A 55,563-nucleotide genomic window follows, 5' to 3' on the forward strand; every position below is an offset into this window, starting at 1 on the left:
CCGTCAGCGCAGCCTCAGCAGCGCCGGTGAAGGGGGTTCTAAGTACTACTGACAAAGACCGCAAGCAGAAAAAGACATCCTGATCATCTTTTTTACATTACTAACTTTATGCTATCAAAAACAATAGGTTGAGCGGCACAAAACAACAATCCTTCGCGCGATTTTCCTCCAAAAAGTCCAAGAAGACAGACGACTGATCCATGCGGGCTAATGGCCAGACACAATATATAGACAATTGGCGGAGACCCTGTACTAGTGAATACGACTCAAATCGGCAAATCGATTCACGTTGAACTGGTATTTCAGACCAACTTCGCTAATTCGCGCCAATACAATCGGATCATAATTCAAACACCGAACGCTCGCCCCAGCTTCCCGGCTTTATGAAATCATCAAGCATGTATTCCCGGCCTTGCGCATCTGAACTGGATACGGTCTGGTTCCCGCACGAAACCTACCGACCTGCAGTGGAACGCTCATGACCGTCGCTGATACTTTTCCTTTGGTTCGCACCGTTGGCTTTGATGGAGCTTTGGTGACCTTCGCCAACACAATGACCGAAGACGCAAACCGCGCGGCCCTAGCGTTTCGGGCAGAAATTGAACAGCTGCGATGGGACGGTGTGACCGAAACATCGGCCACACTGGGATCCGCCTATATCCGGTTCGATCCACAGCACCTGACACATGCGGGCATCAGACTACGCCTCCAGAGGCTGTTGGAACAGCAGAACTGGTACAGCACGCCTCTGCCCGAAGGGCGGCGGCTGTGGCGCGTGCCAACGGTCTATGGAACCGATCTGGCGCCCCAACTGAAGGAAGCCGCAGCGGCAGCCGGGTTGGATCCGGAGGACGCAATTCAGCGGTTGAGCACAACTCGGGTCCGGGTTCTGACTATCGGGTTCGCTCCGGGGCAGCCTTATCTGGGTCCGTTGGGTCCTGAGTTTGACATCCCCCGCTTGCAGGACCTTACGCCGATGGTGCCCGAAGGGGCGTTGGTCTTGGCAATCTCGCAGTTTGTTCTGTTTTCCGGCCCTACGCCAACCGGCTGGCGGCATGTTGGGCAAACCGCGTTTCGGTGCTTTCGCCCGGAAATGGAACAGAGCTTTGTCCTGAGACCCGGCGATGAAATGATATTCGAACCAGTCTCGCCCGATCAACTGGATCAGATCCGGGCGAACAATACCGATGGGACAGGTGGAGCGACATGTGAGGAGATCACCGCATGAGCCTGACGATCCACCGCATCGGCCCGGCATGCACCATTCAGGACCAAGGCCGGCCTGGATTTCTGGATCAGGGTTTGTCCAGATCAGGGGCAGCCGACATTCTGGCCTTGTATGAAGGGGCTGCACTGCTGGGACAGAGCCCGGACTGTGCGGCATTGGAAATGGCCGGGCTTGGCGGAGAATTCGAGGCAACCCTGCCCACTCGCATTGCGCTGACAGGGGCACCCATGCAGGTCACGCTAGACGGCAGCCAGGTGCCCTGGAATGCCTCGCATCAACTTGAAGCAGGCCAGCGCCTGGTGATCGGCGCGGCATTGCAAGGCAACTACGGATATCTTCACGTGGGCGGCGGCATCCAATCCGAGGTGCTTTTGGGATCACGCTCGACCCACCTGACGGCCAAAGTAGGTCGAGCAGTGCAGGTCGGTGACGTGTTGGTGGTAGGAGCAGATTCGGGCCATACGGGACTAAAACTAGCCCCGGCCGAGCGGTTTTCGGGCGGTCTGCTTCATGTGGTTGCCAGTTTTCAAACGACACTGTTCGACGACACAACGCTGCATCGTTTCGCGCAAACCAAGTTTTGGCGAGGCACACGCGCAAACCGTATGGGCATGCAACTTGAAAGCGACGGCGACGGTTTTGCTGCCAAGGGTCAGTTGAACATATTGTCCGAGGTGATCACCCCCGGTGATATACAGATGACCGGCACCGGAAATCCGTTCATCCTGCTGCCTGAATGCCAGACGACGGGGGGGTATCCCCGGATCGCAACGGTTCTGCCCTGTGACATGCCGCGCGCGGCACAAACACCGGCAGGTGCCGCGATCCGCTTTGAGTTTGTGACGATGGATCAGGCGATGGCGCTTCAGTCCGCCTTCGACGCTGAGCTCGCACGCCTACCCGGCAAGGTCGAACCGCTGTTGCGCGACCCGCATAATATCCCGGACCTGTTGTCCTACCAATTGATCGGTGGAGTAATCTCTGCCAACGACTAAGGAGAGTTGCCGATGCCTCACGTCGATCTGAATGCCGATATGGGTGAAAGCTTTGGTCCCTGGACCATGGGTGATGACGAAAGCCTGCTTAAGATCATAACCTCTGCCAATATCGCCTGCGGATTTCATGCCGGCGATTGGGATGTGATGGCCAAAACGATGGCGTTGGCCGCTGAAAACGATGTGGGTATTGGCGCGCATCCCGGTTTTCCAGACCTGCAAGGGTTTGGCCGCCGCAACATGAAAGTGCCACATGCGAGCCTGCGCAACCTGGTGCGATATCAGCTGGGTGCGGCGCAAGGCATGGCTACTGCTGTCGGGACAAAAGTGCGCCACCTGAAATTGCACGGCGCCTTGGCCAATATGTGCTCGGTCGATATCGACATGGCGCGCGCATGTTATCAGGGCGCGCTGGATGTGAGCCCCGACATCATCATCATGGTGTTGGCCGCCACTAAACAGGAAGACGCTGTACTAGAGCTAGGGTGCAAATGGGTCGGCGAGATCTTCGCGGATCGCGCCTATAACGACGACGGCACTTTGGTCGATCGCAACCTGCCCGGCGCAGTCATACATGATCCTGAGATCGCCGGCCCTCGTATCCTGAACATGGTTCGCGAGGGGGCAGTCATAACCGAAAGCGGCAAGCGACTGGAAACATCGATCGATACGATCTGCCTGCACGGCGACGGGCCAACTGCAGTTCAAATCGCCCGCTCGGTCCGCGAAAACCTGATCGAAGGCGGCGTCGATGTGACGAAATTCACCCGATAGTCATCTATCCGCAATCAAACCTGATCATTTTCTTTCTGTTGCCCGGACAGTGTTCTGACCCTAGCATGCCTGCAAGTGCATGTTCTCAATACTGTAATTTTAGCAACTCAACGCGTGGACAGATGCCCGGCCATCTCAATCCCAGCCAGTTTTGCACAAGGAGGCAAATATGTCTTTCGACCTGATGTCCTACGAACCGCGAGGCGACAAGAAGAACTCGGACTTCTTCGGTGAATACCTCCCGAAAATCTACGAAAGACGCAACAGTTCGGGTATTGCGGAACTGGTCGGCCCAATGCGGGCAATTGTGATGCAGGTTGAAGCCAGCGCGCTTTTCAACACCATGGCCGAGCTTTATGTAATGACGCCCTATCGCCATTCAGCCAGCTATCTGGGACGAACGCACAAGTTTTCGGTGATGCACTCGCACGCCGACTACCCAGCGTTGATCCTGATGGCACCTCTCAGTGATACGTTCGAGGATTTTATCCCGCGCATCAACCGCATGTACCCGCTGGCGCGCAAGACGCCTCAGACCCGATATGTGGGCGAGATCTTTGCTGCGACGGATTTGAATAATCTGAGTAAAACGCTCGAGGATCAGAACATCCGGTTCGAATACAGCGGCGATACCGAAAACCCTTTCTACACGCTGGATGGGTTCCGCTTTACGACCCCATCCGATTTTACCTGCAATCGGGTCGGCTATTCGACGCTAGATTTCAATGACACCGACAGCCTTGGACTGGGCGAGCGGGTATTGCTGAGTGATACAGAACAAGCGCGATTGGATCAGGCGGCAGCCTTCAGCACCGACAGCAAGATCGCCCCGCTTATGCTGGGCATCGACCACCTCGCCACCCGCGTTCTGGCTGGAGAGCGTGAGGATGCGATCCTCGAATTTCTGACAATGGTGCCTTACTACTTTTGGGGGGCGTACAACATATTCGACATGAACTCGTCGACCAATGTGAACCGCAACCCAAATGTGGATGATGACAAGAAGTCCCCCGCCAAGGTGTTCACAGCCAACAATACACCATCCTTCGTGAATTCATTCGCAAAACTGCCGATGCCAACAGAGGATTTCGTGCGCAATTTCGGACGCCGTCTGCATCATATGGCGGTCGAGATTTTGGATGGCGATCACGGTGCCGGTGAAAAGAACGTCGATTTCGTGGTCAATACGCTCAAAGACGAAGGCGTCCCGTTTCTGGCTCATGTGGTTGGTGAATGCAAAGATGATCCTAACCTGAAACAGATCTTCTCAAAGCACTCAAAGAACACGCTGCTGATCACTGAGTATATCGAGCGCTGTCACAAGTATGACGGGTTCTTCACCAAGGATAATGTCGCTGCTCTGACTGCGGCTGCAGGTCAAGATGAGCAGTATCAGCATGGCCACGTGTTTGACTGAGGCAGCAAAAGAAACTGTCTGATCAACCGTAGAAAGCTATGCTGGGGTGCCTTTTTATTGTGCAGGCTCTTTCCGGGTTCTCACGAAAAAAACGGCTGCGAAATCTCTTCCGCAGCCCAGATCCAGTCAGGAGAGTCGTCGGGCCTTATGATGGTCCGATCATGAAACACGTTACATTTCGAGCGCTGAGGCGGCGGCAAGCCAGATCAGCCTGTTCGCGTGTCATGCCCTGAAAAGTTGCATCAAACCCGCGTGAGCTTTGGTTCACTTTGCGCAGTGTGCCTTCCAGCGTGGTCATTTCCGACAGCGCTGTTTTCAACAAAACCTTCTCGGCCTCATAGCGCGTTGTGTAGCGTCCAACGTTGACGCCCCACAGGTGCCCACCTGAGGTCGATAACCGGGTGACGATTTCCTGCTCGGGCGCAGGCTGCTTGACCGTTTCAGCCGCAGCCAAAACCAGGTTTTCAGGCCGCAAAGCCGGACGCGTGTCCGAGCTATCGACCGGAGGTGCGGTTGGTGCAATATCGGCTTCTGCCATAGCGGCCGCGATACCGCTTTGGATGCGGTCACGATCTTGGTTCGCCGTATCGACAACCGCGCTTGCAACCTGGGTCGCAGCGCTGGGACGCACAATCGGACGCAGGCTTTTCTTGGGCGCGCCAGTCAGACGCGCAACTTGCGTTGTTCCGCCAAGGCCAGTGTTCCCGGCATAAACCGGGCGCCCGGGTTTGCGGATGGGTGCGCGGGACGGTGCTCGACGAAAACCCAGATCCAACAGCTCTGCCACTTTGGCGTTGCGCGACGCACCTGACTTACCGCCAAACACTGTCGCAATGATACGTTCGTTCTTACGCTTGGCTGACGCTACAAGATTGAATCCCGCAGCCCGTGTATAGCCGGTTTTGATCCCGTCCGCGCCCCTGTAGGCCGCCAGCAGACGGCGATTGGTATTGGGAACAGTTTTGATCCCCGCATGGGTCGATTGGCGCGAAAACAGGTTGTAGTATTGCGGGTAGTCATAAAGCAAATGACGCCCCAGAGTTGTCATATCGCGCGCTGTCGACAAATGTCCCGACTCGGTCAGACCGTGCGCGTTCTTAAAGGTCGTCCGGCTCATCCCCATTGCTTTGGCAGTGCGGGTCATGCGACGTGCAAAAGCTGCCTCGGACCCGCTGATTGCGATACCGATGGCGGTCGCAGCATCGTTGGCGGACTTCACCGCGGCCGCGCGAATCAAGTAACGAAACGCGATAGTCTGGCCAGACCGCAGACCCAGTTTCGACGGCGGCTCTGCCGCTGCTTTTTTGGTAATGCGAACCGGCGTATCCAACGTGATTTCACCGTTTCGTACCGCCTCGAATGCGATGTACAGCGTCATCATCTTGGTCAGGGATGCAGGATGGAGCCGCGTATCGGCATTGCGAGAATGAAGCACCTCGCCTGTCCTCGCGTCGATCACGACCGCTGCGTAAGGTGCAGCAAAGCCTTTGAGTGGCACAAAAAATAGCAGCCACAACAATGCTATAAGGAATAAGCCCATTCGGGCCGGAACTGTCCGCCGAACCTGCACGATTTTTGCCTCTGTCTGCCTCAAGCCGCCGGGTTTTCCCGGTCAGCAAAATTTATTTTGTTAACGATAAGGCTAACACACAGGTCCCATGAAATAAACCGAAAGCTGGGGTTTTTGCAGTTTCGTTTGGCCGCTTTTCACACGCTATATCTGGCCGTTTTTTTTCCCACAAACACCAAATGGGCTATTTTCGGCGCAGTGAGGCTATTTTCGAAAATGGAATTTTTGGAACTGCGGCGGAATAGCCACATCACTCTAGCGTACAAATAAGACCTTCCAATTCGCTCAGATCATCCAGCGCTCGGAATCGCGGATTGTCCTCTGGTGTTTCGGCATGTTCGACCTCCCAAACCAGGCCATGTGGCACGTAAACACCCCAGCATCCCGCCTGAATCGGCGCGACGACATCCGAGCGCATTGAATTGCCAACCATCATCGAGGCCGCAGGCCCATCCCCATGCTGGTCAAAGATTGTCCGATAGACGTCCGGTGTTTTCTCGGACACGATCTCAATCCCATCGAACAGATCGCCCAATCCCGATTGCACGAGTTTGCGTTCCTGATCGATCAGGTCGCCCTTGGTGATCAGCACCACGCGATGAGAGTTTGAAACGCTCTCGATCGCTTCGCGCGCAAATGGCAACAATTCGATCGGATGGGCCAACATATCTTGCCCCGCATCGATCAACTGACGAATGACCGAGGCTGGCACACGATCTTCCGTAACCTCGATCGCGGTTTCGATCATCGACAAAGTAAACCCTTTGATCCCGTACCCGTAGTGCCGGATGTTGCGTTTTTCTGCCGCCAGAAGACGCTCCATCAAGTGGTCCTGTTCGGCGTGATCGGCAAGCAACTCGGCAAAATAAGCCTGGGTCAGCTGAAAGAACCTTTCATTGTGCCAAAGGGTATCATCGGCGTCGAACGCGATTGTTGTAAGCTTAGTGTTCATTCCGATTTCGTTCGCTTGCTCTTTTCACTGGCCACGCCCACGTTATATAAGCGCACAGATAATCCAAATGCCTGAATCGGACAGTTGCACAAGATGCTGGAAAACCAATGGATGATGTCTGACAAACCGGACGGCGACGATGACGCGTCCGTTCTGGTTCAGACGCGCCCCAAGACCAAGCGTCCGCCGCTGTATAAGGTGTTGTTGCTGAACGACGACTACACACCAATGGAATTTGTGGTGCACGTGCTGGAACGGTTCTTCGGAATGACCCACGCCGAAGCGTTCGAGATCATGTTGACCGTTCACAAAAAGGGCGTGGCGGTGGTGGGCGTCTTCAGTCACGAGATTGCAGAAACCAAGGTTGGTCAGGTGATGGACTTCGCCCGCCGGCACCAGCACCCTTTGCAATGCACAATGGAACGCGAAGAATAACGCGTTTCGGGGCAATTTACCCCATGCTCACCCTTAGCTGGAATTGTCCATGCCCCCTCGCCTAGATCTTGTCTTGCAAAGCGGCCTGACGCTGTCACAGCCGCTGACGGTAATTGGCCCAACGCCGGAGCACGATCTCTCATCTCTGCCGCGTGAAACGCAGGTAGTACAACCGTTCAAACCGTTTCACGATCACTTTGCAGCGCAGGGGTTTGATGTTGCCCCTGTTGCGCAAGACCGCTGCCAGAGCGCAATCCTGTTTCTTCCTCGGGCGAAAGCACTGGCCCGTGCGATGATCCAACAGGCTTGCAGCCGTACGGAGGGTTTGGTTGTCGTTGATGGTGCCAAAACCGACGGTGTGGACAGCATTATGAAGGACATCCGTAAACGGGTGTCTATTGAGGGACCGATTGCCAAAGCGCATGGCAAGATTTTCTGGTTCCAGTCTAATCCAGAAGCCTTCCAGGATTGGGCTGCGCCAGACACTCAAACCGCAGACGGATTTCAAACCGCTCCCGGCGTGTTTTCAGCGGATGGAATCGATCCGGCGTCATCCCTTCTTTTACGAACACTACCGACAAAACTCGGAGCCCGGGTGGCCGATTTGGGCGCGGGCTGGGGATACTTAGGTGCCCAGCTGCTGGACCACGACAGCATCACGGCATTGCATCTTGTCGAAGCAGATCACGCCGCACTCGAATGTGCTCGGGTCAACGTGCCGGACCCCCGGGCGCAGTTTCATTGGGCGGATGCGGTCATCTGGAACAGCCCCGAGCCCATCGATACCGTGGTGATGAACCCGCCGTTTCATACAACGCGCAGCGCTGATCCCGCCCTGGGCCAGGGTTTTATCGCGGCAGCAGCCCGTAACCTGACCCGTAATGGTGATCTGTGGATGGTTGCCAACCGTCACCTGCCCTATGAGGCCACGTTGAACGGTGTATTCGCGCAAGTCCAAGAGGTTACAGGAGACAATCGCTTCAAGGTGTTTCACGCCTCTCGCCCTCGGCGATAAGGCCCGCTAACCTGCCCTTCAACTCAGGAGGATTCGGATGTCCTTTTCCATCACTGGCAAAACAGCAATCGTGACCGGCGGCGCCAATGGCATAGGTTTGGCCATCGGGCGTCATTTCGCGGATGCCGGGGCGAATGTCATGTTTGCGGACATGGATGAGAAACGACTGGCGGAAGAGTTGGGTGAGCAGGCCGATGATAGCAACATCCGATATTTCGCCGGGGATCTTCGGGAAAAACTGACCATAGCCAATTTGCTTTCGGCCACATTGGATGCATTCGACCAGGTGGACATCCTTATCAACGGCTCGCGGCAGGTGATCCCGTCCGACCCGCTGGACACCGATGACGACTCGGTTCGCACGTTGTTGAACCAGAACCTGATGCCCGCTTTACGGCTTAGCCAACTTGTCGCAAAACGCATGATCAAGCAGTCAGATGAAGATGACGAAGGCCCGGCGGGATCAATCATCAACCTGTCTTCAATCGCCGCCCGACGCACGCATCCTGACCTGATGGCATATTCGGTTTCCACGGCCGCGCTGGATCAGATGACCCGGTCGCTGGCCGTCGCATTTGCACCAAGCCGTATCCGCGTGAACTCGATCGCGTTGGGATCAGTCATGAGTGCATCTTTACAGTCCACACTGAAAGAGAACCGCGATTTTCGCGACGATATCGAAAAACACACGCCACTGGCCCGCATCGCAGCCCCGAACGAATTGACCGAAACCGCTCAATTCCTAGCCTCGGACGCTGCCGGGTTCATCACCGGTCAAATTCTGACAATTGATGGCGGCCGCACCCTGCTAGACCCCGTCGCAGCCCCAGCACATTGATCCCTATGTTCGACACTGAGAAATCCACCGCGTCCGCCTGGTTCCGGGAACTGCGCAATAATATCGTTGCGGCGTTTGAAGCCCTGGAAGACAGTCACGACACCGGCCCGTTCGCGGATGCCGAAGCCGGCCGTTTCGAGGTCAAGGAAACCAAACGCCAATCCGAGGATGGATCAGATGCGGGCGGTGGCCTGATGTCCGTCATGCGCGGCGGGCGCGTGTTTGAGAAGGTCGGGATCAACGTCTCGACTGTCTACGGCACGTTGGGTGAGCGGGCCCAACGCGCCATGGCCGCGCGCAAGGGCATTCCCGGCATGACCCAAGATCCTCGGTTCTGGGCCTCGGGTATCAGCCTTGTTGCCCATATGCAGAACCCCCATGCGCCAGCCGTTCATATGAACACACGCATGTTCTGGACCCCGCATGCCTGGTGGTTCGGTGGCGGATCAGACCTGAATCCCTGCATCGAGTACGATGATGACACGGTGCATTTCCACGCCACTCAAAAAGCTCATCTGGACCCACATGGGCCGGGACACTATCCGCGCCTGAAAGACTGGGCAGACGAATACTTCTACATCCCGCATCGTAAACGCGCACGCGGCGTCGGCGGCATATTCATGGATGACTATTGTACCGGGGATTGGCAGAATGATTTTTCTCTGACGCAGGATATCGGCAGGGCATTCCTTCCAGCCTACCTGCCATTGGTGGAAAGGCGCCGCGGACACAGCTTTTCGGACGCTGACAAGACGACGCAACTGGTACATCGCGGCCTTTATGCCGAATACAACCTTGTCTACGACCGGGGTACGAAGTTTGGGCTGGAAACCGGCCATGATCCGGACGCTGTCCTGATGAGCCTACCGCCGATGGCCAAGTGGATCTGAACCTCAGAAATCAAAATCCATGAAGTTATCATAGCAGTAGTTTTGCGCCGAGATTGCCGACATGTTTTCGCCCACGCGTTTGACGGTGATGGAATAGCCGGGATTGGTATCGGCCCCTTCGGGCGGGGTCAGTGAAAACTGAACTGTCCTGACCCCGGGCTCGTAGGCTCTCGAGATATAGATGCGCTGAGAATTCGGAACGCGCAGCGTTCGGATTGCATAGTCCCCGATGCCGCACCAATAGTTGACCGCCGCAGACGATCCCTTGGCTTTGACTTCGTAAATTCCGTTTTGCAGCGGCGTGATTTCGGTTTTGAACTGCGGCCTGACACTCAGGCCAAAGCCCACAGCCTGTGCGAAACCGGGCGTTGTCAACAAAACCGACAGGGCAGCTAACTTGAAAAATTGCATCGTAAAAAAATCCCAGAATATATTCTCTAACCCCTTACAACATAGGCTTTGCCACTTCTGAGTAAAGCCGCTTACCCAGCCGATTTGCTGGATCAGAAGATCAATATGCGTTCACTCGTTGGAGATTATCCGGCCACCTACATCCTGCGGCGCAAGCGCAACGGTCTTGATGACCGCGTGGCACGGCGCCCCTGCCTCAAGCCCCAGCGCGTTGACCGACCGGCGCGTCACACGTGCCAGGACGATTCCGGCAGGCGTTTTCACCGAAACGATGGCCCCAGGCCCGTCGCCGGACCGGATGGAGTCGACAGTGCCGCTTAGAACATTCAGGGCAGATAGACCTTGTGGTGGCGTCTTCGAAAGGATCACTTCCTGAGCTGGAATTCGAATGCGCAAGTCTTCCCCTATATCGTGCGAGATCCGAGGAAGAAAAAGCCGCGCGCCGTTCGCGTCCAACTCGGTCAACCCGTCGTCATGATGCGCCAGCACCCTAACTTTCAACACTGCCCCAATTGCGCGCACACCGGCAGGTGCAACCGAAGGATCCGCTAGTACGTCAGCGGCCGGGCCCTGTCGCACAACTTTGCCGTCCTGCAATGCCACAACCGATGTCGCCAGCCGCGCCACCTCGGCCGCCGCGTGGGTAACATACAGAATTGGCACTGAAACCTCGTCCCGCAGTCGTTCAAAATACGGGAGAATTTCGGCCTTTCGGGCGTCGTCCAATGCGGCCAGCGGTTCATCGGCAAGGATCAGACGCGGGCTGGCCAAAAGGGCGCGACCAATGGCAACGCGTTGTTTTTCACCACCCGATAGCCGCGCCGGACGACGATCCAGCAAATGCCCGACCCCTAGCATCTCGATCACCTTGTCCGGGTTTTCACGGCGTGCGTTCTTTGGGGCGAACCAGCGCCCATAGGCGAGGTTCTGGCGAACATTAAGATGCGGGAACAACCGTCCTTCTTGAAAAATGTAACCCAACCGACGTTTGTGTGGCGGCAACCATTGGTGCCGCTCAATATCAAACAGAACCCAATCATTCACTGCGACACGCCCGGCCTCGGGCCGTAGCAATCCCGCTACGGCATTGACGATGGTGGTTTTACCCGAACCCGACCTGCCAAACAGAACCGTCACACCCGGTGGCGCATCGAAACTGAGGTCCAGATCGATCCCCGGCAGGCGGTGTTGCAATTGCACAGAAAGGCTCATGTTCCGGCCACCCGTGCTGCGGCGCGACGTCCGACATATTCCGACAGAAGCAGCGCACCCATGGCAATGATGATCGAGATGATGACCAGCCGCGTCGCTGCGGCCTCACCCCCAGGCACCTGCAAAAACGCATAGACGGCCGATGGCAGCGTTTGCGTCTGGCCGGGAATGTTTGACACAAAGGTAATCGTGGCTCCGAACTCTCCCATCGCTTTGGCAAAGGCCAGAATAGCACCGGCAGTCACGCCCGGCAGGATCATCGGCAAGGTCACAGTTGCAAAGACCATGGCGCGCGACGCGCCCAGGGTCGCTCCGGCTTGTTCCAGTTTTGGATCGACCGCCTCAATCGACAGCCGGATCGCCCGGACCATAAGCGGAAATGCCATAATCCCCGCGGCCAGCGCGGCGCCCGTCCAGCGAAAGGCCACAACGATCCCGATTTCGCCCAACAGACGACCCACCGGCCCCTGGATGCCAAACGTCAGCAACAGCAGATAACCGGTAACCACCGGCGGCAGGATCAGAGGCAAATGTACCAGACCATTCAGCACTTGCCGGCCCGGAAACCGCCAGCGGGCCAGCGCATAGGCAACGAAGATACCAAATGGCAGCGTCGCCAGCGTGGCCCAGAACGACACCCTCAGGGACAGTTTAAGCGCCTCTATCTCGGCTGGACCCAACCAATCCATCCCTGTCACCCGCCCGGCAGGGTAAAACCCTGCGCAAGAAAGACCGACGTAGCAGCATCGGATTGCAGATGGTCCAGAAAGGCCTTTGCATTGTCACCCGCCGACAACGTAACCGCAGCAGGGTAGATAATCGGCGGATGCATATCAGCGGGGATCGTGCCGACAACGCTGACCCGCGTTTCGGCGTTTGCATCTGATCGGTACACAATGCCAAGCGGTGCTGCACCGGTTGCCACAAGGGCCAACGCGGCGCGTACGTTATCGGTCTGCGCGACCTGATCCTGCACAGCGCTCCATACTCCCAATCGCTGCAAAGCCGCCTTGCCATACACTCCGGCGGGAACCGCATCGACCAAACCCATGGCCAGATACCCCCCGTCCAGCACCGAGAGCAGATCATACCCCGGCGTGATCTGACCAACCGAAGCGCGACCCGCAGCACCGATCAGGACCAGCCCGTTTCCCAACAAATCCACGCGCGATGTTGCATCGATCTGTTCTGCATCCTGAAGCAGATCCATCCAATCAGGGTTTGCCGAAATGAACAGATCCGCTGGCGCGCCCAGCTGTATTTGCCGCGCTAAAACCGATGAGGCTGCGTAAGACACAGTTATGGTCTCATCCATCTGCAGTTCATATTCCGCTGCAATCTGATCCAAAGCTGTCTTCAGGCTGGCAGCTGCAAATACCAAAACCCCCTCGGCCCCGGCCCGGATCGGGGCCAGCATCGTCGCGCCAAGAACCAGTGCCGCGATCAGAGATCTGCTGGCGGAGGATAGGGTCATGTGCACTCCCGGCTGGAACATTGCAGTCCCTCCGGGAATATCGGAGGCCAAAGGCGACACGCAAGCGCCTTTCAATGTTCATACCAGTGAAGAATTCGAAAATCACAGAAAATACAATGAAGTCAGCTATTGAGCGTCTTCTCCGCCATAGCGATTGCCACGGGTGTCGCATTGGGTATTGATCTCGCAGAATGCCCCGGACAAAGCTTAGGCAAAGCGTCACGCGTCAGCCACAGGAAACAGGACACCGAATATGCTGCAGGAAACACCCGGTTTGATTGACGCCATACGGGCCCGTTTTGCCCATGTCGAAAGCTGCCCGTTTCAAGGCAAACGCATCTTTTTCGAGAATGCTGGCGGGGCATTGACGCTGAACTCTGTCGTTGAAACCTCCGCTAAATTTGCCGCAATCCCGGACAATCAGGGGCGTGACAATACCGCCAGCCACGCGTTGGTCGACATCATAGACAAGGCCAAATCAGATCTGTCGGTTTTCATGAATGCCTCGTCGGGGCAGTTCTTTGTGGGGGAAAGCGGAACCGAGCTGCTGTTTCGCGTGATCCGAACCGCCTGTGTAAACGCGCCCAAGGGCAGCAAAGTCATTGGCAGCTCCATTGAACACCCTGCCAGCCGCAGCGCCGCACGCCGCTGGGCGGAAGTTGCCGGTCTGAACTATGTCAGCGTTCCACATTGTGACGCGACCGGTCTGGTGACCGCCGAAGACTATGGCGCGCTGATGACGCCGGATGTCTCGGTGGCAACAATCTTACATGGATCGCCTGTGACCGGGATGGGTATGGATGTCGCTGCAATTTCCCGCGCCATCCGCGATGTTGCGCCCGACTGTTTCATCATTGTGGACGGCATTCAACATGCAGCCCACGGCCAATTGGACATAGACAGCTACAATGTCGATGGCTACGCGATTTCACCCTACAAAGTGTTTTCGCGACATGGGTATGGCATCGCGTGGATTTCGGACCGGTTGACCGCCCAGCCCCACGACCAGTTGATCGACGCCCCAACCGACGGCTGGGAATTCGGCACCCGAGACACGGGCGCATATGCGACGATGTCCGATGTGGTCACCTATTTTGACTGGCTGGGCAGCCAATTGTCCGATACCACCGACCGCCGCGCCCGGATTGAGGTAGCAGGCCACGCGATTCACGCCTATGAAACCCATCTGACGAGCGCAATGATCAACGGAACTGGAAACCTGCCCGGTCTGCGCGATATGGACCACATCAGCATACTGGCAGGGCCGGACAACCCAGCCCGAGAGGGTCTGATCTCGATCACAGTGCGCGATCTCCCATCGGCCGAAGTGGTGACCCGGCTAAACGAACAGGGCATAAGGACCCACACACGCAAAGCCGATCACTACAGTGGCAATGTGCTGACCCCATTGGGTCTAAGCGATTGCATCCGGATTTCGCTGTGTCACTACAACACGGAGCATGAGGTCGCCCAACTGCTGGCCGCTTTGAACGATATGGCGAACTGACCCGACAATCGCCAATTGAGCGCAAGAAATTGTTCCAGACCCTCTTGCGTCCGCGCGCAGGCTTGGCTACATGCACCGTCACGGGTGATTAGCTCAGTTGGTAGAGCGCTTCGTTTACACCGAAGATGTCGGGAGTTCGAGTCTCTCATCACCCACCATCCCCTTATGGATACAAGTATCTGCGCCGGGCCAGAGCTCAGCAGCTCAAGTTGCAACCGGTTGCAACCACAGGGCTATGGTGCATAATGTTCCTGCCATGAAAATACCAACAGCCAAACTGCCACTCAAACCAACCGTGCAAAGCCCATGAGTGTCACCCTAAAAGACGTTGCAGCCCTTGCTGGGGTATCGCGATCAGCGGTTTCGCGCACCTTCACTGAAGGCGCGTCGGTGTCGGCCAAAACCCGCAGCAAGGTAGAAAAGGCAGCGCACGAGCTTGGATACAGCCCGAATGCGTTGGCCTCATCGCTGACGACGGGACGGACGAAGCTGATCGGGTTGATTTCCAACAACTTTCACAACCCTATTTTCCTTGAGGTTTTCGATCAGTTCACACGCGCCTTGCAAGAACGAGGCTTGCGCCCTCTGATCGTAAATCTGACCGACGAAACCGAACCGGCAAATTCGGTTCGGATGTTACGGCAGTATTCGGTCGACGCCGCAATCGTTGCATCTTCGACGCTACCGCCAAGCTTTGCAAAGGCCTTCCACGATGCGGGCGTACCTGTGGTCCATACGTTTGGGCGGTCAGCCACGTCGCCCGAGGTGCATGTGGTCGGGATCGACAATGTCGAATGCGGCCGCATGGCGGCGCGAGAGTTGCTGGCCCGAGGCTATAAGCGCGTGGGATATCTGGGCGGCCCGAAGAATGCGACCTCGGCACTCGACCGGTATCGTGGTTTCATGGAAGAATTGGCGAACCATCCGGAAATCGACGTCACCCACTGTTTTGCCGATGCCTATTCGTTTGAAGCCGGTCGCGCGGAGATGCTGCGGTTTCTGGAAGACACAACAGCCCAAGCCTATTTCTGCGGTGATGATATCCTGTCGGTTGGCGCGCTGTCAGCGCTTAAGGATCACGGGCTACAACCGGGCCAAGAGATCGGAATCATCGGTCTGAATGACATGGAGATGTCCCGTTGGGAAAGCGTCGATCTGACGACGATTCATCAGCCAATCAAGCAGATCATCACCTCATCTGTGGATCTGATCGAGGAAATGCTGAAAGAGCCTCAGCGCTATCCTGAGGCACGTATTTTTCCCTGTCGTGTGATCGAACGGGGCACATTACGGCCCCGCCCCTGATCATTGGAACATCGGCGGGCGCGCATCTTTCCATGCGCCATCCTCATTGCCCGACGCCACTGCCGCATGAACTGCAGCGATAGATCGAACACCATCCGACGCGCCGGGCAATCCGTCGCGGGTTTCGCCCCGGATCGCATCAGCTAAATCGCAGTAGATGTTGGCGACCGCGAGCGGAAACCCTTCGGGATGCGCAATGGCAACGCGGGACAAGCGCTGAGCTTCATCATGCAGGCCACCTTCGCCCTTTTCGATGATCTGAGTCCGACCTCCGACGGGTGTGTAGATCAATTGGTTGGGTTGCTCGGATGCCCAGCGCAGCCCGCCGGTTTCACCAAAGACCTGAATGTCGAAGCCATGTTGGCGCCCGATGGCTACGGATGAGGTCCACAGCCGCCCGACCGTGCCGCCCTCCATACGGAAATTGATCATCGCATCATCTTCCAGTTCGCGGCTGGAAATGGTCGAGGCCATATCAGCTGACAGCGACTTGACCTCGTCATCGCAGATGAAGCTGGCCATGTGCAAGGCGTGAATCCCGCAATCCGCAAACTGGCCCGATACACCGGCCATTGCCGGATCATACCGCCAACGAACGCGTGGATTGTCGGCATCCGTGGCGTCACCGTGGTGACCATGGCTGAAATTCGTCACCACCAGACGCACCTTGCCGATCTCACCGGCACGCACCATTGCCCGCGCTTGACGGATCATGGGATAGGCCGAATAGCAGTAGTTAACGGCACAGATTTTACCCGAAGCTTCGGCAACGCGGACAACCTCTTCGCCTTCTTCCACGGTCATCGTCATCGGCTTTTCGCACAATACGTTGAAGCCAGCTTCAAGAAAGGCCTTCGCAATCTCGAAATGGGTTGAATTCGGCGTGGCGATGGTAACCAGATCAATCCGGTCCGAGCGGTTCTGTTCGCCTGCCAGCATCTCTTGCCAATTGCCATATGCGCGATCTTCGGCGACACCCAGTCGCCGGGCGTATTCGCGGCCAACGTCGGGGCGATGATCCAGCGCACCTGCGGCGAACTCGAACATCCCGTCAGCAAGAGCACCTAACCTATGCGCGGGTCCGATTTGACTACCTTCACCACCACCGATCATGCCCCATTTCAGCTTTGTCATGGTCTTCGTCTCTCTTCAGAATTTCATTGGTACTGCGATTAGAAATCGCTGATCTCTTTCCACTGCCGCTGTTCTGACGAAGCCAGCGCGGCCGCCAAAACTCGGTTCACCTCATGCCCATCGCGGAATGTCGGCCAGATCGCTTCGCCGGAGTGGATGGCTTGCAGGAAATCCTTGGCCTCTATGATGATCTGGTCCTGATACCCGGTGCCATGCCCAGGTCCCTGGCAAAACGGCTCATAGTCAGGATGCGCAGGACCGGTCAGGATTTTGGTAAACCCACGTGACGCCTCTGGCCCCTCACGCCGATACAACCAAAGGGCGTTCTGATCTTCCTGATCAAAGCGAATGCCGCCTTTGGTTCCTGAGATTTCATAGGCGTAGCCCATCTTACGTCCGGTCGCGACGCGGCTGAAATACAGATTGCCCATCACGCCAGTTTCAAAGCGGCACATCATCTGGGCATGATCATCATTTGTCACATCTCCACCGGGCCGGGTCTGGTGCACGGTTTCAACATCCGCCATGACCTGCGCAATCGGACCGATCAGCGCCAGCGCGCCATTGACCATATGTGGGGCAAGGTCCCCGATGGTTCCGTTCGCCATTCCAGTTGTGCGCCACGTCGCAGGCGTTTCTGGGTCCGCATAGAAGTCTTCGGTATGTTCGCCCCGAAACCAGGTGACATCGCCAATCTCGCCTATGGCAATCAGCTGACGCGCGTATTGGCTGGCTGGCGTGCGTATATAGTTGAACCCAACCATGTTGATCACGCCTGCCGCCTCGGCCGCAGCTGTCATCGCAAGGCTGTCATCCAACGAAGCACCCAGTGGTTTTTCGCATAACACGGGCTTACCGCAAGCAAATGCCGCCTCGGCGATCTGTCGGTGCGTTGACTGGGGCGAGGCAATGATGATGGCTTCGACCCCCGGATCATCTACCAGTGTACGCCAGTCGTCAGTCGCGCGCGCAAATCCATAAGCTGTCCGATACCTCTCGGCGCTTTCAGGGGTCGAGGCACAGATCATCTCCAGCCGAGGACGCAGTGCCGTGTTGAACACCGCGCCGACCGCTGACATGGCGACGGAATGAGCCTTGCCCATATAGCCGCCACCTACAATTCCAATTCCGATTTCAGGCATCTTTGGCGGCTCCGAACATATCATTTGCAACCGGTTGCAAAATCAGTATCGTGTGAATCGATCAAACGCAAGGTCCAACCGACTTTGCCCACCCCAATTTGCCGGAGGATATGAGTTGAGCGCTTTGATAGACGGTATCAAAGGAAACCGTTTCGCCGTTTTGGGGCGCGCTGGCATGGATCTTTTTGCCGATCCCATTGGTACCAAAAGCGAAGATGCCGATACGTTCCGCGCAGATCTGGGCGGGTCTTCCGCCAATATCTGTGCGGGTCTGGCCAAACTGGGCAGTCAGGCCTCGCTGATCACCTCAGTTTCAGATGATGCAGTCGGACGGTTTTGCATGAACAAGCTGGAGTACTATGGGGTGGATACGTCGTTCATCCGCGTCGTGGGTGGCGAATATCGTATGTCTCTGGCTGTCTACGAAAGCCGGATCGACGACTTTCAGAACGTCATCTACAGAAACGGCGCGGTCGATTTTCAGGTGACCGAAGAAGACATGGATAAGGTCGACTATAGCTCTTTCTCGGCGATCATATCGGCAGGAACAGTTTTTGCTGCCGAACCGTCACGCAGCGCCACCTTTCGGGCCTTTGAGAACGCGCGCAATGCAACGTTGCCGATCATCTTCGACATCGACTACCGCCCCTATAGCTGGCCGTCGCCCGAGGTCGCCGCTGACGTCCTGTCCCGCGCGGGTGAAGCCAGTGACCTGATCGTCGGAAATGATGAAGAGTTCGGGTTTATGGCAGGTGGAGTCGACAAGGGTTTTGCCAAAGCAACGGAGCTGGCGGAAAAGCCGGGCCGCATCGTCATCTACAAAATGGGCGAAAAGGGTGCTGTCACCTTAGCCGATGGCCAAGAGATTCACACCGGCATCTACCCGATCGACGCCGTTAAACCCAATGGCGCGGGCGACAGTTTCATGGCCGGTTTGCTGGCCTCAATCGCAACAGGGCATTCTTTGGAGGACGCGGTCATGCGTGGGTCGGCCTGCGCATCCATCGTCGTGTCACAACCCGGCTGCGCCCCTGCCATGCCCACAACATCTCAACTGGACGCGTTTCTCGCCGCCCACCCCGGTCCGACCCGATAGGAGTTTCCCATGCATATCGCGCCCTACGACAATCAGAACAAAGCCATCGTAGATGCCGACGATCCAACGGTGCCGCTGAACTATTTCAACATCGTCAAACTGAAAAAAGACGAGGTGTTCGAATATCAGGTGCCCGGTTATGAAACCTGCATCGCACCTGCAACCGGCAGCGTCGATGTCGACGTAGAAGGGGTTCAGTTCCCCCGCCTTGGCAATCGCGGCGAAGATGTCTGGGATGGTGAACCCGAAGGGGTTTACGTTCCGGTTGGGGCAAAGGTTCGGCTGGTTTGTGTCTCGGACGATACCGAGGTTTTTATCGCAGGCGCCAGATATGACAAAGTGCTCGACCCGTTTGACGTCCGCGAACATGATCTGGTTCAGTATGGTAGCGACGACACTAAAACCCATCGCAAAATCAAACACATCCTAGGCCAGAAACAACACGAAAAAGTCGGGCGCCTTTTGGTCAGCGAGTTGTTCACCGTCGGTCAGGGTGGCTGGTCCGGCTTTCCCAGCCACAAGCATGACACCAATCGCTTGCCGGATGAAACCCGACACGACGAAACCTATAACTTCCGGTTCAAACCCAACTGGGGATCCGGCCTGCAGATGCTGCAGCGCGAGGACAACGAACCAGGGGATGCCTATCACATCGTTGACGGGTCGACGATCTGCATCGACAAAGGCTATCACCCCTGCTGCGTGCTTCCGGGGTACGAGATGTACTACTTCACAATCCTCGGTGGCCTGAGCCAACGATCGTTGGTGCAGTACTTCCAACCTACCCATGCCTATCAGATCGAAACGATCCCGGGCATCAAAGACATGATTGCAAAGTTCAAATGACCCTCGTCACGCTCAAAGACGTTCTAACGCCCGCTTATAATCAAGGTTATGCTGTTGGCGGCCTGGTGACGCTCGGTTGGGAAGACATGCGCGCCTATGTGGCCGCTGCCGAGGCCGAAAATGCACCGGTTATATTGCAAGCAGGTCCCAGTTGCCGGGAGCACACGCCGCTGCCAGTCCTGGGTAAGATGTTCCGCCATCTGGCCGACAACGCATCTGTTCCCGTGGTTGCCCATCTGGATCATGGCTATACGTTCGAAGACTGCAAAATCGCCTTGGACAGCGGCTTCACATCTCTAATGTTCGACGGATCTCGAAAACCCCTGCAGCAGAATATTGACGAAACCGCGGCAATTGCCGAGATGGCCCATGCGGCGGGCATCTCATGCGAGGGCGAGATCGGGTTCGTTGGCTATTCCGGCGGAGAAGGATCCAACGGCACCGACCCCGCCGAGGCCGCGCAGTTTGCAAAGGAAAGCGGTGTTGATGCGATGGCCATTTCGGTTGGCAACGTCCATCTGCAGGAAAACAAGGAAGGCGGGTTGGACGAAGACCGCATCCGCCAGATTGATGCCATGACTGAGGTGCCATTGGTGATCCATGGCGGATCGGGTGTGCCAATCGAACAGCGCACCCGACTGGCGCGCGAAACGTCAATCTGCAAGTTCAACATCGGGACCGAGCTGCGTATGGCCTTTGGTGCAGCCCTACGTGACGCCGTGAACATTGACCCAGACCGGTTCGACCGCGTCACCATTCTGAAAGAAACCCACGCCCCCGTTGAGGCCGCCGCCCGTGCGGTCATCCGTGCATTTGGAGCACCGCCACAAGGTTAATAGACGCGAGGCTTGGCCTCAGATCGATCCGCCTTCGACCATGAAGTTTCCAGCGCTGCACATTGCGGCATCGTCGGAAGCCAGAAACAGCACCATCCGCGCGACGTATATTGGGTCAATCGGGTCCGGCAGGCACTGGCGGTCCAGCTGTTTTGCCAGCGTCTCAGGCGTGACCCACAGGTCTCTCTGACGCTCGGTCATGATCCAGCCCGGCACAACGGTATTCACGCGGATTCGGTGATTGCCCAGCTCTCGCGCCATGGTCCGGGTAAGGCCGTGGACGGCCGATTTGGCCGTGGCGTAGGCCGGGAACCCAGCGCCCGCCTCCCACCAGGAATTTGAACCGAGATTGACGATCGACCCTCCACCGTTTTCAATCATCCCCGGAGCTACGGATTGGATAGCAAAAAACATATGGCGGATATTTGTCGCCATGCGTTCGTCCCAGTAGTCCGGGCTGACCTTGCGCCAATCATGGCGGTCATCATGGGCAGCGTTGTTAACCAACACCTGAGCTTGCCCTAACTCTTCAGTTATCTGGGTGAAAGCATCCCGCAGCGCGTCGATGTCTCGCAAATCACACGGGGCAAAGACATGCTCACCCTCAAGATCGGTCAGCAGCGCGTGCCCGGCATCCGCATTGATGTCCATAAATCCGACCTTTGCACCCTGCGCGGCAAAGCCGCGTACGGTGTCTGCTCCGATACCACCGGCACCGCCGGTGACAATGACAGTCTTGCCGCGCAGGCTGGGGTAAATGGCAAAGTCTTTGGTCAACTATCACGCTCCATGATCCACTCGACCTCGGGGGCCGGAACAAAACGCCATTTCCGCAAGGGTCCGGCCATGACGTTCAGATAGTACATCTCAAACCCATAAGGTGCTCCGCAAGGGTGATGTCCACGTGGAACGGTCACAACATCGCCATCGGACACGGCCATGGTTTCATCCAACTGCCCATCATCTGTATAGACCCGCTGAATGCCAAAACCATTGGCCGGGTTCAGGCGGTGATAGTATGTCTCTTCCAGATAGGTGATGCGGGGAAAGTCATCTTCGTCATGACGGTGGCTTGGGTAGGAAGACCAATGCCCGTTGGGCGTAAAGACTTCGGTCACCAACAGACTATCAGCGTAGTCCTCATGCTCCATCGCAATGTTATTGATATACCTTGTATTCACGCCCTTCCCGCGTTCGGTCAGGGTAATTCCATCAGGTCCGATCCGGCGCGCTTCATGCCCTCTGTTCCCCGGCGCCGAGCACACGGCGATAACGCAATCGGTTTCAGCCACTGCATCCCAACTCGTCCCATTCGGTAGATACAGACAGTGCGGAGGCGTCTTTTCGAAAACGTTCATCCTGTCGCCCAGAACACCCCAATCCTGGCCAGCTCCGGTGACCTGTGCCTTACCTTCGATCATAACAAGAATGACTTCGTTGTGTCCGGTGTCCTCTGCCGCCAGATCTCCCGCTTTAAGGTGGAAAAGCCCAAACCCAACGTACTGCCATCCGGCGCTGGCAGGGGTGATGTCATGCACTTTACCACTCGTGCCAACGGGTTTTTTGAGCAGATCGGCCATTTGGGTCTCTCCTTGATGGGCGGGCGCAACGCTCACCCGTTACTTGCTTCAGGCAGCCTGCCGGTTTTGCAGGGCCGAAAGTGCTTCGGCCAGTTGCCCCTCTGTCCACCCTTCCGACACCGCACGGCGCAGAATGTCGGCCTGACTTTCCGGTGCGTTGCCGCCAATCGGCGGGTCTGTGTCCAGATTTGTTGGGAAAGGGTAGCCTTCAGCCGTAGCCGCGATGGCCGCGTCCACCTCAGCCGCGCTGAGATCACCACGCTGTTTCAACGCAACAAGTGAGGGGAAAATGGCCTCGGACATGGTCCGGCGATCCATCACCTCCATCGCGCGACCAAAAGCCGAGGAGATTTGCAGCAGGTTCGCCATTCTGTGGATGTCCGAACTGCTGTTTTCGCCCGCAGCGTGAAACAGCGCCGGGTTAAAAAAGACAGCATCGCCCTTTGCCAATGGCAACTGGATATAGCGGTCTTCGAAATGGGCCCGATGCCCATCATCATGAAACGCCAGATACCCGGGCGGATAAAGTTGAGAAAACGGCAACAGCTTGGTTGGCCCACTCTCCACCGGCATGTCACAATGGGCAACCGCCCCTTGAAGTGTCAGCGCAGCTGTCACCAGATGCGCATGTACGGGATACCGGGCGGCGCTGTCGGCGCTTTGGAACCCCAGATGGTAGTCCCGATGCGCCTGTTGTGCCTTTCCACCCGGGCGCACCTGATTGATCTGCGCTGTGAGCTGATAGTTCGGACCCAGCCAAGCCTCGCACGCTGCCGCGATTGTTGTGTTGCCGAAATAGAGCGCGAATCCTTCCGGGTCGCGCAGGCATTGCTTTTGCAAGGCATTCCAAATCCGGTCATTGGCCCCGGACGCGGCGAAATGATCGCCCTCGCCTGCCCCGCTTCTGCTCTCATCTTCGATGATCTGACGGAATACATCTGTGGCCCGATCAATCACGGACGTGTCCGAATATGCCCCCTTAAGAGCAATAACACCCGACGATTTATCCAGCACCCAGCCCCATTCCGCCAGCAGCGCACGGCGCGTTTCACCGTTCTTCAACGCAGGGCGCAACGCATGCATGTCGTATATCGGCACGTTCTTTTCAACCGACGCAGCATGTGGCACGGCGTGGGCTATTAGATTTTGTGAGGTCAACACCTTGAATTCATCCAGATCACAGGATTCCCGGTCAAAATATCCGACATATCCAAGGTCTTGATCTACCATGATTTTGTTCCTTCCTCGTGGCCAAGGTGATGCCCCCGAAAAGGGCAGGTCGTCAGGCTTTGATCTCCAATCCAGCATGTCCGCAGACATCGACAATGTGGTCGTAGCCCAGTTTTGAGTACTCATATGGTGGCGCTTTGGCTGGATCCTGTTCCGCCTCGACCACGATCCAGCCGTTGTAGTCCATCGCCTTCAGCGCATGGGCGACGGCCTGAAAATCGATGCAGCCATCGCCGGGCACCGTGAAGGCACCGGCAATCACGGCGTCCAGGAAACTGAGGTTATTCTCGCGCGTGTCCTGTACCACAGCCGGGCGGATATCCTTAAAATGCACGTGATGAACGCGATCGCCCCACCGGTTCAACGTCGCCATGACATCGCCACCACCAAACAACAGATGGCCAGCGTCAAAGCACAGGTTCACCTCGGGACCGGCCCCCTCCATCAGCCAGTTCACGTCATCTTCGCTTTCGATGATCGTGCCCATGTGATGGTGATAGGCCATCGGCATGCCCCGATCGGCCATCCATTTGGCCAGTTCGGTGATCTTTGCGGCGTAGGCCAGTACCTCGTCTTTGGACAGTTTCGGACGATCGTTGACCGGTGTCCCAGCCTGCGTCTGAATTGTGTTCGAGCATTCCGCGTAAACGATACATGGGCTATTCAGCGCCACGAACTGTTCTACCTGCTCACGCACGGCATCACGCTCGGTTGCGAAGTCATTAATCAGCGACGCGCCCGAGCACCAACCACCGCAGAGCGCGATATCACTACCGTCAAGATAGGCGCGCAGCCCTTCGGTATCGCCGGGCATCCGCTGGCCACGTTCCACGCCGGTATAGCCAATCTCGCGCGCCTCTTTCAGCGCCTGCTCCATCGTGTAGGCCGCAGTCAGATCGGGCAGGTCATCATTTTGCCAGGCGATCGGCGAGATCCCGATATTCACGCTCATTTCGTGTTTCTTTCCTTGATGGCGACTTCATACGCCGCTCGTTTTTCATTCACTTCGGGGCGGCTGCTGACCTCGGGCACCGCCACTTCCCACCATGTGCCGCCATATTCAGTCGACGGGTATGGGTCGGTGTCTATAACAACCACATACGGGCCTTTGACCTCAGAACGTTTGGCCAATGCCTCCTCCAACTCTGCAATCGAAGTGACTTTGACCGAGGTCGCGCCCATCGCTGCCGCGTGGGCGGTGAAGTCGATAGCTGACGGCGTGTCATGCACGGCATGGTCCAAAAGGTTGTTAAACTCCGCCCCGCCAGTGCCCATTTGCAAACGGTTGATGCAGCCGAAACCACGGTTGTCGGTGATGACCACGGTGAAGGACACACCCATCATCGCTGCCGACGCCATTTCCGAGTTCGCCATCATATACGTGCCGTCGCCGGTAAAGCAGATTACGTCACGCTCGGGCTGGGCCATCTTGATGCCCATGGCACCAGCAATCTCGTACCCCATGCAGCTGAACCCGTATTCCATGTGGTAAGACCCGGGGCGCGGTGCTTTCCAAAGCTTGTGCAACTCTCCGGGCATGGTGCCTGCGGCGCACATCACAACAGTGTCGTCATTTGATGCCCGCTGAACAGCGCCCACCACCTGCATATCGGTCGGCAACGCGTTGCCCTCGCCCGGCGCATCCGTCAGCGCATCAACCTTGCCAAACCAGTCCGATTTCAGCGTATCGGCCACCGGTTCTGCGCGATAGCCTTGCAGGCCTTGGCCCAGTTCGTTCAGACCAACCTGCGCATCGGATTGAAGGGGCATCGCGCCGTGCTTTTCAGCGTCATAAGCGGCCGTGTTCAGGCAGACCAATTCACGCTGCGGATTTGAGAACAGCCCCCAGGAACCTGTCGTGAAATCCTGCAACCGCGTGCCAACGCCCAATACCAGATCGGCTTCGGCGCAAACTGCATTGGACGGCTCGCCGCCTGTCACGCCGACCGGACCAAGGTTCAGCGGATGATCCCAGGCCAAGGCGGATTTGCCCGCCTGCGTCTCAGCCACGGGAATGTTGTGCGTCTCGGCAAAGCTTTGCAGTGCATCAGTCGCACCCGAGTAGTGCACCCCGCCCCCGGCGATGATGACCGGTCGCTTTGCTGTCTTGATAGCAGCAACCGCGCGGGCCAATTCCGCCTCATCCGGACGGATACGACGTTGATACCAGACGCGCGGCTCAAAGAAGCTTTCGGGATAGTCATAAGCTTCCGCCTGAACGTCCTGACAGAAGGCCAACGTTGTGGGCCCGCAATCGGCCGGGTCCGTCATCGTCCGGAAGGCACGCGGCAGCGCGGTCAGTAGATGCTCAGGGCGGGAAATGCGGTCGAAATACCGACTGACGGGTTTGAAACAGTCATTGGCGCTGACGGTCCCATCACCAAAGCTTTCGATCTGCTGCAAAACCGGGTCAGGTCCCCGCGTGGCGAACACATCACCGGGAATGATCAGAACCGGCAGCCGGTTCACATGCGCCAGCGCCGCCGCCGTCACCATGTTGGTTGCCCCTGGACCGATCGACGACGTGACCGCCATTGTACGTGTACGTCGCATCTGCTTGGCATATGCAATCGCGCAATGCGCCATGGTCTGCTCGTTGTGGCCACGATAGGTGGGCAGGCTGTCTTTCACGGCGTGCAATGCCTCGCCCAGCCCAGCCACGTTTCCATGGCCGAATATTGCCCAGACACCGGCGATGAACGGTTCTCCGGCCTCGTTCATCTGAGCGCCTAAGTAGCGCACCAGAGCTTGCGCTGCGGTCAATCGGATTGTCTTGCTCATGATAATCCCTTTCAACAGGAGCCCACGCCGGGCAATCCATCATGTCTCATTTTTTTGAAGGTTCTCATTCTCTTGACTGGCATGGCTTAGGGCTAAAAAGCCTATGCTGTCGTTTCGGATGTCCCACCCAACACGGCGGAACACCCTGATTTCTGCCTGCCTAGACGGTACCGCCAAGCGATCCTTCCAGCTGCGCCATCTCCTGACCCCCGGCCATCAAATCCTGCAACTCTTCCGGCGTGATTTCCCCGCGCTTGGCCGTGCCAAGGGTTTTACCCCTGTTCAGCACAGTAAAGCGGTCGCCGACGGCCAACGCATGCCGCACGTTGTGGCTGATGAAGACAACACCCACACCCTGGCTACGCACCTTGTCGATGGTCGCCAGAACATTCGAGGTCTGTCGTACACCAAGGGCCGAGGTCGGCTCATCCAGGATCAGAATCTTGGCGCCAAAATGCACAGCGCGGGCAATGGCGACCGTTTGGCGCTCGCCCCCTGACAGGGTTCCAACCGCCTGATCTGGTCCACGAAGGTTAATGCCCATCTTTCGCATTTCCTCCATGGTGATTTCATCAGCTTGCTTCTTATCAAAGAAATTGATCCCCGCGACTTTTCGGGTCGGCTCATTTCCCATGAAGAAATTGCGGCTGACGCTCATCAGCGGAATCATAGCAAGGTGCTGGTGCACGGTCGCAATCCCCGCCGAAATTGCATCGCGCGGATCTTCGAAATGCATCGGACGATTCTCAAAGAAGATCTCGCCCGCAGTTGGCTTATGCACACCGGACATCGTCTTGATGAAGGTCGACTTGCCCGCACCATTGTCACCCAGAAGGCAGTGGCACTCACCGGGCCTCAGATCAAAACTCACACCAGCTAGGGCAATTACCGAACCAAAGTGCTTTTCGATATTCACCATTCTGATGATCGGTTCTTTCTGATCTGCATCGCCGTGATGGAATTTGCTGTCTTCAGTCATCTCAGCGTTCTCCTGTGATGATGCGGCGGATGTATGTGTTCAGGATCACCGCGCCCAAAAGTATGACGCCCAGGAACACTCGGAACAGAGAGCTTTCGACCCCGGCAAAGAACAGCCCCTGCTGCACCACGCCAAAGATCAACGCCCCAAGTGCGGCCCCCAATACCGAGCCGTAGCCGCCGGTTAGCAATGCGCCGCCGATAACCACAGCGATGATTGCTTCGAACTCTTTCAACAGGCCGCGATCCGCCCCGGCAGAGCCGAATTCCATCACCTGACAGGTCGCGAAGACTGTTGCGCAGAAGGCAGTGAACATGAACATCAGTATCTTGACCTTGTTCACCGGAACACCAGAGTTTCGGGCCGCTTCGGCGTCGCCACCAGCCGCGAAAATCCAGTTCCCAAACTTGGTTTTGGTCAACAACACATGGCCAAAGATAATAAGCCCGATGGCCCATATGATCAGCATTGGTATCCCGTCAACAACGGGCTGCCCTTCGCGTGTTCCGCGTTCGAACGTAGCAATGATCCCTGCGTCACCCAGCCATGTAAAGAAACCCTGACCAATCTTGCCGCCAAACACGGACGCCAGCCAGTCGCCTTCGGCCGTATCCTTGATACCGCCAATGATGGTTTTGCGTTCGATTGTCTGCGGCAGGAAGATGGTGAAACCGCGCAGAATAAACAGGAATGCAAGCGTCACGATAAAACTCGGAAGACCGGTTCGAACGACAATAAAGCCATTGAGCGCGCCGATAGAGACACAGAGGACAAAGGTCACAATGATCGCCATCCAGACAGGCCAGCTCATCGTGACCGAGAATATCGCGATCATCATACCGGCGAAGCCGATCATTGATCCCACTGACAGGTCAAACTCACCAGCAATCATCAGCAAGCATGCCCCGACTGCGATAATCATGAATTGCGCCGAAACGATGGACCAGTTTAGAACGCCCTGACTGTTGAACATTCCGCTGTCAAAAGCAAAAAGCAGGAAAAACGTGAAGACAGCAACTGTGCCCACCATACCGCCCAGTTCCGGACGGATTAGGGCCTGACGCAGGGGTGAGATTTGTTTGATTCGTTCGTCATCGCCTGTCGTGGATTGCGCCGACTCAGCCATTACTTTCCTCCCTCGCGCGATCTTTTTGAGATTTGGAATTCAAGGTTGGTACGGGCGCTCCTGATGCGCCCGTACCTAAGTGAAGATCAGCGGTATTCGCCCGCAAATTCTTCAATTTTGGTCAGGCCATCAGCGGTTACAAAACCGGGGCCCGAGTTGATGTTGTTGCCCGGCAGAACGCCGTAACGGTGGTAGTTGGTCATTACAACAACCGGCAGGTACGCCTGCAAGAAGGGCTGCTGATCGATGCCCCATTGGATGGTGCCGTCCTTGATTGCTTTGACAATTTCACCACCCAGATCGAAGGTGCCGAAATAGATGTCACCGGCCATGCCATTTTCCTGCAAAGCAAGGATGGTCGGGTCGGCAGAAACAGGGCCAAGCGTCAGAACTGCGTCTGTGTCTGGGTTCGCCGACAGATAGGCCAGAACCCGGTTTTTGATTTCCGCAGGGTCCTGACCTGCGTCAATCATTTGCTCGCCCAGCTCAATTCCCAGACCATCGGCAAAGCCCTGGCACCGCTCTTGGCTGGACGGCTGTACAATGTAGTGGTTCACGCACAGGAACGACCCAATGCCATCGCCCTTGGCCTTTTGACCTGCGGCAAAGCCGGCATCATATTCGGGCTGGCCGACATACATCAGTGCACCAATTTCACGGGCTTTTTCAGGCGTACCGGTGTTCATGATGATGACATCGATCCCGGAATCAACTGCGGCCTTGATCGGACCTTCCAGAATGTCTGGGTCCGCCAGAGTTGTGATGATGCCGTTGGGCCCAGATGCCGCCGCCTGATCGATGATCCGCGCCATATCGGCAAGGTCCCCGGTAGGGGGATTGCGATATTCGACTTCGACACCCATCTGCTCACCCGCCAAGGCGATGCCGTTTTTTATTGTGTTCCACCAGCTGTCGCTGTCAGGTGCGTGGCTGACCAGAATGTACTTCTCGCCTTCCGCCGCAGCACCGGTCGCTGCGCCAAGCGCGACCGCGCTTGCCATTAATACCCCTTTTACGAACATTTTCATTTCCATTCCTCCCATTAGAACAGTTTGTCTTGTCGCCGGGGTCTTAACCCCAATAGTTCGGCACAGCCGAATCTCTGACGCTCCAGCCCAAGGCCGAGCTGTGTTCAGTTTGAAGAAATCCGATCATTTTGCAACCGGTTTCAAAATTTCATCCATTCGCACTGGCCCGCCAGACTGGACTGAGCGCGTTGCAGCCTCGGCCATCGCCAGCGCCGCGACGCCATCCTCCAGCGTCACGGGCACCTTTGCGCCGGACAGCGCCGCCTCGACAAAAGCGGCCCATTCTGCCTGATACGCAGGCATATAGCGTTCAAGGAAAAAGTAGGTCGGCTTGGCCGCTATGACGCCATCGGCTGTAGACTTGACCATTGTGTTTTCCAGCATGTTCTGCGCTTGTAGTAGCCCTTCGGACCCCAGCATCTCGACCCGCTGATCATAGCCATATGCAGCCCGGCGCGAATTCTTGATGACGGCAATCCGGCCATCTGCATAAGTCATTGTAACAACTGCGGTATCAACGTCGCCGGCATGACCGATTTCAGCATCAATGATCGAAGACCCAACAGCAGAGATAACCGTTGGCACATCTCCCATCAGGTAGTTGGCCATATCAAAATCATGGATCATCATGTCCCGGAACAAGCCCCCCGACACCTTGATATAGCTTACGGGTGGCGGTGCCGGATCAAAGGAGGTGATCGACAGCAATTCGGTTTTGCCGATCTCACCCGCGTTGGCGGCTGTTTTGATCGCCGAAAAGCTGGGATCAAATCGACGGTTGAATCCGATCATCACCGGTAGCCCGTGGATCGCAACATTTACCTGACATGCAATGGCCCGCTCCAAATCCAGATCAACAGGCTTTTCACACAAAACAGCCTTGCCCGAGCTGGTCGCTGCTTCAATCAGGTCAGAATGTGTATCTGTCGGCGTCGCAATCAGAATCGCATCAATGTCAGAATCCGCAATGATCTTGTCCGAGTTGCGCACTTTGGCACCATGCGCGTCCGCAAGATCAGCGGCTGCTTCGGGCACCGCGTCGGAGACCGCGCAAAGCCTGCTGCGCGGATGGGCCGAAATGGCCTGCGCATGAACGCGACCGATGCGCCCAGCGCCCAGCAGTCCAACCTTCAGCATGCAACTCTCCCGAATCCTTGTTGGGCCCAACAATGAGTTCCTTTGCAACCGGTTGCAAGAATTATTTCACGGGACACGCGTATTAGCGTTAGAAACACCTTCCAACCCGCCGCTTGGGGCCTCAGCTGCTCGCCAATCAGTTGCTCCTACATGGGTCCGCGATGCAGCGACGTTTCCTAGCAGAGCGCAAAGAAATGAAGGCTTAGGGCACCTAATTTCAACAACTACGGGAATCCCCCAATTTATTGAGTCGTTAACCTAGGCTAAGTTGAATTTACTGGAACACACTACCACTCAACGACCCCCTTGATGAGGGGCTGGCCTGACCCCCTCACCCAGCCCCTCAGACCTCCCCAAAAGTAAAATAAACCAAGCACGGTGCGCTCGCACTTGCGGTACTTATTGGGCAATAAAGTCTGAAATGGCGATCCCTGAAGGACTCGAACCCTCAACCTGCTGATTAGAAGTCAGCTGCTCTATCCAGTTGAGCTAAGGGACCGCTGGGTTCTTCTTGCTGCTTTTACGACCGAGGTTCAAGAGCCAAGCGCATGAAGGCGCTGTTCGGGTCATGGTCGTACCCATAGATCGGTTCGCAGTAGGAATAGCCGAGTGTCTCATAGAGCTTGCGTGCGGCATCATATTCCGTCAGATGCGCGGCACCTGTTTCCAGAACCAGCGCCAATACGCCCTCGGCCCGCGCCATGTCGGTGAGATGAGTCATCATCACGCGCGCTAGGCCGCGGCCGCGCGCGGTCGCCAGAATATGGACCGATTTTACTTCGGCAGTGCCATCCGGCAGCGTTTTGAGCGCGCCACACCCCAGGGGTTGCCCCTCATCATAGAGGGCAAAGAACCGAATACCCGGCTCTCGCAGAGCATCAACATCCAAGGTGTGATTCGAGGTTTGCGGCGTCGCATCCCAACTATGGGCAAGATGCGCCTCAATGATAGGTCGCAGATCCTCTGCGCCGGGGTCAGCCTCGCGGATATCGATCATTCAGTGCGTCCAGGGACCACGCCGATCGGTCGCAAAATTCTCGCCATACCCACGCGCACGCAAGTTGGGCTTGCGTTTATGCGGCTCGCTGACCTGAGCGTCGATCCCATTATCTTTGGCGTAATCCAGCGCTTCTTCCTTGGTGTCGAATTTCAAACGCACTTGGGTTTGGGTATCGTTGGACGACGTCCACCCCATCAACGGATCAACCTCGCGCGCCGAAGACGGAGCATATTCCAGAATCCATTTCCGGGTCTTTGCCATGCCCGAAGTCATCGCATTCCGTGAAGGCTGGTAAATCCTTGCGCGCATGTCGCCTCTCCGTACTCACTTGGCTGAGCCTGTTTATGCGTCAGAGTGCGGGCCGGGACAAGATTGCAATTGTCACTGTTAACAATCTGTCGTCCCGCCATGGTAGGCTGGCCCTGTTTATTTATTCCAATTGGAGGAACCTCATGTCTGGCACATCATTTACAGCCAAAGTGGACCGTGTGGTCGACGGCGACACCGTTCGCGTCTTTCTGGATGACGACAGCGACAATAGCGAAAGCCTGCGCGTTCTGGCTTTGGACACCGAAGAGGTGTTTGCTGGCAGCAAGCCCGTCACCCCATTGGGTCAGGCTGCATCTGACCGCGCCAAGGAACTGATCACGCCAGGCGATACCGTGAAACTGATCCTGCCCGGAACCGAACCACGTGAAGTGGCCTTGCAGAAATACCGTGGGAATTTCGGCCGTGTGCTGTGCTATCTGGAGTTGGAGGACGGCACCGACTTTCAACAGGTGATGATTCAGGAAGGCTTGTCGCCTTACTTCCAGAAATATGGGTATGCAGAATTCGCCCATCTACACGATCGCTACCGAGATGCCGAGCGCCGGGCCCAGACCGCAAAGCTCGGGGTCTGGGACCAGATTGCCAATAACGGCTCGGTCATGCGAAACTATGCGCCCCTGACCACATGGTGGGACCTGCGCGCCCGGATCATCGAAGGCTACCGCGATATCAAACGCCGCAATCCGCAGATCAACATGTTCAATACCCGGCTGGATTATGACCGGCTGGTCGAAATTGCCAAAGCCGGGCAGGAAACCACCGTGTTCATCGAGTTGCGCGATTTTACCCCAACCTCGGGGGACCACATACTGTTCAACACAGGCAGTCTGACCCAGCCCTATCAACTGTTCATTCCAAACGGGAACATGGGCGGCGGCGAGGATGTGATGAACCTGATCCTCACACGCTATCGTGCAGATGGAGAAGACCTCCCGCGTCGATCTTATGCCTATGTCACAGGCGCAACCAAGATGTTCCCGGACAACGATACGGGACGACCCGAGATCATCGTGACCGATCCCGCGCAGATTACGGATTGGCCGGATGTGACCTTGGAACGCGTTGGATTGTCCGGCTGAACGATAAAATGCTCTGCAACAAATCCATCCGACAACCCCGGATGGCCCTGACTCAGCTGCCAACGTATTGTGACGCTGCTAATGACAATTTCTGTCGTTAGCGGCGTCTAGACATTCTGTAGCTTTCAAATCGGGACAACCACTATGATTCGCAAAGAATGCAAACTGGATATCGATGCGACACCCGATGCAGTATGGGCTGTCTTAGGCCGCTACATGCATATCGACGAATTCGCCCCGGCGGTCACATCGGTGGATGCGTTGACAGATGGCACAGACGGGATCGGATCGCGCCGGCGCTGTCACTTCGAAAACGGGACGTCGGTCGTCGAGGAAGTCACCAGTTGGCAGGTCAGCCGCGGCTATGGCGTGCGGCTGAGCGAAATGGACGCCATGCCCCTGCACGAGGCTAGCGCTACGCTGGTCCTAGAACCATTGCCGGGCAACGGTACTCGGGTGATTTGGGGCATGGACTACCGGGTCAAATACGGGCCTTTGGGATGGCTGCCGGGGCAGACCCTGATGAAGATGATGATGGGCAAAGTTCTGGATGCCAATCTAAACGGGCTTGCCGAAAAACTAAGTCGTGACGTGGCTTCGACATCCTAAGCCGTCATCACATCTGGTTCAGCCCTTGCAGTTGGACAAAATAAGAACAAATGTAGGGGCCTAATCCGGAGCCTGCCCATGCCTTACGCCCATTCTGACAAGACCCAATTGAACGCCGACGACGTGCGCGCGCGCCTGAAACTGGAAGGCGGCAAGCAATTCGTGATGCATACAGAATTTGCTCCCGCAGGTGACCAGCCAACCGCGATCAAGGAATTGACTAGCGGCGTGATGGACGGCGAACGCGAACAGGTCCTACTGGGCGCGACCGGTACCGGCAAAACCTTCACCATGGCCAAGGTGATTGAGGAAACCCAGCGCCCCGCGATCATCCTCGCGCCCAACAAGACACTGGCGGCGCAGCTGTATGGCGAATTCAAAGGCTTCTTCCCCGAAAATTCCGTGGAATACTTCGTCTCCTACTACGACTACTACCAGCCCGAGGCCTATGTCGCGCGGTCAGACACCTATATCGAAAAAGAATCCCAGATCAACGAACAGATCGACCGGATGCGCCACTCGGCCACGCGGGCGCTGCTAGAGCGGGATGATGTGATCATCGTCGCCTCGGTGTCGTGCATATACGGTATCGGTTCGGTCGAAACCTACGGGGCGATGACACAGGATTTGAAAGTCGGCGGCGATTACGACCAGCGCCAGATCATGGCTGATCTGGTCGCCCAACAATATCGCCGCAACGATCAGGCCTTCCAGCGCGGCTCGTTCCGCGTGCGCGGCGACAGCCTCGAAATCTGGCCCGCCCACCTAGAAGACCGCGCCTGGAAGTTCTCGTTCTTCGGCGAAGAACTTGAAACCATTACCGAGTTTGACCCCCTGACCGGCGAACGTGCCGCGAATATGGAGCAGGTGCGGGTCTACGCCAACTCGCACTATGTGACGCCAAAACCAACAATGAATCAGGCGATCATCGGGATCAAAAAGGAGTTACGCATCCGTCTGGACCAACTGGTCGGCGAGGGCAAACTGCTGGAAGCGCAGCGTCTGGAACAGCGTACCAATTTCGATCTGGAAATGCTGGAGGCTACAGGCGTCTGCAACGGGATCGAGAACTATTCGCGCTATCTGACGGGTCGCGCACCGGGCGAGCCGCCCCCGACCCTGTTCGAGTTCATCCCCGACAACGCGATTGTTTTTGCCGACGAATCCCACGTTAGCGTCCCGCAGATCGGTGGCATGTACCGGGGCGACTACCGGCGTAAGTTCACACTGGCCGAACACGGGTTCCGCCTGCCGTCCTGCATGGACAACCGTCCCCTCAAATTTGAGGAATGGGACGCCATGCGCCCGCAATCCGTGTTCGTCTCAGCCACCCCCGCCAAGTGGGAGATTGAACAGACCGGTGGCATCTTCACCGAACAGGTGATCCGCCCCACCGGTCTCTTGGATCCCGAGGTCGAAATCCGCCCCGTCAGCATGCAGGTGGACGACCTGCTGGACGAGGTGCGCAAGGTCGCCGCCGATGGATACCGCACGCTGGTCACCACGCTGACCAAACGCATGGCCGAGGATCTGACCGAATACCTGCACGAACAGGGCATCAAAGTCCGCTACATGCACTCGGACATCGACACGCTGGAACGCATCGAGATTCTGCGTGACCTACGACTGGGCGCGTTTGACGTGCTGATCGGCATCAACCTGCTGCGCGAGGGGCTCGACATCCCGGAATGCGGGCTGGTCGCCATTCTGGACGCCGACAAAGAAGGCTTCCTGCGGTCCGAGACCTCTCTGGTTCAAACCATCGGCCGCGCCGCACGGAACGCCGACGGGCGGGTGATCATGTATGCCGACAAGATCACCGGCTCCATGGAGCGCGCGCTGGGGGAAACCAACCGTCGCCGCGCCAAACAGCTTGCCTATAACGAGGAACACGGAATCACGCCCGCGACGGTGAAAAAGAATGTCGAGGACGTTCTGGCCGGACTCTATCAGGGCGACGTCGACATGAACCGCGTTACCGCCACCATCGACAAACCGATGCACGGCGCCAATCTCGAGGCTCATCTGGACGGTCTGCGCGACAAGATGCGAAAAGCCGCCGAGAACCTTGAGTTCGAAGAGGCCGCCAACATCCGGGATGAGATCAAACGTCTGGAAGCGGTCGACCTGGCCATCGCCGACGACCCCATGGCCCGTCAATGGGCGGTTGAAAAGGCCTCTGAAGACGCGGTGAAGTCACGCGGGCGCTCAACGGCTGGACGGCCGGGTCAGCGCGGGGGGAATGTGAAGCGGCGGAAGCGATGAGCCACTTTCCCAAAAAGTCCATTAAGCCATGCGATGTTTGTGATTGAAACTATCCAATATTGGTTCCAACTATTTTTTGGTTTGTATTGGAAACACCGAATTGCGCACATCTGGAGAGACGCCTGTTTTCATGCACTAGATTTGCCTACTCTAACTCAATAGTGTATCCTCCTTAATATTCATCATTCCCAAGACTTTTGAATGTCCATTTTGGAGATAAGTGCATGTTCAATAAATACATTGTATTTCGGCTCCTAGTGGTCGCTACGGTAACAACAGGATGCAGCGATTCTCTGCAACAACCAAAGCCCGCTAAAATAAACGATCAAGACTATCTATTTGCGACAGACGTTGCTTTTGCTGCAAAGTGTGAGTTCGATAACGCTTTGAAATTCATACGGACCGATAAAAGGTATCAAGCAATTGCCAAACGGTTCTCTTTTCCTCAAGCAGCTGCAGACTTAACCTTGAAAGTTGTTGCCGAAGACGGGGCAACGGCGTCGCCCAACATTTCTATTCCGATAAACTCAGTGGTTGTAACTTTGGGAGGGAACCTCAAGCAAACACGTAAAACAACCAAAACCCTAAGCTTGAAAATGCATTTTGCTGAGAATGATGAACCTGACTGTGAAGATGCTTATGAGAAATCAGAAAGCAAACAAGGCTCCCCAAAACCTATTGAGGGCGGCTTGGGCTTAGACGAATGGATCATACAGCTTGTTGACGTTTCATTCAATCTGGATGAAGCACCAACTTTTGCAAGCTATAACATTGATTTTGAAATAGACGGCTCTGCTGATTTAGATTCTAAAGTATTTAAGCAATCTCAACCCAAAACTCGATTTCGTTCTTTTTCTTTTTCACCTTCGCGTTCCAAGAATATCAAACATACGTTTGCCATTACGGCCACTATTTGCGATGAGCACAATCGAAGCGTGAACGCAGAAGTATGCAAATCAACGGAAGGGGCCGCTAAGCAAGCACAACTTGAATTGAACAACTTCCTAATTAGAATGTCGGATGATTGATATGGGCGGTATTTTTTCAGAAGGTAGTCGGTCAGGCATTGACGTCCAACACAACGGCATTATCGCGCGGCTAGCCTCACATGAACGGATCCTCCTGATGGAATTACTTGAATTGATTGGTCCAGCAAGCTTAGGGTGGGTGCTTGAGCCCATCTTTTCTGAATGCGGTACAGCGATGGGTGAAATCACGTCCTGTGCGTCGCCCCACACTCCACCCTTGCAGCCCAGCGCTCCCTCCTCCACGTTTGAAGTCACAAATTGTGATTCCAAACGGTTGCCATGACAAACACCCTGCCCAGCACGCATGAGGTCCAAAGCGCCATTCACCGGCTGGGCGGCACCCGCGTGGTGCTGGCCGAGGACCTAGCGCAACTCTCAGGAAAATCCGTCAACAACTTCAATCAGGCCGTCTCACGCAATAAGACCCTCCGCTAGCGTCATCGCCATTGGCCGATTACTGAACTCCCAATCTTCACCCTAGCGCAACTCGCTTTTTGGGACCCCAGTCAACTTTGATCCCAATCAATGCTGAAACCGCAACGCGCCAGCATACTGCGGCCTATGACCGTGCCAAACCCGACCGGAGTAGACGCCTATAAACCCACCCAGATCGCCGAGCTGGTTGAAACCGCGGGCGTGTCCAAAGCGCATCTGTCGATCGGCCAGACGCTAACGCTGGCCATCCTTGCTGGCGTGTTCATCGGCTTTGGCGGGGCCGCCTACACCATGGTCATGACCGGCGTGGATGCAGGCTTTGGACCCGCCCGGTTTCTGGGCGGGGTCGTGTTCTCTCTGGGTCTGATCCTGGTGGTTGTTGGTGGCGCTGAGCTGTTCACCGGAAACGCCCTAATGACGATTGCCGCAGTAGACCGGAAAATCTCGCCGCGCGATCTGTTGCGAAACTGGGGGCTGGTTTACCTTGGGAATTTGATCGGAGCTATCGCACTGGTCCTCGCTTTCGCGGCGACGGGTCTGTTGGATGGGCCGATGGGCGCAACGGCTTCGACGATCGCAAATGGCAAGATCGACCTTTCTCCGACGCAGGCCTTTTTGCGTGGCATTTTGTGCAACGCGCTGGTCTGTCTGGCTGTCTGGCTGAGCTTTGCCGCCAGATCGGTTGTGGGGAAGGTCATGGCGATCCTCTGGCCCATATCCGGCTTCGTTCTGCTGGGTCTCGAGCATTCGGTCGCCAACATGTACCTGCTGCCACAAGGGATGGCCGCAGGAGCTGGCTTTGGGTGGGGCGCGGTTGTTGGCAACCTGTTCTGGGTTTCTGCCGGTAATATTGTCGGCGGGGCGGGCGGTGTCGCTCTCGCGTATCGCTTTGCGTATCTTCGAAATACATCTCTATGAGGCCGCTCTCCCGTTCTAAACCCCCAACTCCGCCCGCGCCTTCTTGGTCAACTTGGCCACAACCAATTCATAAGACGTCACGATATGCTCACGCAGCGAGGCGTCGCTCATGCCACGTTCCTCATAGACCTGTAGCCATTTCATTCCCCGGGACGCCAGATAGGGGGCCGGGCGGATGCCGGGCTCATCGCTCAATACCTCAAAGGCCAGATCAGTGGCCTTGAAGGTGAACGCGTCTTTCCCGTCATTCCAGCCACACAGCGCAAACACCTTGCCGCCCACCTTCCACACATCCGCATTGCCCCATTGCACGACATGGCTGGTGGCTTTGAGGCTGGAACAGAAGGTATTGAATTCATCGCGGGTCATGGGGCCAATCTGAGCGTACTTAGTGGTGCAAGACAAGCGCTTGCGTTCTATCGAAGACCGAACTCAACGATCAGAGTTCCCGAAGCCACGGCGCTGCTGATCCGTGGTCCGAACCCTGTTGAACTTGCCAATTCCCAGCCCTCAGCTAATTTCAGCAGATGCGCATACTTCTTATCAGCCTTCTCGTCGGTACACCCGCCCATGCTTGGGAGGCCACCGTAGGTGAGATTTGCACGCTGGCCCATGACACCGATGACGCAGGTATTTTCCTGACCTACGATCCGGCACAGCCGTTGTATACGCTGACGGTCACTCGGAAAACCGACACGTGGACAGTGGCCCCTTGGTTTGCGATGCGGTTCAGTGGGCGCAATCCGATCGAAATCGCAACACCGCGCCATGTCCTTTCACCGGACACCTATTCCCTTGGCGTTAGTGACGCAGGGTTTGGGAACGTCCTTGATGGGTTGGAATACAATGACATTGCCTACGCCTTCACGCAGGACCGTATCACCGAGTTTCCGCTAAACGGCGCTGCGCCCGAAGTTCGCAAGTTTCGCGACTGCGCAGGCGGGCAGCTGTCGTGACCTCACCCGAGGTGGTTAGAAATCGAATAGCTCATCCAAAAAACCGCCGCGCTTTTTCTTCTTGCGATATCCATGATCTGAGCGGTCGTCATAGCCCTGCTGAGGTGGTGGTGGAGGGGTATGAGCCGCGGACCGGTCAATGATTTTGTCCAACTCACCCCGGTCCAGCCAAACGCCACGGCATTGCGGGCAATAGTCGATCTCGACCCCGCTGCGTTCGGCAATCACCAAATTGGCGCCATCAATCGGACATTTCATCAAACGTTCTCCCATAGCTGTGCAAGTCAGATGGGAAGGATCGGGCTGATTTTCATCCCGGTTGCGGCCAAGTGCCCCGGTCCGGCAAGGCAAGCGGATCAGGGTCGCACGAATTTGGCGTTACCAACCGTGCGGTTCGTAGGCGCCGAACTGGTCGGCGGTGTCGCCTGCTGGGTGAAGGCCGGAGCGAACTTTTCACAGGACACACCATCCCCATCCGCATCGTAGCGCTTGTGATAGCCCGGCTGACCCTTACGAAACGGGCCAAATCCGATGGCGTCCGCAGCATCACATCCGGCCAAAGCGATCAGGTGCAGCACAGCGTCGTTACGGTCATAGTCAGAGATCCGCAGAAACATACCGGCCGCAAACACTGCGGTGGTCAGCGGCAGAAAAAGCACCATGATCAGGATGCGCACGGGGGAAAGGGCCTTTCGACGCATGGCGTCGGCCCGACGGTGCCGTTTGGACGAGCGCGGGTTGAGATCGCTCTCGTTTCGTGCAGGTTTTCCGAACAACATGCTGTCAGGATACTCCGGATATGTGGCAACAGTTGGACTGGCCCCAAGTAGATCAGGCATCTATCAATGGCAATTAGTGATTGTTCCCGGAACCACCCGACATGACCAAAACCGACCCGTTCCAACCAATGGACGCCACCGCCCGTAGTCAGGTGAAAGAACTGATCACCGACGCAACATTTGCTGCGCTGGCGGTTCTGCGTCCGGACAGCTTATTGCCATCAGTCTCTCGTATCGCGCTGGCCACGGATGACGCTGGGCGCCCGGTATCTCTGATTTCGACCCTTGCGGATCATACGCAAGCGCTGCGGGCAAATTCGTCTTGCGCCCTTCTGATTGGTGAGCCCGCCGACAAAGGCGATCCGCTGACCCATCCTCGGTTAACACTCCATGCAATCGCACGGCTGGTTCCGAAGGAAACGCCAGAGCACAACAGATTGCGCGCAAGATATCTAAGCTTACGCCCAAAGGCAAAGCTCTATGTCGATTTCGCCGATTTCAACTTTATCCATTTTGACGTTCAGGATGGCGTTCTGAACGGCGGGTTTGGCAAGGCATACCGCCTTGCCCCTGACGATCTGTAACCCTCACCGCACCACGTGCACAGCACATTTTGCGTGGCGCACCACATGCGACGCCGTCGAGCCCAACAAAAGATCCTGCATTCCCGGCCTGTGCGAGGCCATGATGATCAGATCCGGTTTGTGTTCTTCCGACCAATCCAAGATCGTTCTGCCCGAATGGCCTTCTACTACCAAGCCCGTCGCATTGGGCAGTTTTGCGGCCATATTGTCCAATTCGGTTTGGATCGCCTTGCGCGCTTCCGTCAAATACTCGGCAGGCATGTAGGAAATTGCATAATTCGGAATATGCTCAACCACATGCATCAACGTCACCTGCGCATCTGGCGTCGCCAGAACTTCGGCCAGTTTCAGCGAACCGGAAGTATCTCGTTCGGTATCAAACGAAATGGGGACAAGAATGTTATGATACATGCTGCAGTCCTCCTTTTTATACCCATCTAACATGAGCCTAAAAACTAGCGCGTGCTTTGATCCAGGTCAGGAATTTCCGAATGTTTCAGCCACGTCATACATGACAGGCTCAAAGCTTTTGCACAGCTCGTTGATCTTGCGGTTTCGGTCGCGCATCTCAGGCGTGCGCAGCATCGCCAGAAAGTCTTCCCGGCGCTTCCACTGAGAATAGTTGGCGATACGTGTCTGAGCGTCATTTACATGCAACCCAGCTGAAACGAAGCCTGGCTGTTTGGAAATGAAGTCAGCATAGGCTTCGGTCAACGATTCGAGCAAGTCCTGGCAAGTTCCGGGGGTCATTTCAAAGGTGGTAATAACAGTTTGGACGCTGGTGTTTTTAGCTATGTTCGGCATCTAGCTCCTCCTTTGGCTGACCTGAGCCTAGCATAGGAAATTGAAACGTCTCCTGTTTCCTTCGGCTTTCTTATCACATCCAAATGGCACGCTGAATATTCAAGGAAACCACCCGATAAATGTGGCTGCCCGTTGGCGGGCAACCATCCAGTAAATCAACGCTCCATCCGCATTAGAACCGAGACCTCACCTTGCAAGTTTTCCGGCCACCGCAGCAATAACCCATCGCCATTGCTGCCTTGCTCCAGTTCCACATAGGGTGTCGCGTGACGCACTGATCCAAAGACACTCCGTAGCGGTCCAAGAACAGTCACGGCATCACAACTGCGGACCTTACCGCCGAACGGCAAATGAGCATAAGACCAAACTGCCCAAGCGCTGGTTGCAGACTGTTGCAGATTTCGGACTCTCAGGGGGTTCGCGGCCTTCACGCTCACGCCATGATATGTGTTGTTTTGGAAGGTCACGTTAACATGGCGGTTCTTATCCAGATCGGCAAACGTGGTGTCCACCCTTTCCGCCCGGTCAATCCCGCCGCTGCTGGCGCGAAATTTGTTCCCGGTGACGGCCAATCCGTTCAGGAAGTGCCCCGGGCCATGTGGGCGGATGACAATATAACTGAACCAGGGCGGCGCTTCGCTGGAATAGAAGATATTATCGGTGATGCTCATGGCACTGAACGAGTACCCCGAAACATAACTGGGAGTGGCATCCCGTTCATTTGACCATTCGACGAAACAGTTATCCACATAGTTCTCGGCGATGGTCGAACTGTTGTAGGTCCCGATCATGATCAGCCCGGCGGTACGGACGCCCTGCGGAATGCTGTCGCCCTGAAAGAAATGGTTGCCCAGGATCATGTTGTTGTCCCCGCCGACAACGGCAAAGTGTTTGAAACGTACCGCTCGGTTGTGTCGTAACTTCACGTCATTCGCGTTGGTATTCAGCGCTATCGAATTGCGGTCAGTGACAACGAACGACTCCTCCGCAGACAGGAACTGACAATTGTCGATCAGCATCCCCTTACACCCGGTTCCGATCGACGAGATTCCGCGATCCTTGGGCCGGCTGACAAAACAATCCGTCAGCGAGAACGTACTGCCCGACGGCGCCAATCGGATAGCGCTGCAACGCCCGTTGCATTGAAACTCGATTTGCTCCATTCCGAATTTCCGCAGCGTACTGAAGCCGCTGAAATCCAAGAGATACTTGAACGCCTTAAAGGTAAACGTTTGGGTGCCGGATGCATCATAGATGGCTGCGTTCAGGGTGATCTCTCCGGCGCCAATATCCTTGGATCGCACATAGATCTCGCGCCCCACACCACTACCCTCCACCAACGAGCCTACGGGGATGTTTGCAATATTGGCCACATTCGTCAGTCGTTTTGAATCCGACGGATCGTAGGTCGCGACCGAAGTAAATGTCTCGGTATCCCAGGCAGAATTGCTTTTAGCATCAAACTGCCCGTTGCGGATCACGCGGCGCGTGGAAAACCCGCTTTGCCTGTTGGGGACTGCAGCGGCCAGTTCAATCGGTGCATTGACCGAGATCTTGCGCCCCGCCAGATCCAACGACTCATGATCTGCGTTGTTCAACAACGCCTGAAATGCCTTCTTAAACGCCAGCTCTTCGTCGCCAAAGGCCGCGTCATAGGCAGGAAAGTCAAAGTTCTTGGTCAGCAGCAGCATTTTGTCGTCGGGCATTGTGACCGTGCCTTCGAAATCAATCTCGGACGCCATGCTGGTGTTTTCCGCCAGATGATAAGTACCTTGAGGGACATAGACCCTGCGTCCACCGGCTCCCAGATCCGCCGCTTCAAACGCGGCTGAATCGTCGGTGACTCCATCCCCTATAGCGCCAAAATCGCGGACATCGACGACGCTGATCATCTCGCGCAAAAAAATACTGGTTACATCGGTGATCTCAATATCATCGACCCGGACCAATGCCCCGTTGACCCCTTCGATATCCAAACCAAAATGCCCGTACAGAGCAGACACACCCCAAGGCATATCCACCCCAGGACGCTGTCCGGTGCCGACGATCGCCGTAATCTCATGCACCGTACCATAGCCGGAAAGCTGCGTGGCGGGCCCCTGTTCGGCAACAGCAGCCAAATGGGTGTCGCCAGCAGCCCCGGCCCAAGCCGCAACCCTGACCTCAGGCAGCGGCCCGCTGATCGCCTTTACCCGGGCCTTGATCTGCAAGTAACAGCCCGGCACGATTGGCGTCTGCCCCATGTAACGCAGCTTTTGCGTGGCATTAACCTTCAGTATCTCAAGACAGCCTCCGAAATCCGCATCCGCCGGAACAAAGGCCCCTGTCCCTGATCCGTCATAGGTTGGTGAGCCCGGCGTGCCGTCGCCCGCAGACCATACACCTAAGCCATTCGCGAACTGAGGCGGCATGAACACGATGCCGTCGGTGATTGCCTTGTTCATAGAAATCCCTTTCCCAATCGCGCCGCACAAATCTGCGACACGTTCAAACCTCGTGTTCAGGTCCACCCCGAACGCGAAAGTCTGAGTACCCAAAAGGAATTAACCGCCGCTCAAATCACCGTAACGATGGTGTTGCGTCAGGCTGCCGGATCCGCGTTGCCCAACAGCTGTACACCGTTGATCTTCCAAGCGTCGTTCTGCTGCACCATCTGATAGTCCAAAATATGCACCCGCCCGTCACCATCGGTGATCATGACCTTCTGCCATAACGCTCCGGCGACCTCTCGCAGGTCCAGAAACCGCACATCTGCTGGCCGCCAGACCATTGGATAACCGCGCTGCACCATAACGCCAAAATTCTCAGGTGTTCCGAACAGGCGCTGGATATTGGGGCTGGCAAAGGTGAAGGCAGTTGCAAAGTCATCCGCCTTGAATGCCTGTATCTGTGCGGCAATATTAGCCTCGATCTCGGCGTTCTGGGCGAAGGCACCTGATGCCAGTCCGGCACTCAGGGATATAGCAAGCAATAAACGACGCATAGGGCCACCTCCTATTCGAAGGATAGCCTCACGCTAGGTCAGGTCAAATCAGACCAGCTCTCCGGCCAGCGCCTTGTCGATCAGCGCAATGGTTTCCGGCACGCCATAAAGCGCGATGAACCCGCCGAACCGCGGGCCCTGCGAGGCGCCCAAAAGCACCTCATACAATGCCGTGAACCAGCCCCGCAGCGGATCAAATCGCTCACGTCCGACGGCATAAACCACCGATTGCAGCGCTTCATCCTCGATGGGTCCGTCATACGCTTCCAACTCCGCCTTCAACGCTTCCAGCGCTTCACGCTCTTGATTCGTCGGTGCCCGGTGCATGCGGGTGGGTTTGACAAAATCATTGAAGTACCGAACAGCAAAACCCGCCGCCTGATCCAGATCGGGGTGCGTCTCGGCCGTGGCATCCGGCGCATAGCGACGGATGAAACCCCACAATGCCTCTTTGTCCTCGGCCCCGGAAACCGACGCGAGGTTCAACATCATTGCAAAGGGGACGATCAGGGTCGACTCAGGAACGTCGCCGCCGTGGATATGCCAGACGGGGTTGTTCAATTGCGCCTTCAATTCCTGCCCCGGGTAAGCCCGCAACTGCTGATGGTATTCATCGTAGGCTTTTGGGATCACATCGAAATGCATCCGTTTGGCCGTCTTGGGCTTTTGGTACATGAAATACGCAAGGCTTTCAGTCGGCGCATAGGTCAGCCATTCGTCAATCGACACCCCGTTGCCCGAAGACTTGGAAATCTTCTGACCGTTTTCATCCAGAAACAGCTCATACGAGAAATGCTCCGGCGCACGGCCCCCCAGCGCCCGGCAGATCGCGTCATAGATCTTTTCGTTGGTGGCGTGTTCCTTGCCATACATCTCGAAATCAACGCCCAGCGCCGCCCAGCGCGCACCAAAATCCGGTTTCCACTGCAGCTTTACGTTGCCGCCGGCGACCGGCAGCGTCCATTCCTTGCCGTCTTCGTCGTCGAAGGTAACGGTGTAAGTCTCAGCACAAACCTTCTTCATCGGCACATACAGAACGCGACCGGTTTCGGGATGGATCGGCAGGAAGATCGAATAGGTCTGCTGGCGTTCTTCCCGCAGGCTTTTGAGCATGATCGCCATCACGGCATCATAGTTATCGACCGCCCGCCTCAGGATTTCATCAAACTGGCCTGAGCGATAAAAGTCCCGTGCTGAATAGAACTCATACTCGAAGCCAAAGGTATCGAGAAACCGACGCAGCATCGCATTGTTGTATTCGCCGAAGCTGGGATATTCGCCAAACGGATCGGGAACAGTGGTCAGCGGGCATTGCAAATAGTCTTGCAGCGCCTCAGGGTTTGGCACGTTGCTGGGCACCTTGCGCATGCCATCGAGATCGTCCGAGAAACAGATCAGCTTGGTTGGAATGTCCGACAGCGCCTCAAACGCGCGCTTGACCATGGTGGTCCGCGCAACTTCGCCAAACGTTCCGATATGCGGCAAGCCCGAGGGACCATAGCCCGTCTCAAACAGCACATACCCCTTTTCTGGAGCACCCCGCTTGTACCGTTTGAGCAACCGCCGCGCCTCTTCAAAGGGCCAGGCCTTGGACGTCATCGCGGTTTCACGCAGGTCAGACATTTGTATTGAACTCCATCGGGGATCGTGCCAGCTACCCCATGCAACCAGCCCGGCCCCTGTTATTGTGCGGATGCAGCATGAGTCAATAAAGCGGACGGTATTTCTCGATACGCGCCTGAAAGGAATTTGACGGCATTGCCAGGTGCGCCAATAAACAGAGCAACCTCTGGGCGGTATTTCTGCTTCGCCCCGGTTCCAAAGCCTGCTATGACACGTCTTCTGCAAGAACACAGTAAACGATCTGAAAACAAGGAAGACACATGCGACGCGAAACGACCAACAGGATCCGCTTTGTACTTGAGGATATCCTGCCGCCGGTCGTGCGCGACAGCTCAGCATTCCACTGGCTGGCCCGCCGTGTCTGGGGAACCCATATCACCCGTCTTGCTGAGTTTCGTGAGCGTGCGCCATATCTGACTGACGACGAGTATGAGGCACTCTATCGAGACCACCCGCGGGTTCATCAGGGAACTGACAACTCCGAAGCATGCATTGAGCGGATCGCAAAGGACGTTGTTGGTCAAAGCATCTGCGACGTTGGCTGTGGCACTGGTTTTCTATTGCAACGTGTCTTTACGGCACGCCCCGATATCGAAAAGATGACTGGTGTTGATTTTGTAATCGACGACGTCGCCACCATCGACAATATCGACTACGTCGCAGCACGTATCGAAGATCTGCCATTTGACGATAACACCTTCGACACGGTGATCTGCACCCATGTGATCGAGCATCTTCTGGATTACCGCCGCGCCATTGCCGAACTCCGTCGTGTTGCTCGCAAGCGCGTCATCATTGTTGTCCCGTTGGAACGCGAATACCGGTACAGCTTCAACCCGCATTTCAACTTCTTCCCCTATACTCACAGCTTTCTTCGCGCGGTATATCCGAGCCCCGAAATACATGTCTGCGAGGACATCGGGCGGGACATTTACTACTGCGAAGACCTCGCAGAACAAACGGCGTCCGAGACACCGAAAAAGGATCAACCAGCATAATAGTATCTACACCGGCAGTGGTGGTCTGGTCAGAGCTACATTTGACACGCTTCAAAAACTGGGCCGGGTTGCTATTGGCCGAGACAATCACAGTATACAACTGACCTGCGCTATCCGCCGCGCCCGCAGATCAAACAAAGTGTTGTACCTGCTTCCACCCGCTCATATCCTGCGCGTTCGAACACCTCCAAGCAGGACACATATAATGACCGATCAAATTCCCCACCCCATGTCCCCACAAGATTGCCTTGTGGCGATCATGGTTGCGGTCTCTGCGTCAGATGAAACCATTCGCACCGCCGAGCTGGTCAAAATCGAAACTGCGGTCAACATGCTGCCGGTCTTTTCGGATTACGACATCGACCGCACCCGCCGCGTGTCGCAGATCGTGTTCGACCTGTTCGAACAAGAGGATGGGCTGGATGCCCTTTTTGGCCTGATCCGGGTCAACCTGCCCGAGCGTTTGAACGAAACCGCTTATGCACTGGCTTGCGACGTTGCTGCGGCTGACGGGTCACTGGCTGAAACCGAACTGCGCCTGTTGGAAGAAATCCGGTATGAATTGAATATCGACCGGCTGCACGCAGCCGCGATCGAGCGCGGTTCGCGGGCGCGTCACGTCGTCTGAATCTAACTTCCGTACAAAGCGCCCCATCGCTCTATCAATGCTCGTTGCAGCTTGCGTGATCTTCGGTTCCAGCTACGCGCGCCATCCGGGCGTTCTCGGGCCTCTCGCGGGATGGTGGCGCGGTGATCCATATCGGCGGTAAAAATGGCAAAAGCCAGGTCCGAGCCACTCGCAGTTGTCAGGAACCCGCCCAGCCCCGATACAAAATTCAGCGTCCCGGTTTTGGCATCCACGCGGATCGGGTGATCCTTGATCGGCTTGCCATTGGCATCGGTCAAAGAAAACGGCTTCAGCAACGGCCGCAGCGCACCCGTCTTCCGCGCAGCGACAAGCGCAGCCACCAAATCACCCGGTTTCATGCGCGAGGCATCGCCAAGCCCGGAATGATCCACCATCGCGACCCCTTCGACCCCGTAGGTCTCAGCGGCCCAGCGGTTCATCTCGGCGGCCGAATCCGCAAGGCTGTTGGGTGCAGCGCCCCGTGCGACCGACGCAGCAAGCCCCACCATTTCAGCGGTCAGGTTCGTCGAGTACTTCAGCATTCCGCGCAGGATACTGTCCAAAGAATCGCTCTGGTGCAGAACGAGTACATCTCCGCGCGATGTTTCGGTTGTCACCTGCACCCGGCCCAGAACGATTCCGTTTACCCGCGCCAATGTCTTGAACACATCACCAGCATACAGCGCGGGCTTGCGTACTGGTAACCACCGCGCGCCACCTTTGCCCAAGGCATCTTTTGCGACGGTCCAGCGATCCTGGCGGGCACTCGGTTCGTAAGTATAGATCGGCAGTTTCCGGTCCTTGACCCGCATCCGCGCCATCTCAACCGACGGAGTATAATTCGCACTGCGCGCGTCCATGGTCACGTCATAACTCGTGGCCTCGCGTTTCCACTCGAAATGCACCCGGTTAAAGTTCAACGATATTCCACTGATCGCCGGGCTGTACCCGACATGATCCGGTTGCCCGGGATCCACGCTGAAAATATACGGCAGAGCGCCGTCATAGACCTTGAACGCCCCGCGCACCTCGGTCACGCCCACTTTGCGCAAATCGGCCGCAATCTCGGCCAGAGCATCCGTATCCAGCAGCGGATCACCCCCGCCGACAAGGATAAGATCGCCCTTTAGAATTCCATTCTCAATAGGACCATTCGCCATTAGCGTGGTTTCAAATCGATGCGTCGGCCCCAGAACATCCAGTGCGTAAAGGGCGGTCATCGCCTTGGCGACACTTGCCGGAGGCAATCCCTTTTCGTCCCCAAAAGCTTCCAACTGCGCTCCGGTTTTCACATCAGCCACGGCAAACACAACGTCACCCTTTAGACCCGCGGCTTTGATGAACCGTTCGATGCCGCTCAGCTGTGGTCCACGCGCCTGCGGCCTCAAAGACACCAAGGGGGCTTGTGCCAAAGACGTGCCCGGGATCAGAGACGCCCCCAATCCCCCCAGAAACAAACGACGTGAAATACGATCAACCATGGGTCAATTAAAATCCCAGAGATCACAACCAAACAACCACTGAAATGCACTATGCGCCGGGTGTGGCTATTCCGGCAACACCCCATCGCCCCAACCGCCGCGCCCGCGAATTTCAGTCGAGCTGACATTGACCATAGGCACATTCACGAAACACCACGCCGGCGCAGCAGCCCGCCCAAGCAAATGCCGTGCTTGCCCGTCAATTCTATACTGTGCATATGCACGCGCCGCCGGAGACATCCGGGCCGAAATCCGATCCCCCGGCCGCGCCACCACGCCCACCGGTACGCTGTCCATGATCTGTCGCCAGTCCTTCCAATGGTGAAACTGCGCCAGATTGTCGGCACCCATCAGCCAGACAAATCGGACCTGCGGATAAAGCCTTTGCAACACCGCCAGCGTATCCGCCGTCGCCCGCGTCCCCGTCAGCGCTTCGATATCCGTCACCTCGACCCGTGGATGCTGCATCACGGCCTTCGCGGCGTCTATGCGCCGCGCCAACGGAGCAGGGCCCCGTTCCTTCAACGGATTGCCTAGCGACACCAACCACCACACCCGATCCAGGCCAAACGCCTTCATCGCCTCGCGCGTCACATGCACATGCCCCTGATGCGGCGGATCAAAAGACCCGCCGAACAGCCCAACAACCTGCCCGGGCCGCGCATATGGAATGGCGTTTCGCAACATCCCTAGCTGATGTTCAGAACTGGGGGGTGTTGTCAATCAACAGGTTGCAGCACATCCCCCAGCCTGACGCGACCGGGCTGCACCACCTCGGCACACCAGCCGCCATGCCCGCGCACTGCGGAATAGCCCCCCTTGCCAAAGGCTTCCTCCATTCGACTGCACGGCGCACAAATCAGGGTGATGCGCAAAATCGCATCCCCCACCTGCACCTCGCGCCCCTTTAGCGCCGCCAGATTGATCCCCGAAACCACCAGATTGCGTCGCAGAACGTCTGGTGTGACTGGCCCCCGCCCCATGTAAGACCCAATCGCCGACAGATGCTCTTTCTGGATCAACGTCACTGCTCGTTTGCCTGCACGGCCTCGGTCGCCATCGAACCCGTCGGCTGAAACCATGGCCGCGTCCGCAACCTCCATCCTACGACGCCGCTCTGGCCGCAGACCGATCCAGTCAATTTGCCCGGACTTGGCCCAACCAGAAATGAGTTCTTTTAACGACATTCAAACACCGAGCTTATCGACTACAAAATAAATCAGGCAGCAAGAAATTATCACGTCCGGCAGCATGCGCCTGAATGCGTTCAACCAATACTTTCGAAAGGCAATATCTTGTGGGCTGTTATTGGCATTCGAGGCCGGTACCGGGATGCGAATATGATCTGCGGGTGAAACGGGTTTGTCGTAAATCTGTGACTGCGCGTAAACTACATCAGACCAGAACCTAGCGATGCGGAACATGGCAAAAAAGGCTAAGGCAAGCACGATCAAATCTGCAAACAATGTCACGAATTCCTTTGGTACCTGCAATATCTTCATCTCCTCAATGATCTCCACCGATACTCTTTTCCGGCGCAATGGGAAACACTTACCGCGCACCACCTAGTCCACCAAACCATATCCATTGCCCCCACCCAAACCATCCGCTATCACACCGTCCAACCTGAATTCCCCGACCCAAAGGACGCGACATGGCCGCCTATCAATATGTCTACCACATGCAAGGTGTCTCAAAGACCTATCCAGGTGGCAAGAAGTGCTTTGAAAACATCCACCTGAGCTTTCTGCCCGGCGTGAAAATCGGTGTCGTCGGCGTCAACGGCGCCGGTAAATCGACGCTCATGAAGATCATGGCGGGGCTCGACAAGGACTTTACGGGTGAGGCTTGGGCCGCCGAGGGTGCCAAGGTCGGCTATCTGCCGCAGGAACCGAAACTGGATGAAACCCTCAGCGTTCGTGAAAACGTCATGCTGGGCGTGGCCGAAAAAAAGGCGATCCTTGATCGTTATAACGAACTGGCGATGAACTACAGCGACGAAACCGCTGATGAGATGGCCAAGCTGCAGGACGAGATCGACAGCCAGAACCTGTGGGATCTCGACAGCCAGATCGACGTTTCAATGGAGGCCCTGCGCTGCCCCGCCGACGACGCAAACATCGCCTCCCTCTCGGGGGGTGAAAAACGCCGCGTCGCGCTGTGCAAACTGCTGCTCGAAGCGCCTGACATGTTGCTGTTGGACGAACCGACCAACCATCTGGACGCGGAAACCATCGCCTGGCTGCAACAGCACCTGATCGACTACAAGGGCACCATCCTGATCGTCACCCACGACCGTTATTTCCTCGACAGCATTACCGGCTGGATTCTCGAACTCGACCGGGGCCGCGGCCTGCCTTACGAGGGCAACTATTCCGCATGGCTGGAACAAAAGGCCAAACGGCTGGAGCAGGAAGCGCGTGAGGACAAGTCCAAGCAGAAGACCCTGCAGCGCGAACTGGATTGGATGCGTCAGGGTCAAAAGGCCCGTCAGGCCAAATCCAAGGCCCGGATCAACGCCTATAATGAGCTCGCTGAACAGTCCGAACGCGAAAAACTTACCCGCGCCCAGATCGTCATCCCCAATGGCCAGCGCCTTGGCGGCAAGGTGATCGAGGTCGAGGGCCTGTCGAAACACATGGGCGACAAGCAACTGATCGAAGGGCTGGACTTCGCCCTGCCCCCCGGCGGCATCGTCGGCGTCATCGGCCCCAACGGTGCCGGTAAATCGACGCTGTTCAAGATGCTGACCGGTCAGGAACAGCCCGACAGCGGCACCATCACGCTCGGCGACACGGTCGAGCTGTCCTATGTCGACCAGTCCCGCGACGACCTCAAGGACAACGATACCGTATGGGAGGCGATCACCGGTGGTGCCGAGATCATTCAGCTGGGCGACGCGCAGGTCAATTCCCGCGCCTATTGCTCGTCCTTCAACTTCAAGGGCGGCGACCAGCAGAAAAAGGTCTCGCTGCTGTCAGGCGGCGAACGCAACCGCGTCCACATGGCCCGTCTGTTGAAAGAGGGCGGCAACGTCTTGCTGCTCGACGAACCGACCAACGATCTGGACGTCGAAACCCTGCGCGCCCTGGAAGACGCGCTGGTCGATTTCGCCGGCTGCGCCGTCGTCATCTCACACGACCGCTTCTTCCTCGACCGGATCTGCACGCATATCCTCGCCTTCGAGGGCGACGCCCATGTGGAATGGTTCGAGGGCAATTTCGAAGATTACGAAGAGGACAAAAAACGCCGTCTGGGACCGGATGCGCTGGAGCCCAAGCGGTTGAAGCATAAGAAGTTTGCGAGGTGATTTGATTGGAAAAAAACAATCTAAGAAAATACATCCATTTTGGCGCAGTATTGCTTTTCGTTCGAAGCAATGCAGAGGATAGTTTGCCCTACATCGGAGAGGGATCTATCCAACAAAATTTGGAACGAGTATTTAGTTACATCGAAGAACTAAATCTCAAAGTTTCAAACAACGCGTCTAAAAAACTCAAAGAAATGAAGGCGGAATTTGACAACAAATATAATGATGGTTCGAACTTAGAGGCTCCCGACGGCAAGGCACTATTTGAGGAGATCAATGTTCTACAAAGAGTTATACTCGCGGAAGCAGAAGAACTATCCGCGTTCTTTCCAGATGAGAGAAGATACAATACCGACCTATTGTTCGAAGATATCTCTGGCATATTTGGCCGAGAAACTTTTGCGCGCTTGCCAGAAAACGCCCAAAATGACTTCCAAGAAGCTGGAATGTGCCTAGTCCTTGAGCGCGGCACGGCGGCTGCATATCACCTCATGCGCGGCTCCGAATGTTGCCTAAAACAACTGTACTTTTCTGTTATCAAACAGAAAAGACTGGACAAACCGATGTGGGGCCCAATGGTAAAGGCACTAGAAGGTCGAAAAGCGCTTGACGATGCGTTGAGCGGAACTTTGGACAATTTCAGGAGCGGGTTTAGAAACCCGGTGGCGCACCCCGACAAGTTTTATACGATTGACGAAGCTCAAGACCTATTAGGCACAACCACCCAACTTGTTTCCTTGATTGCTAACCACAACAAGTACGCACCGCCGAAATAAGCAAGTTTAGCAAGCGTAGGATGAGGTTTCACCCCATCTCTCACTCAACGATCATACCCGAACACCCGCACGATCTGTTCCCGCGTACAAACCAATTCCAAACTCCAAACTCTCAAATGATGGGGTGAAACCCCATCCTACGGCTCTCCGAACGTGCCGTCGGTGACCACACCGCTCCACTTCGGATCAACCCGGCCTGCGCGAATATCGCGATGGATTGACGAATACGGCCAATCGATCGGTTGCTCCACCAACCCATACTTGACCGGGGCACCGCCCGTTCTCGCCTCGAAATGTCCACTGGACGTTTCGCCACCTGCGGCGGACCAGCGCTCACCCCCAACAATACGCCATGTGATTCCGGTAATCCCGTTCGCCCCGGATGGTGTGCTCCCAAAACCGGCGTTGCCAAACAGGCGCTTCGCGTTTGTCCTGCCGTAGGCCGGGCTTCAGCCCGGCATATTTGCCAGAAGTCACAACGGGCAGTTCTTTGGGCGTGGCTGCCGGGCTGAAGCACGGCCTGCGACTCGCCTTGTTAACACCCATGGTAAACCTCGATTTAATCGCACCCCACCGCACGGAATATCCGCATCCCCTGCCGGCAAAGTCCAAACCGCGTGCAGATGATCCGGTAACACAACAAACACGTTGCACCAGAACGGCCGCTCCCTCTGCGTCATCGCAAAGGCCGCCCTCAAATGTGCCACCTCCAGCGTCAACAGGTCCGACGACCGGTCAGCCAATGCCATGATAAAGAAATAGGTTGCCCCGGGAATGAGAACACGCCGATAATTGCTCATACCGCCCCATCAACCAAACCCGGCTTAAGAACAGTAAACCAGCGCGCGCCTAACCCCGAAACCCAAACTCCGTCACATAGACCCGCGGAGACATCCCGCCGAACAGATCGCGCAGCTTCTCGAGCTCGGCCTCGGGCCCATTCAACTCGACCCCGGTGATCTCCACCAGTGCCTGCGTGCTTTCAAAGATTTGGCTGCCCACCTCCATATGCCGGATCACCGCATCGGCGCTGTCATAATCCTCCCGCGACACCGCCGTGCCATCGGCCCCAAAACTATAGGCGGAGGCCAAATGGCCGGTCTCTTTCTTTCGCAGGTCAATCATCTCGGCACAGTTCTTGCGAAAGGCAGCGGCATTCGCGGCAGGTACCAAAAAATATCCGATGACGGTTACAATCTGCGGGACGGGCATAAGAGTTCCTCCAACATATCGATTAAGAAAGACCTCGCTATCGTATCCTCGTTCTCTGCAGATACAAAAACTGATCCTGGCATGACGCACGATCCATAGCTCGCAAAACCGTCGTCTGAATTGCAATCCACAGCTTCAAACTGTCGCAATTCAGTATCTTTATGACACTTAGATTCACGGCAGATTGCGTCGGCGGATTCTTGTGCAAAACCAACGATTGGCCCTCAAACCCTTGTACAAACCGCACAAATTACCTTGTCACACGCAGTTCTCAATGCCATATCAAGGGCGCTTACGTTTTTCTATTCGACCTACTGTCTCCGATTCCGGCGCTCAGTCTATCGATACAGACAACGACGCCGGGCTGCCGCAACACCGTGGGTAGCACTTATAGGAGATCTCGGAATGCCTACAGGCACCGTAAAATGGTTCAATACCACAAAAGGCTTCGGCTTTATCGCACCTGAAGATGGTGGCAAAGACGTGTTTGTGCACATCTCGTCCGTCGAACGTTCGGGCCTTACCGGTCTCGCCGACAACCAGAAAGTCACGTACGAGCTGCGCGCTGGACGTGACGGTCGCGAAAGCGCCGACGACATCCAGCTTGTCTAAGCTTTTGAAAGGGTGAGGTTTTTCCTCGCCCTTTTTCTTTGGAGACATAACTCCTCGCGGCCGTCAGTGTGGCCCGCGGAATACATCACTTTTCGGTTATCCTTGCCCTGCAATTGACCAGATAGGCTATCATTCTCAAACTACGGCAATGATTTATTTGGCAATTTTGTGAGGACCATCATGTTCACGCGTCGCGTATTTCTTGCGTCAACGGC

General features: G+C 56.3%; 59 protein-coding genes and 2 tRNA genes (1 of these 61 only partly in view). 28 read left to right on the top strand and 33 right to left on the bottom strand.

Translation table 11 applies throughout. From position 1 onward, the window contains the following. Window positions 1–478: 478 nt before the first annotated feature. From Q1B21_RS08920 to Q1B21_RS08935, 4 genes are all read left to right on the top strand, one after another. Window positions 479–1,228, top strand: coding sequence for a carboxyltransferase domain-containing protein (locus Q1B21_RS08920; protein WP_299888537.1), 750 nt, complete (start codon window positions 479–481; stop codon window positions 1,226–1,228). After that, entirely contained in the window at window positions 1,225–2,223 is a 999-nt protein-coding gene (locus Q1B21_RS08925) for a biotin-dependent carboxyltransferase family protein (protein ID WP_299888540.1), read from the top strand. Before Q1B21_RS08920 ends, Q1B21_RS08925 begins: the two co-directional genes overlap by 4 nt. Window positions 2,224–2,235: 12 nt before the next feature. Next, window positions 2,236–2,997 (top strand): LamB/YcsF family protein, encoded by a 762-nt coding sequence (locus tag Q1B21_RS08930; RefSeq protein WP_299888542.1) that lies wholly within the window; start codon window positions 2,236–2,238, stop codon window positions 2,995–2,997. A gap of 169 nt (window positions 2,998–3,166) precedes the next feature. Further along, a complete protein-coding gene (locus tag Q1B21_RS08935; protein WP_299888545.1) occupies window positions 3,167–4,414 on the top strand; it encodes a hypothetical protein in 1,248 nt (415 codons plus the stop codon). A gap of 145 nt (window positions 4,415–4,559) precedes the next feature. Here Q1B21_RS08935 and Q1B21_RS08940 read toward each other — a convergent pair whose 3' ends face one another. Continuing rightward, entirely contained in the window at window positions 4,560–5,954 is a 1,395-nt protein-coding gene (locus Q1B21_RS08940; protein WP_299888548.1) for a D-alanyl-D-alanine carboxypeptidase family protein, read from the bottom strand. A gap of 280 nt (window positions 5,955–6,234) precedes the next feature. Beyond that, window positions 6,235–6,936 (bottom strand): HAD family hydrolase, encoded by a 702-nt coding sequence (locus Q1B21_RS08945; RefSeq protein ID WP_299888551.1) that lies wholly within the window; start codon window positions 6,934–6,936, stop codon window positions 6,235–6,237. 93 nt (window positions 6,937–7,029) lie between these two features. Here Q1B21_RS08945 and clpS point away from each other — a divergent pair, with 93 nt between their 5' ends. The 4 genes from clpS to hemF are packed head-to-tail and all read left to right on the top strand — an operon-like array spanning window position 7,030 to window position 10,114. Further along, entirely contained in the window at window positions 7,030–7,371 is a 342-nt protein-coding gene (gene clpS / locus Q1B21_RS08950) for an ATP-dependent Clp protease adapter ClpS (protein WP_298935197.1), read from the top strand. 49 nt (window positions 7,372–7,420) lie between these two features. Next, window positions 7,421–8,386 (top strand): class I SAM-dependent methyltransferase, encoded by a 966-nt coding sequence (locus Q1B21_RS08955; protein ID WP_299888554.1) that lies wholly within the window; start codon window positions 7,421–7,423, stop codon window positions 8,384–8,386. A gap of 37 nt (window positions 8,387–8,423) precedes the next feature. After that, on the top strand, window positions 8,424–9,224 hold the full coding sequence (locus tag Q1B21_RS08960) for an SDR family NAD(P)-dependent oxidoreductase (protein ID WP_299080991.1): 801 nt from the start codon (window positions 8,424–8,426) through the stop codon (window positions 9,222–9,224). A 5-nt stretch (window positions 9,225–9,229) separates the two neighbouring features. Then, on the top strand, window positions 9,230–10,114 hold the full coding sequence (gene hemF / locus Q1B21_RS08965) for an oxygen-dependent coproporphyrinogen oxidase (RefSeq protein ID WP_299888557.1): 885 nt from the start codon (window positions 9,230–9,232) through the stop codon (window positions 10,112–10,114). A 3-nt stretch (window positions 10,115–10,117) separates the two neighbouring features. On the opposite strand, the gene Q1B21_RS08970 is transcribed toward hemF, so the two are convergent. The 4 genes from Q1B21_RS08970 to modA form a co-directional block, all read right to left on the bottom strand. Then, on the bottom strand, window positions 10,118–10,525 hold the full coding sequence (locus Q1B21_RS08970; RefSeq protein WP_299888560.1) for a hypothetical protein: 408 nt from the start codon (window positions 10,523–10,525) through the stop codon (window positions 10,118–10,120). Between the two features lie 111 nt (window positions 10,526–10,636). Beyond that, window positions 10,637–11,737, bottom strand: coding sequence for a molybdenum ABC transporter ATP-binding protein (gene modC, locus Q1B21_RS08975; protein ID WP_299888563.1), 1,101 nt, complete (start codon window positions 11,735–11,737; stop codon window positions 10,637–10,639). Further along, on the bottom strand, window positions 11,734–12,426 hold the full coding sequence (gene modB / locus Q1B21_RS08980; RefSeq protein WP_298935203.1) for a molybdate ABC transporter permease subunit: 693 nt from the start codon (window positions 12,424–12,426) through the stop codon (window positions 11,734–11,736). The genes modC and modB overlap by 4 nt, the downstream gene beginning before the upstream one ends. 5 nt (window positions 12,427–12,431) lie before the next feature. After that, on the bottom strand, window positions 12,432–13,211 hold the full coding sequence (gene modA / locus Q1B21_RS08985) for a molybdate ABC transporter substrate-binding protein (RefSeq protein WP_299888566.1): 780 nt from the start codon (window positions 13,209–13,211) through the stop codon (window positions 12,432–12,434). Window positions 13,212–13,464: 253 nt separating this feature from the next. On the opposite strand from modA, the gene Q1B21_RS08990 reads away from it, so the two are divergent. From Q1B21_RS08990 to Q1B21_RS09000, 3 genes are all read left to right on the top strand, one after another. Next, a complete protein-coding gene (locus Q1B21_RS08990; RefSeq protein ID WP_299888569.1) occupies window positions 13,465–14,718 on the top strand; it encodes an aminotransferase class V-fold PLP-dependent enzyme in 1,254 nt (417 codons plus the stop codon). Window positions 14,719–14,800: 82 nt separating this feature from the next. Further along, window positions 14,801–14,876, top strand: a tRNA-Val gene (locus tag Q1B21_RS08995). 148 nt (window positions 14,877–15,024) lie between these two features. Continuing rightward, window positions 15,025–16,023, top strand: a complete 999-nt coding sequence (locus tag Q1B21_RS09000) for a LacI family DNA-binding transcriptional regulator (protein WP_299888571.1) — start codon at window positions 15,025–15,027, stop codon at window positions 16,021–16,023. Here the strand turns inward: Q1B21_RS09000 and Q1B21_RS09005 are convergent, their stop codons facing one another. Beyond that, on the bottom strand, window positions 16,024–17,157 hold the full coding sequence (locus tag Q1B21_RS09005; protein WP_299888573.1) for a Gfo/Idh/MocA family oxidoreductase: 1,134 nt from the start codon (window positions 17,155–17,157) through the stop codon (window positions 16,024–16,026). Window positions 17,158–17,195: 38 nt separating this feature from the next. After that, on the bottom strand, window positions 17,196–18,299 hold the full coding sequence (locus Q1B21_RS09010) for a Gfo/Idh/MocA family oxidoreductase (protein ID WP_299888575.1): 1,104 nt from the start codon (window positions 18,297–18,299) through the stop codon (window positions 17,196–17,198). Window positions 18,300–18,414: 115 nt separating this feature from the next. Between Q1B21_RS09010 and iolC the strand changes: the two genes are divergently transcribed. From iolC to Q1B21_RS09025, 3 genes are read left to right on the top strand one after another with little or no spacing between them, the layout of a single operon-like run. After that, window positions 18,415–19,395 (top strand): 5-dehydro-2-deoxygluconokinase, encoded by a 981-nt coding sequence (gene iolC / locus Q1B21_RS09015; protein WP_299888577.1) that lies wholly within the window; start codon window positions 18,415–18,417, stop codon window positions 19,393–19,395. 9 nt (window positions 19,396–19,404) lie between these two features. Continuing rightward, window positions 19,405–20,241, top strand: coding sequence for a 5-deoxy-glucuronate isomerase (locus Q1B21_RS09020; protein WP_299888579.1), 837 nt, complete (start codon window positions 19,405–19,407; stop codon window positions 20,239–20,241). Beyond that, window positions 20,238–21,077 carry a class II fructose-bisphosphate aldolase gene (locus Q1B21_RS09025; protein ID WP_299888582.1) on the top strand — a complete coding sequence of 280 codons (840 nt, stop codon included), beginning with the start codon at window positions 20,238–20,240 and terminating at the stop codon, window positions 21,075–21,077. The genes Q1B21_RS09020 and Q1B21_RS09025 overlap by 4 nt, the downstream gene beginning before the upstream one ends. A gap of 18 nt (window positions 21,078–21,095) precedes the next feature. Here the strand turns inward: Q1B21_RS09025 and Q1B21_RS09030 are convergent, their stop codons facing one another. From Q1B21_RS09030 to Q1B21_RS09085, 12 genes are all read right to left on the bottom strand, one after another. Beyond that, the gene (locus Q1B21_RS09030; RefSeq protein ID WP_299888585.1) at window positions 21,096–21,854 is read right to left on the bottom strand and encodes an SDR family NAD(P)-dependent oxidoreductase; all 759 of its coding nucleotides are present in this window, start codon (window positions 21,852–21,854) and stop codon (window positions 21,096–21,098) included. Beyond that, a complete protein-coding gene (gene iolB / locus Q1B21_RS09035; RefSeq protein WP_299888588.1) occupies window positions 21,851–22,657 on the bottom strand; it encodes a 5-deoxy-glucuronate isomerase in 807 nt (268 codons plus the stop codon). The genes Q1B21_RS09030 and iolB overlap by 4 nt, the downstream gene beginning before the upstream one ends. A gap of 48 nt (window positions 22,658–22,705) precedes the next feature. Beyond that, a complete protein-coding gene (locus Q1B21_RS09040; RefSeq protein ID WP_299888591.1) occupies window positions 22,706–23,887 on the bottom strand; it encodes a phytanoyl-CoA dioxygenase family protein in 1,182 nt (393 codons plus the stop codon). Between the two features lie 52 nt (window positions 23,888–23,939). After that, the gene (iolE, locus tag Q1B21_RS09045; protein ID WP_299888594.1) at window positions 23,940–24,839 is read right to left on the bottom strand and encodes a myo-inosose-2 dehydratase; all 900 of its coding nucleotides are present in this window, start codon (window positions 24,837–24,839) and stop codon (window positions 23,940–23,942) included. Then, window positions 24,836–26,668, bottom strand: a complete 1,833-nt coding sequence (gene iolD / locus Q1B21_RS09050) for a 3D-(3,5/4)-trihydroxycyclohexane-1,2-dione acylhydrolase (decyclizing) (RefSeq protein ID WP_299888597.1) — start codon at window positions 26,666–26,668, stop codon at window positions 24,836–24,838. Before iolD ends, iolE begins: the two co-directional genes overlap by 4 nt. Window positions 26,669–26,828: 160 nt before the next feature. Next, complete coding sequence (locus Q1B21_RS09055) at window positions 26,829–27,647, bottom strand: ATP-binding cassette domain-containing protein (protein ID WP_298935217.1); 819 nt, start codon at window positions 27,645–27,647, stop codon at window positions 26,829–26,831. Window position 27,648: 1 nt separating this feature from the next. Continuing rightward, complete coding sequence (locus tag Q1B21_RS09060) at window positions 27,649–28,773, bottom strand: ABC transporter permease (RefSeq protein WP_298935218.1); 1,125 nt, start codon at window positions 28,771–28,773, stop codon at window positions 27,649–27,651. Window positions 28,774–28,859: 86 nt separating this feature from the next. Next, a complete protein-coding gene (locus tag Q1B21_RS09065) occupies window positions 28,860–29,795 on the bottom strand; it encodes a sugar ABC transporter substrate-binding protein (RefSeq protein ID WP_298935415.1) in 936 nt (311 codons plus the stop codon). Window positions 29,796–29,924: 129 nt separating this feature from the next. Then, the gene (gene iolG, locus Q1B21_RS09070; protein WP_299888601.1) at window positions 29,925–30,938 is read right to left on the bottom strand and encodes an inositol 2-dehydrogenase; all 1,014 of its coding nucleotides are present in this window, start codon (window positions 30,936–30,938) and stop codon (window positions 29,925–29,927) included. 422 nt (window positions 30,939–31,360) lie between these two features. Then, window positions 31,361–31,437: transfer RNA gene (locus Q1B21_RS09075), tRNA-Arg, on the bottom strand. 21 nt (window positions 31,438–31,458) lie between these two features. Beyond that, window positions 31,459–31,935 (bottom strand): GNAT family N-acetyltransferase, encoded by a 477-nt coding sequence (locus tag Q1B21_RS09080; protein ID WP_299080933.1) that lies wholly within the window; start codon window positions 31,933–31,935, stop codon window positions 31,459–31,461. Beyond that, the gene (locus tag Q1B21_RS09085) at window positions 31,936–32,247 is read right to left on the bottom strand and encodes an ETC complex I subunit (protein ID WP_299888604.1); all 312 of its coding nucleotides are present in this window, start codon (window positions 32,245–32,247) and stop codon (window positions 31,936–31,938) included. A 143-nt stretch (window positions 32,248–32,390) separates the two neighbouring features. Here Q1B21_RS09085 and Q1B21_RS09090 point away from each other — a divergent pair, with 143 nt between their 5' ends. The 6 genes from Q1B21_RS09090 to Q1B21_RS09115 all read left to right on the top strand — a co-directional run bounded on the left by Q1B21_RS09090 (window position 32,391) and on the right by Q1B21_RS09115 (window position 38,602). After that, window positions 32,391–33,347: a thermonuclease family protein gene (locus Q1B21_RS09090; RefSeq protein ID WP_299888606.1), complete on the top strand. Its 957-nt coding sequence runs from the start codon at window positions 32,391–32,393 to the stop codon at window positions 33,345–33,347. Window positions 33,348–33,491: 144 nt separating this feature from the next. Continuing rightward, on the top strand, window positions 33,492–33,956 hold the full coding sequence (locus Q1B21_RS09095) for an SRPBCC family protein (protein WP_299888608.1): 465 nt from the start codon (window positions 33,492–33,494) through the stop codon (window positions 33,954–33,956). Between the two features lie 78 nt (window positions 33,957–34,034). Next, window positions 34,035–36,221 carry an excinuclease ABC subunit UvrB gene (uvrB, locus tag Q1B21_RS09100; RefSeq protein WP_299888610.1) on the top strand — a complete coding sequence of 729 codons (2,187 nt, stop codon included), beginning with the start codon at window positions 34,035–34,037 and terminating at the stop codon, window positions 36,219–36,221. 224 nt (window positions 36,222–36,445) lie between these two features. Further along, window positions 36,446–37,249 (top strand): hypothetical protein, encoded by an 804-nt coding sequence (locus Q1B21_RS09105; protein ID WP_299888612.1) that lies wholly within the window; start codon window positions 36,446–36,448, stop codon window positions 37,247–37,249. Between the two features lie 279 nt (window positions 37,250–37,528). After that, on the top strand, window positions 37,529–37,684 hold the full coding sequence (locus Q1B21_RS09110; RefSeq protein WP_299888615.1) for a hypothetical protein: 156 nt from the start codon (window positions 37,529–37,531) through the stop codon (window positions 37,682–37,684). 90 nt (window positions 37,685–37,774) lie between these two features. Then, window positions 37,775–38,602: a formate/nitrite transporter family protein gene (locus Q1B21_RS09115; RefSeq protein ID WP_299888618.1), complete on the top strand. Its 828-nt coding sequence runs from the start codon at window positions 37,775–37,777 to the stop codon at window positions 38,600–38,602. Between the two features lie 15 nt (window positions 38,603–38,617). Here the strand turns inward: Q1B21_RS09115 and Q1B21_RS09120 are convergent, their stop codons facing one another. Beyond that, a complete protein-coding gene (locus tag Q1B21_RS09120) occupies window positions 38,618–38,971 on the bottom strand; it encodes an MmcQ/YjbR family DNA-binding protein (RefSeq protein WP_299888621.1) in 354 nt (117 codons plus the stop codon). Window positions 38,972–39,129: 158 nt separating this feature from the next. On the opposite strand from Q1B21_RS09120, the gene Q1B21_RS09125 reads away from it, so the two are divergent. Then, on the top strand, window positions 39,130–39,558 hold the full coding sequence (locus Q1B21_RS09125; protein ID WP_299888623.1) for an excinuclease ABC subunit B: 429 nt from the start codon (window positions 39,130–39,132) through the stop codon (window positions 39,556–39,558). A 15-nt stretch (window positions 39,559–39,573) separates the two neighbouring features. Here the strand turns inward: Q1B21_RS09125 and Q1B21_RS09130 are convergent, their stop codons facing one another. Beyond that, the gene (locus Q1B21_RS09130; protein ID WP_299888626.1) at window positions 39,574–39,816 is read right to left on the bottom strand and encodes a zf-TFIIB domain-containing protein; all 243 of its coding nucleotides are present in this window, start codon (window positions 39,814–39,816) and stop codon (window positions 39,574–39,576) included. 98 nt (window positions 39,817–39,914) lie between these two features. Continuing rightward, window positions 39,915–40,397, bottom strand: coding sequence for an excalibur calcium-binding domain-containing protein (locus Q1B21_RS09135; RefSeq protein WP_299888629.1), 483 nt, complete (start codon window positions 40,395–40,397; stop codon window positions 39,915–39,917). A gap of 41 nt (window positions 40,398–40,438) precedes the next feature. On the opposite strand from Q1B21_RS09135, the gene Q1B21_RS09140 reads away from it, so the two are divergent. Continuing rightward, window positions 40,439–40,921, top strand: coding sequence for a HugZ family protein (locus Q1B21_RS09140; RefSeq protein ID WP_299888632.1), 483 nt, complete (start codon window positions 40,439–40,441; stop codon window positions 40,919–40,921). A 3-nt stretch (window positions 40,922–40,924) separates the two neighbouring features. On the opposite strand, the gene Q1B21_RS09145 is transcribed toward Q1B21_RS09140, so the two are convergent. The 5 genes from Q1B21_RS09145 to Q1B21_RS09165 all read right to left on the bottom strand — a co-directional run bounded on the left by Q1B21_RS09145 (window position 40,925) and on the right by Q1B21_RS09165 (window position 46,331). Next, complete coding sequence (locus Q1B21_RS09145; RefSeq protein ID WP_299080909.1) at window positions 40,925–41,332, bottom strand: universal stress protein; 408 nt, start codon at window positions 41,330–41,332, stop codon at window positions 40,925–40,927. 66 nt (window positions 41,333–41,398) lie between these two features. After that, window positions 41,399–41,725, bottom strand: a complete 327-nt coding sequence (locus tag Q1B21_RS09150; protein ID WP_298935233.1) for an antibiotic biosynthesis monooxygenase — start codon at window positions 41,723–41,725, stop codon at window positions 41,399–41,401. A 155-nt stretch (window positions 41,726–41,880) separates the two neighbouring features. After that, complete coding sequence (locus tag Q1B21_RS09155) at window positions 41,881–44,169, bottom strand: glycosyl hydrolase family 28-related protein (RefSeq protein WP_299888635.1); 2,289 nt, start codon at window positions 44,167–44,169, stop codon at window positions 41,881–41,883. A gap of 137 nt (window positions 44,170–44,306) precedes the next feature. Next, window positions 44,307–44,708: a DUF4864 domain-containing protein gene (locus tag Q1B21_RS09160; RefSeq protein WP_298935235.1), complete on the bottom strand. Its 402-nt coding sequence runs from the start codon at window positions 44,706–44,708 to the stop codon at window positions 44,307–44,309. 48 nt (window positions 44,709–44,756) lie between these two features. Further along, window positions 44,757–46,331 carry a lysine--tRNA ligase gene (locus Q1B21_RS09165; protein WP_299888638.1) on the bottom strand — a complete coding sequence of 525 codons (1,575 nt, stop codon included), beginning with the start codon at window positions 46,329–46,331 and terminating at the stop codon, window positions 44,757–44,759. A 260-nt stretch (window positions 46,332–46,591) separates the two neighbouring features. On the opposite strand from Q1B21_RS09165, the gene Q1B21_RS09170 reads away from it, so the two are divergent. Then, on the top strand, window positions 46,592–47,329 hold the full coding sequence (locus Q1B21_RS09170) for a class I SAM-dependent methyltransferase (RefSeq protein WP_299888641.1): 738 nt from the start codon (window positions 46,592–46,594) through the stop codon (window positions 47,327–47,329). Between the two features lie 205 nt (window positions 47,330–47,534). Then, window positions 47,535–47,957 (top strand): tellurite resistance TerB family protein, encoded by a 423-nt coding sequence (locus Q1B21_RS09175; RefSeq protein WP_299888644.1) that lies wholly within the window; start codon window positions 47,535–47,537, stop codon window positions 47,955–47,957. A 2-nt stretch (window positions 47,958–47,959) separates the two neighbouring features. Here Q1B21_RS09175 and dacB read toward each other — a convergent pair whose 3' ends face one another. The 4 genes from dacB to Q1B21_RS09195 form a co-directional block, all read right to left on the bottom strand. After that, on the bottom strand, window positions 47,960–49,438 hold the full coding sequence (gene dacB / locus Q1B21_RS09180; protein WP_299888647.1) for a D-alanyl-D-alanine carboxypeptidase/D-alanyl-D-alanine-endopeptidase: 1,479 nt from the start codon (window positions 49,436–49,438) through the stop codon (window positions 47,960–47,962). 66 nt (window positions 49,439–49,504) lie between these two features. Then, window positions 49,505–50,125, bottom strand: coding sequence for a nicotinate-nucleotide adenylyltransferase (locus Q1B21_RS09185; RefSeq protein WP_299888650.1), 621 nt, complete (start codon window positions 50,123–50,125; stop codon window positions 49,505–49,507). Window positions 50,126–50,157: 32 nt separating this feature from the next. Further along, entirely contained in the window at window positions 50,158–50,625 is a 468-nt protein-coding gene (locus tag Q1B21_RS09190) for an MOSC domain-containing protein (protein ID WP_299888653.1), read from the bottom strand. Continuing rightward, window positions 50,626–50,958: a hypothetical protein gene (locus tag Q1B21_RS09195; RefSeq protein WP_299888656.1), complete on the bottom strand. Its 333-nt coding sequence runs from the start codon at window positions 50,956–50,958 to the stop codon at window positions 50,626–50,628. A gap of 134 nt (window positions 50,959–51,092) precedes the next feature. Here Q1B21_RS09195 and ettA point away from each other — a divergent pair, with 134 nt between their 5' ends. Both ettA and Q1B21_RS09205 read left to right on the top strand, forming a co-directional pair. After that, window positions 51,093–52,748, top strand: a complete 1,656-nt coding sequence (ettA, locus tag Q1B21_RS09200; protein ID WP_299888659.1) for an energy-dependent translational throttle protein EttA — start codon at window positions 51,093–51,095, stop codon at window positions 52,746–52,748. Window positions 52,749–52,753: 5 nt separating this feature from the next. Beyond that, window positions 52,754–53,524 carry a hypothetical protein gene (locus Q1B21_RS09205; protein WP_299888662.1) on the top strand — a complete coding sequence of 257 codons (771 nt, stop codon included), beginning with the start codon at window positions 52,754–52,756 and terminating at the stop codon, window positions 53,522–53,524. Window positions 53,525–54,373: 849 nt separating this feature from the next. On the opposite strand, the gene Q1B21_RS09210 is transcribed toward Q1B21_RS09205, so the two are convergent. Beyond that, window positions 54,374–54,736, bottom strand: a complete 363-nt coding sequence (locus Q1B21_RS09210) for a hypothetical protein (RefSeq protein WP_299888665.1) — start codon at window positions 54,734–54,736, stop codon at window positions 54,374–54,376. Window positions 54,737–55,141: 405 nt separating this feature from the next. Between Q1B21_RS09210 and Q1B21_RS09215 the strand changes: the two genes are divergently transcribed. Both Q1B21_RS09215 and Q1B21_RS09220 read left to right on the top strand, forming a co-directional pair. Then, on the top strand, window positions 55,142–55,348 hold the full coding sequence (locus tag Q1B21_RS09215; protein WP_298935245.1) for a cold-shock protein: 207 nt from the start codon (window positions 55,142–55,144) through the stop codon (window positions 55,346–55,348). Between the two features lie 180 nt (window positions 55,349–55,528). Further along, window positions 55,529–55,563, top strand: the 5' end (the start) of a protein-coding gene (locus Q1B21_RS09220) for a L,D-transpeptidase (RefSeq protein WP_299888669.1). It continues 523 nt past the right edge of the window; 35 of the gene's 558 nt are visible here — the first part of the coding sequence; its start codon is at window positions 55,529–55,531; the stop codon falls past the right edge of the window.

It is taken from the genome of uncultured Ruegeria sp. (assembly GCF_947504215.1).
GTDB lineage: Bacteria > Pseudomonadota > Alphaproteobacteria > Rhodobacterales > Rhodobacteraceae > Ruegeria.

What these genes read in the sequence shown, in the direction of transcription:
- Q1B21_RS09090 (WP_299888606.1), top strand. Translation starts at nt 32,391, where the DNA reads ATGTCTGGCACATCATTTACAGCCAAAGTGGACCGTGTGGTCGACGGC.
- Q1B21_RS09065 (WP_298935415.1), bottom strand. Translation starts at nt 29,795, where the DNA reads ATGTTCGTAAAAGGGGTATTAATGGCAAGCGCGGTCGCGCTTGGCGCA.
- ettA (WP_299888659.1), top strand. Translation starts at nt 51,093, where the DNA reads ATGGCCGCCTATCAATATGTCTACCACATGCAAGGTGTCTCAAAGACC.
- Q1B21_RS09210 (WP_299888665.1), bottom strand. Translation starts at nt 54,736, where the DNA reads ATGCCCGTCCCGCAGATTGTAACCGTCATCGGATATTTTTTGGTACCT.
- Q1B21_RS08955 (WP_299888554.1), top strand. Translation starts at nt 7,421, where the DNA reads ATGCCCCCTCGCCTAGATCTTGTCTTGCAAAGCGGCCTGACGCTGTCA.
- Q1B21_RS09185 (WP_299888650.1), bottom strand. Translation starts at nt 50,125, where the DNA reads ATGTTGCGAAACGCCATTCCATATGCGCGGCCCGGGCAGGTTGTTGGG.
- Q1B21_RS09095 (WP_299888608.1), top strand. Translation starts at nt 33,492, where the DNA reads ATGATTCGCAAAGAATGCAAACTGGATATCGATGCGACACCCGATGCA.
- Q1B21_RS09155 (WP_299888635.1), bottom strand. Translation starts at nt 44,169, where the DNA reads ATGAACAAGGCAATCACCGACGGCATCGTGTTCATGCCGCCTCAGTTC.
- modA (WP_299888566.1), bottom strand. Translation starts at nt 13,211, where the DNA reads ATGACCCTATCCTCCGCCAGCAGATCTCTGATCGCGGCACTGGTTCTT.
- Q1B21_RS09080 (WP_299080933.1), bottom strand. Translation starts at nt 31,935, where the DNA reads ATGATCGATATCCGCGAGGCTGACCCCGGCGCAGAGGATCTGCGACCT.
- uvrB (WP_299888610.1), top strand. Translation starts at nt 34,035, where the DNA reads ATGCCTTACGCCCATTCTGACAAGACCCAATTGAACGCCGACGACGTG.
- dacB (WP_299888647.1), bottom strand. Translation starts at nt 49,438, where the DNA reads ATGGTTGATCGTATTTCACGTCGTTTGTTTCTGGGGGGATTGGGGGCG.
- Q1B21_RS08925 (WP_299888540.1), top strand. Translation starts at nt 1,225, where the DNA reads ATGAGCCTGACGATCCACCGCATCGGCCCGGCATGCACCATTCAGGAC.
- Q1B21_RS09025 (WP_299888582.1), top strand. Translation starts at nt 20,238, where the DNA reads ATGACCCTCGTCACGCTCAAAGACGTTCTAACGCCCGCTTATAATCAA.
- Q1B21_RS09000 (WP_299888571.1), top strand. Translation starts at nt 15,025, where the DNA reads ATGAGTGTCACCCTAAAAGACGTTGCAGCCCTTGCTGGGGTATCGCGA.
- modC (WP_299888563.1), bottom strand. Translation starts at nt 11,737, where the DNA reads ATGAGCCTTTCTGTGCAATTGCAACACCGCCTGCCGGGGATCGATCTG.
- Q1B21_RS09085 (WP_299888604.1), bottom strand. Translation starts at nt 32,247, where the DNA reads ATGCGCGCAAGGATTTACCAGCCTTCACGGAATGCGATGACTTCGGGC.
- Q1B21_RS09115 (WP_299888618.1), top strand. Translation starts at nt 37,775, where the DNA reads ATGCTGAAACCGCAACGCGCCAGCATACTGCGGCCTATGACCGTGCCA.
- Q1B21_RS08945 (WP_299888551.1), bottom strand. Translation starts at nt 6,936, where the DNA reads ATGAACACTAAGCTTACAACAATCGCGTTCGACGCCGATGATACCCTT.
- iolG (WP_299888601.1), bottom strand. Translation starts at nt 30,938, where the DNA reads ATGCTGAAGGTTGGACTGCTGGGCGCTGGGCGCATCGGTCGCGTTCAT.
- Q1B21_RS08970 (WP_299888560.1), bottom strand. Translation starts at nt 10,525, where the DNA reads ATGCAATTTTTCAAGTTAGCTGCCCTGTCGGTTTTGTTGACAACGCCC.
- Q1B21_RS09010 (WP_299888575.1), bottom strand. Translation starts at nt 18,299, where the DNA reads ATGCCTGAAATCGGAATTGGAATTGTAGGTGGCGGCTATATGGGCAAG.
- Q1B21_RS09135 (WP_299888629.1), bottom strand. Translation starts at nt 40,397, where the DNA reads ATGCCTGATCTACTTGGGGCCAGTCCAACTGTTGCCACATATCCGGAG.
- Q1B21_RS09150 (WP_298935233.1), bottom strand. Translation starts at nt 41,725, where the DNA reads ATGCCGAACATAGCTAAAAACACCAGCGTCCAAACTGTTATTACCACC.
- iolE (WP_299888594.1), bottom strand. Translation starts at nt 24,839, where the DNA reads ATGAGCGTGAATATCGGGATCTCGCCGATCGCCTGGCAAAATGATGAC.
- iolB (WP_299888588.1), bottom strand. Translation starts at nt 22,657, where the DNA reads ATGGCCGATCTGCTCAAAAAACCCGTTGGCACGAGTGGTAAAGTGCAT.
- modB (WP_298935203.1), bottom strand. Translation starts at nt 12,426, where the DNA reads ATGGATTGGTTGGGTCCAGCCGAGATAGAGGCGCTTAAACTGTCCCTG.
- Q1B21_RS08940 (WP_299888548.1), bottom strand. Translation starts at nt 5,954, where the DNA reads ATGGGCTTATTCCTTATAGCATTGTTGTGGCTGCTATTTTTTGTGCCA.
- Q1B21_RS09215 (WP_298935245.1), top strand. Translation starts at nt 55,142, where the DNA reads ATGCCTACAGGCACCGTAAAATGGTTCAATACCACAAAAGGCTTCGGC.
- Q1B21_RS09055 (WP_298935217.1), bottom strand. Translation starts at nt 27,647, where the DNA reads ATGACTGAAGACAGCAAATTCCATCACGGCGATGCAGATCAGAAAGAA.
- clpS (WP_298935197.1), top strand. Translation starts at nt 7,030, where the DNA reads ATGCTGGAAAACCAATGGATGATGTCTGACAAACCGGACGGCGACGAT.
- Q1B21_RS09040 (WP_299888591.1), bottom strand. Translation starts at nt 23,887, where the DNA reads ATGGTAGATCAAGACCTTGGATATGTCGGATATTTTGACCGGGAATCC.
- Q1B21_RS08990 (WP_299888569.1), top strand. Translation starts at nt 13,465, where the DNA reads ATGCTGCAGGAAACACCCGGTTTGATTGACGCCATACGGGCCCGTTTT.
- Q1B21_RS08935 (WP_299888545.1), top strand. Translation starts at nt 3,167, where the DNA reads ATGTCTTTCGACCTGATGTCCTACGAACCGCGAGGCGACAAGAAGAAC.
- hemF (WP_299888557.1), top strand. Translation starts at nt 9,230, where the DNA reads ATGTTCGACACTGAGAAATCCACCGCGTCCGCCTGGTTCCGGGAACTG.
- Q1B21_RS08920 (WP_299888537.1), top strand. Translation starts at nt 479, where the DNA reads ATGACCGTCGCTGATACTTTTCCTTTGGTTCGCACCGTTGGCTTTGAT.
- Q1B21_RS09165 (WP_299888638.1), bottom strand. Translation starts at nt 46,331, where the DNA reads ATGTCTGACCTGCGTGAAACCGCGATGACGTCCAAGGCCTGGCCCTTT.
- Q1B21_RS09120 (WP_299888621.1), bottom strand. Translation starts at nt 38,971, where the DNA reads ATGACCCGCGATGAATTCAATACCTTCTGTTCCAGCCTCAAAGCCACC.
- Q1B21_RS09060 (WP_298935218.1), bottom strand. Translation starts at nt 28,773, where the DNA reads ATGGCTGAGTCGGCGCAATCCACGACAGGCGATGACGAACGAATCAAA.
- Q1B21_RS09175 (WP_299888644.1), top strand. Translation starts at nt 47,535, where the DNA reads ATGACCGATCAAATTCCCCACCCCATGTCCCCACAAGATTGCCTTGTG.
- Q1B21_RS08960 (WP_299080991.1), top strand. Translation starts at nt 8,424, where the DNA reads ATGTCCTTTTCCATCACTGGCAAAACAGCAATCGTGACCGGCGGCGCC.
- Q1B21_RS09105 (WP_299888612.1), top strand. Translation starts at nt 36,446, where the DNA reads ATGTTCAATAAATACATTGTATTTCGGCTCCTAGTGGTCGCTACGGTA.
- Q1B21_RS09110 (WP_299888615.1), top strand. Translation starts at nt 37,529, where the DNA reads ATGACAAACACCCTGCCCAGCACGCATGAGGTCCAAAGCGCCATTCAC.
- Q1B21_RS09125 (WP_299888623.1), top strand. Translation starts at nt 39,130, where the DNA reads ATGCGCATACTTCTTATCAGCCTTCTCGTCGGTACACCCGCCCATGCT.
- Q1B21_RS09140 (WP_299888632.1), top strand. Translation starts at nt 40,439, where the DNA reads ATGACCAAAACCGACCCGTTCCAACCAATGGACGCCACCGCCCGTAGT.
- Q1B21_RS09190 (WP_299888653.1), bottom strand. Translation starts at nt 50,625, where the DNA reads ATGTCGTTAAAAGAACTCATTTCTGGTTGGGCCAAGTCCGGGCAAATT.
- Q1B21_RS08930 (WP_299888542.1), top strand. Translation starts at nt 2,236, where the DNA reads ATGCCTCACGTCGATCTGAATGCCGATATGGGTGAAAGCTTTGGTCCC.
- Q1B21_RS09005 (WP_299888573.1), bottom strand. Translation starts at nt 17,157, where the DNA reads ATGACAAAGCTGAAATGGGGCATGATCGGTGGTGGTGAAGGTAGTCAA.
- Q1B21_RS09160 (WP_298935235.1), bottom strand. Translation starts at nt 44,708, where the DNA reads ATGCGTCGTTTATTGCTTGCTATATCCCTGAGTGCCGGACTGGCATCA.
- Q1B21_RS09170 (WP_299888641.1), top strand. Translation starts at nt 46,592, where the DNA reads ATGCGACGCGAAACGACCAACAGGATCCGCTTTGTACTTGAGGATATC.
- Q1B21_RS09020 (WP_299888579.1), top strand. Translation starts at nt 19,405, where the DNA reads ATGCATATCGCGCCCTACGACAATCAGAACAAAGCCATCGTAGATGCC.
- iolD (WP_299888597.1), bottom strand. Translation starts at nt 26,668, where the DNA reads ATGAGCAAGACAATCCGATTGACCGCAGCGCAAGCTCTGGTGCGCTAC.
- Q1B21_RS09130 (WP_299888626.1), bottom strand. Translation starts at nt 39,816, where the DNA reads ATGAAATGTCCGATTGATGGCGCCAATTTGGTGATTGCCGAACGCAGC.
- Q1B21_RS09145 (WP_299080909.1), bottom strand. Translation starts at nt 41,332, where the DNA reads ATGTATCATAACATTCTTGTCCCCATTTCGTTTGATACCGAACGAGAT.